This is a genomic window from Clostridium lundense DSM 17049 (genome assembly GCF_000619945.1).
Lineage (GTDB): Bacteria > Bacillota > Clostridia > Clostridiales > Clostridiaceae > Clostridium_AO > Clostridium_AO lundense.
Genome location: NZ_JHVC01000003.1, coordinates 230,686 through 288,356, shown reverse-complemented (window position 1 = coordinate 288,356; position 57,671 = coordinate 230,686). Strand labels below are relative to the sequence as shown.

Below are 57,671 nucleotides of genomic sequence, written 5' to 3'. Positions count from 1 at the left end.
GAATGCCAGTTCTAAATGGGGTAGATGCAGCTAAGGAAATTTTAACAAAAACAAAAACAAAGCCTCTAATACTAACTACCTTTGATGAAGATGAATATATAATGGGTGCTATAAAAAATGGGGCTAAGGGATATATATTAAAAAATAATTCTCCAGAAAAAATAAAGGATGCCATAAAAATGGTTTATTCAGGCAACACAGTATTACAAGACGTAGTGATGGAAAAAGTTAAGGATGGATTATCTTCAAGGGAAGAAGGAAATTTTGATAAGGATATGTTTTCTGAAAGAGAAATGGATGTTATAGAAGCTATATCTGAAGGGTTGTCTAATAAAGAAATAGCTGGGAAATTGTATATATCAGAAGGTACTGTGAAAAATTATATAACATCTATATTAAATAAAACAGGATTAGAACATAGAACGCAAATAGCGATCTATTATATAAAAGGTAATAAATAATATATGACTTTTGTCATAAGTGAAAGTGACTTTCCATACTAAACAGGAAAGTCACTTTTTTATATAATTATTGTAAAGAATGTTAAAAATTTTAGGGGGATTGCTATGAAAATAGTTAGAATAGAAAACTTGACTAAAAAATTTAGAGATTTTATAGCAGTAGATAATGTGAATTTAAATATAGAAGAAGGAGAGATATATGGACTTTTAGGGCCTAATGGGGCAGGAAAAAGTACTATGATAAATATAATATGTAGCTTATTGACTATGAATAATGGTAAAGTATTTATCTTAGATAAAGATATAAAAAAAGAATGTGATTATGTGAAGCGCAATATAGGTATTGTTCCTCAGGATATAGCTATATATGAGGATTTAAATGCCTATGAAAATGTGAGGTTTTTTGCCAGTTTATATGGGTTAAAAGGAGAAAAATTAAAACAAAGCGTAAGTGAAGCATTGGATTTTGTAGGGCTGGGGGATAAGTATGCAAATTTTCCAGATGAATTTTCAGGTGGAATGAAAAGAAGATTAAATATAGCTTGTGCTATAGCGCATAAACCAAAGCTTATAATAATGGATGAGCCAACAGTAGGAATTGATCCTCAATCAAGAAATCATGTACTTCAATCTGTAAAAAAATTAAATAGTTTAGGTTCTACTATAATCTATACTAGTCACTATATGGAGGAAGTGGAGGAAATTTGCACAAGAATAGGAATAATAGATCATGGTAAGCTTATAGGAGAAGGGACAAAAGAAGAATTGAAATCCATAGTATGGGATAAACATAGAGTGCTAATTACAGTGGATTCTATTGAAAAAATTAAGGAAGAAGATATAAAAAGAATAAAGGGAGTTGTATCTGTACAGATAAACAATAACTTAGTAGATATAAGTAGTAATAAGGATATAAATAATTTAGATGAAATAATACTATACTTTATGAAAAATCATATTTCTATAGATAATATTGAGTCTAAAAAGCCTAATTTAGAAAGCGTATTTTTAACTCTTACTGGAAGAAAGCTAAGAGATTAGGGGTGGGAATATGAAATTTATTATTATAGCTATTAAAGAAATAAAACAAAATTTAAGGGATAAAAAATCTATGGCTATGATGGTGCTTTATCCAATACTTTTGATGATAATACTTGGCTCAGCATTAGCAGGTGCTTTTGATGATTCTATAAGTTTTAAGGATACTAAGGTAGTATATAAAACAGAAGGAAAGGAAAGCATAAGCCATAATTTCAAAGGGTTTACGAAGACTTTGAATAATTTAGGAATAGAAACCATAGAGACAGACGATGAAAAACAGGCTATAGAAAAGGTGAAAGATAGCACTTATGTGTGTTATATAAAGGTAGACGAAAAGGATAAAAAAATAGATTTTTATAAAAATACAAGATACAACTTTAAATCGGATTTAATTCAAACTATATTAAATATTTATGTAGATAGATATAATACAGTAATGGAAATTTATAAGGAAAGTTCTACAATGTCAGGGGAATTAATAGATGAAAAAGAGGTTAGCTATGTAAATGAAATAAGTATACAGAAAAACAGATCTCCTAGGGCTATAGACTATTATGCTGTTACAATGTTAACAATGATAATACTTTATGCTGCGTTATATGGTGCGTTTGGTATAGGTGGAGAGTATATTAGAAATACTTTTAACAGAATAATGTGTGCCCCAATAAAAAAAGTTGAAATATTAGGAGGAAAAGTTTTAGGTAATATAGTAGTTAATTTGCTTCAGAGTTTTATAGTTATTCTTTTTAGTAAATATGTATTAAAGGCTTACTTTGGAGATAATATGATACCTATATATTTGGTTGTATTGTCGGAAGTAATAATGGCTATATCTATAGGAGTAGGAGTAGCCTTTATGACAAAGAAGGATACTTTGTCTAGTGCATTATTAAATATAATAATACCATGTATAACATTCTTTGGAGGAGGATATGTTCCAATAGGAGATTTTAAGAGTAACACTATAAATCTTATTTCTAATTTATCTCCTTTAAAATGGACCAATGATGCTCTATTTACTTTTATTTATTCTAATAATATTCAAAATATAAAAATTGCTATAGGTATTAATATGATAATTGCTGTAGTGTTTTTGAGTATTTCATCTTTGATATACAAAAGGCAGGTGGTTTAATTGAGAAATATATTTATCTTATTTATTAATAATGTAAAAATGGTTTTTAGAAAAAAGAGTAATATAATAGTATATTTCTTACTTCCAATAATAAGTTTTGTAATCACTATGAATGTATATAGTAATAAAGCTTCTCAAAATAAAGCTATATTTATAGGAATAAATAATAAAGATGAAAAAATACTGTCAAAGGATATGGTCCATTATTTAATTTCTACTAAGAAGTTTAAATTTATTCAGGTAAAAGATAAGGATATAAAGGATGTTGTAGCTAAAGGAGATGTTGATTGTGTAATTGTATTTCCAAAAGATTTTACTCAAAGTATCTATAATGGTAGTTTTAAAGGAATAGATATGTTTTCAATAAAGGGGGAGGCTGCAACTGCACTTGTAAAAAAGTATTCAAATTATTATATAAAAAATTTATTAGATATAAATAAAGCTTCTAAAGGAGATTTGAATAAGTTTAATAGAATATATAAGGGGTATAAAGATGGAGAAATAAAGATTATTGAAAGAAAGATGGAGGATACTGCTTTAAATAAAGGAGTTACTTATTCAGGTGTTGGATTTTTAATAATGTTTATGATGTTTGCCACAGGAAACGTATCAAGACTTATAATAAAAGAAAGAAGAAATAGAACCTACTATAGAATTTGTGCTGCTCCTGTAAATTCAAAAACTTATGTAGGTGGAAATGTGTTGGCAAATTTCTTTATAGTATGCATTCAGGTAATTACTATAGTTGTTTTGGTAACTAAAGTTTTAGGTATAGCTACATATGTGCCGAGTATACAATTGATTTTTATATTATTAAGTTTTGGTGCAGCGGCGATAGGTATAGGTATGGTTATAATGGCCTTCTCTAATTCTTCTAATCAGGCTAGCTCTTTAAGCACAGTGGTTACTATTCCTACCTGTATGCTTGGAGGTTGCTTTTGGGATCTTTCTATAATGCCTAATCATATTCAAAAGATGTCTAACTTCGTTCCTCAAAAATGGGCTATAGAAGCTATTTATAAATTACAAAGTGGGGCTCAATTTTCGGATATAAAAATGCATATAATAATACTATGGGCTTTTGCTGCAACTTTATTTTTAGTTTCTATATATAAAATGAGTATTAGAGATAAGGTGCAAAATTTTGTTTAGTATATTACAATTTAAATAGACATGATATAATAAATTACGATGTAATTTTTTTAGAAAACGGAGGATAAAAATGAGACTTAGGAAGAAATGGTGGGCAAGACCTGAAATGGAGGAAGCTCCACTTTGTATAACAAATCCAAGAGATTTTAAAGGAAGATGGAAAGAGGAATTTAAAAACAATAATCCTATTCACTTAGAGTTAGGTTGTGGAAGAGGAGGATTTATATCTAAAAAAGCTGATGCAAATAGAGATATAAACTATGTGGCGGTAGATTTAAAGGATGAAGTTTTAATTTATGCACTAAGAAAAGTAGAGGAGTTAGAACTAACAAATGTTAGAATTGTTCCTTTAAATATTACTTTTATTGCTGAACTATTTGAAAAGAATGAAATAGAAAAAATATATATAAATTTCTGTAACCCATGGCCAAAAGATAGACATAATAAAAGAAGACTTACTCATACTAAATTTTTAACAGAATACAAAAAGTTTTTAAAATCAGGAAGCGAAATTTGGTTTAAAACTGATGATACAGATTTATTTGAGGCTTCTCAAGAGTATTTTAAGGAAGCAGGACTTTCTATAGAATATTTAACTTATGATCTTCATAATTCAGATTTTGATAAAAATGTAGTTACAGAATATGAAGCTAAGTTTACTTCTTTAGGTATGAAGACTATGTTTATGATAGGAAAGCTTAATTCAGATAACATGGAATAGAGTGCAGAGCATAGTAGATTAGGACATTCTTTATTTAGTGAAGAGTGAAGGGTGAATAGAGAAGAATAAAGAAAAGAATTTTTTATTAATATAAAAAAATTTCATATAGCTAATGAATCCTTGCATTTTGCAAGGATTTTGTTTTAACTGTCATAAACAAGTAATGTTTAAATAGGTAAAAATCTTAAGTATATAAACTTTGTTTCTACTAAAGATATATTATAAGAATTTATATAATTTTAGGAGGATATAAGTTGGATAATAAAATATATAAAATATTCTTTATTAATTTTATTATTTTTAGATTGTTGTTAAGTCCAATAAATGTATATGCGTTATCTAAAAATGAAACAATCAATTCTTTAAATTTAATTATATCAGTAGACCAATTTGTTAATAAACAAGATAACAAGAGAATATACTTTCAAGATAATAATTTAGAAAAAGCAATAAGAGATAAGATAAATAAGCCTAAAGGAGAAATTTATGTGAGTGATGTTAATGGTATTCAAGAGTTAACTATTCATCATCAAAAAATCTCCAATTTAGAAGGAATACAATATTTAACTGGTTTGAAAAAATTAGATTTATGGTTTGATGAAATAACAAATATTAAACAGCTAAGTAGTTTAACTAATCTTGAGTACTTGCGATTAGGATATAATAAAATAGTTGATATTAGTCCGTTGAGTAATTTAACTAACTTAACAGAATTAAACTTAGAAAGTAATAAAATTACTGATATAAGTGTATTAAATAATTTAACTAAGCTAAAAGCTTTGAGTTTATATAGTAATAAAGTAAGTGATTTAAAGCCTTTAAGTGCTTTGAATCATTTACAAAGCTTAGATCTATATATTAATCAAATTGAGAACATAGATCCTTTAGGAAAGCTAACTAATTTAACAGATTTATCATTAGGAATGAACAAAATATCCAACATTGATTCTTTAAAAAACTTAACTAAGTTAACAACATTAGAGTTAGCTCAAAATTTTCTTGCTGATATCAAATCTTTAAGTTATTTATCAAATCTGGATTATTTAAATTTATATGGAAACCAAGTAACAGATATTAGACCTTTGAATTCTTTGAAAAATTTACAATACTTAGAGTTATCTAATAATAAGATTAATGATGTAGAGGGACTGAGTTCACTTAATAATTTGAAAAATCTATCTTTAGATAGAAATGAGATTAAAGAACTAAAAGGATTAGGTGCTTTAAAAAACTTAAAAAATTTAGGATTAGGATACAATAATATTCGGGATATAGATGAATTAGGCTTATTGCATACATTAGTTAGCTTAAGTGTTAACAATAATAATATTTCTAACATTAATGCATTAAGTAACTTGAGTAATCTAAAAAATTTAGATATATCAAATAATCAAATAAAAGAGATTAGTTCAATAAGGAATTTACCTGATTTATTATTAACATCTATAGATTTTAGTGGCAATCCTTTACCAGAGTATGTATTTAAAGATAAATTGAATCAGCAATTTATTTTATCTATGTTATCTCCATATATTGATGAAGCTGTTAAGAATTATTATGGTGAGTTCAGACAATATATGGATGCTGGGATTTTAGATATTGAACAAACTAAAGAAGGATACAGATTAAAAGTTAAAATAGAAACATTTGTTGGGCCACACAATCCGCCATATGGATTAGATACTTTAACTATAACTAAAAATAATGGTGAGATAAAAGTGGAAGAATTTAAACATGAGGATGTAGATTGAAGTTTTATGTTAGCTGGGAAAATGTTTATAATATATTTAGTGAATAAAAGAGTTATAGTGATTTTATGAAAATATACTATAACTCTTAACCTTTAACAATCATATCTAATTTTTGGTAGATGCCTTTTACGCCTTTCCACCAATTTTTATCTTCTGCATATTTCTTGTTTATCCATTTAAAAGGATCTTCCTTCGGAGGACGATCTTTACATAAATTTAGCACAGTTCGTGCAGCTATCCGCGAAGAATCGCTTATGTTTGTATTATATTCATACCAACTATGAAATACGTTAAAAGGATTATTAGCTATCTTTTTAGCGTTTTTTTCAGATTTAGGTACAAAATTTTGTTCTTGTCCAGTTATAGAAAATAAAATTAGTGGATTTAGGTTAAATTCTTTTGAAGTTTTTAAAATAGTTGAGAAATAAGGTTCTTCCATTAAAAGAGAGTTTTTTTCTTTTAAAAAATTCTTTAAATTATCTTTTTTTATCTCTCTATACCTAAAATATTCAGGTATGCCAGGATAAGTGTTAAGTTCTTCTAAAGATATTTCTTTATTGCTCTCTACCTTTATATTCTTTTTATTTAAAGTTGAATTGAAATAATTTATTTTTTTGTAACTATATCCTGTTATTAAAAAAATTAAGGCTGATAATCCTATAATTTTATATAATTTAGTATTATTGAACTGTATTCTTTTCTCTGTAGGGTTATTTATATTAATAATTTCTGTTGCTGAAGTTTCTTCAATTGCAGTGGATTCAGCTGAAACAGATTCAGCTAATGCTTTTTCAGTGATATCAGCTACATCTATTCCTAGATAGATTTTTAATTCTACTTCGGTTATTGTTTTATCTATAGAAAAGTTTATCCATTGGAGAATTTCTTCTATAGATATCTTGTCTTTGAAATTAGTAGAAATAATTACTAAGAACACATCATAAAAATATATAACATTTTTGTTAATAAGAAATGTATTTTTTAAAATGTCTATTCTTAATTCATTTTTTAATTCGTTTTTTATGCCTTTTAATGAGTTGATGATTACATCATTTATAGTAGAAGACAAAACAGAAGCTTGCTCCTTACTAGAAGAATTTTTAAATTTAATTTCAATATATTTTTTTATTTTTAATACATCATCTTTACTTATAACCTTCTTATTTTTTAAAAGTTGTTCAAAATTATCTATCATTAAAATATCACCCAATAATAAACCCTTATTGTTAGATTTTCGTGCTATTTTTATATTACTTTAAATATTTATATTTTTTTTACTACTAGGAGATACTATATATGTGCGTTTTATGTAAAACATATGGATAAAAAATTAATCTAAATTAAGGAGGAGTTTTTATGTATATAGATCAAACTTTTGCTCACACTATTGTGGGAGTAGTTAGGGATGAATTGGGAGCGATATCAGGGTATAAATTGGAGGATGGAGAAGTAATTACAAGGGAAGAAGCAATGATTTTATCTAAACAAGGAGCTATGAAAGGAATTTCTGAAGAAGTAGCTCAATTAGGGGAAGAATTTTTAAATAGTCTTCCTGTTAGTGATGGATACAATAATTTGGAGAATATGCCTATAGTAAAAAGAGACGATATAAGCCAGTCGTATGATGAGAATGCATAATATAAAAAAAAGAGAGTCTTCACGTTATGGTGAAGGCTCTTCTTAGTTTATTTAGCTTCGCTTGCTGCTTTAAGAATAGCCTCAAAATTAGGTTGATCAGTAATTTCTTCTAAATATTCTACATATACTATTTTGTTATTACTATCTATAACAAAAGCAGCTCTGGTGAGCAATCCTAATTCTTCTATATAAGTTCCATAATTTTTGCCTACTAATCTATCCTTATAATCAGAAAGAGTAGTTACATTGTTTACTCCATGAACGCCACACCATCTGCTTTGTGCAAAGGGTAAATCCATGGATATAGTATATATATATACTCCGTCTATTGATGTAGCTTTGTTGTTAAAAGTTCTTACTTCTAAATCGCATACAGGTGTATCAATAGATGGAACTGTAAGTACTATTCTTACTCCATTAGTATCTTTTAAGGATACTTCTTTTAAATTGTTATCTATAGCTTTAAAATCTGGAGCGTCATCTCCAATATTTATTTTATTACCTACTAATGTTACTGGATTATTTTGAAACTTAACTATCATTATCTGAATCCTCCTTGTAATTTGTATTAATCAATAATAATTATTTGTTAATAATATAATAACATAGTATTAGATTAAAAGTCAAGTTTATTAATTAGAAATTAATAAGAATTGCATTGTGATATCATAACTTCCTTAGTTTAAAAAAGTTATAAAATAATATATAATTATCATTGCTATCTAAGTTAAATATTATGCAATATTAATTAATTATAGAAATGGGAGTGCATATATATGAATATGGGATTATTAACTGGAAAAGTTGCTTTGGTAACTGGAGGGTCAAGAGGTATCGGCAGAGGAATAGCTTTAGAATTGGTTAAAGCAGGATGCTCTGTGGTTATAAATTATAGAAAAAATGAAGTGGAAGCAGAAAAAACTTTAAATGCTTTAAATGAAATAGGATATGCAAAAGCCTTTAAAGCAGATGTAAGCTCTTATTTTGAATGTAAAGCTATGATAGAAGAAATAATTAAAGAGTTTGGCAAAATAGATATTTTAGTAAATAATGCTGGTGTTTCTAAAGTAGGGCTTTTTATAGATGCTAAGGAAGAAGAGTGGGATTACATAATGAATACTAATTTAAAAGGAGTATTTAATTGTTGCCATAGCTTGGTACCTCATATGCTTTCTAAAAATGGGGGAAGTATAATTAATATTTCTTCTATGTGGGGGAATGTAGGAGCTTCATGTGAAGTTATATATTCTGCTTCAAAGGGAGGAATTAATTCATTTACTAAAGCTTTGGCTAAGGAACTAGGACCCTCCAATATAAGAGTAAATGCTATTTCACCTGGGGTAATAGATACAGAAATGAATAGTTGGCTATCTGAAGAAGAAGTAAGTGAATTACAGGAAGACATACCTCTCTGTAAATTTGGTGAATGTGAGGATATTGGTAATACTGTAGTATTTTTAGCTAGTGATAAATCTAAATATATAACAGGGCAAGTTATAACTGTAGATGGTGGAATGCTATAAAAATAAAATTTTATAATAAAAAAATTCTCCAAATAAAAAATTGATTAACTTTTCAGGATAAACCTCATAAAGATTTGGAAATTAATAACGATTATAATATAGTTAAAAAAAATATTAAAATAATTGAGAGTGATATGTTATGGAGAAAGTTATTATTTTGGAGAATTTGGCATACTCTAGATATAGGTTAAAGGAACTTTTATCACAGAAGGGGATAGAAGTTATTGAGACCTGCACTTCCTTTGATTTTTTCAATAGGTTTTATGAAAATAAAGATTCTATAGGGTTAATAATCTTAGAAATTAATCTTTATGGAGAAGATGGGTTACATGTTATAGAAAAAATCAAAGAGAAAAATATTGATGTACCTATAATGGTAGTTACTTCTGAAAATACTAGAAAAACTTTTGTAAAATCAATAAAAAAAGGAGCTACTGATTATATATTAAAACCCTACGATAGTAATATGTTAATAAATAGGGTAGTAAGATGTATAAAAAGTGGTGGCAAATGGGGAGGATCAGAAGAGACTATATATATTGATTTCAGAGATTATTTAGAACAAGAAATTATAACAGCTAAAGAAGAAAATTATGAAATATCTATTTTAATAATGTCATTTGTCAAATCTAAAGAAAAAGAAAAAATTAAGGTCAATGAAGAATATTTAATACTGAATGATTTGTTTTATAGAGAGATGGAAAAGATATTTGATAAAACAGAATTATTTGCTAAGCTTGGATTTACTACTTTTATAGGAATAGTACCTAAGTGTAGTAAACAAGAAGGGGAAGAAATTAAGGAAAAGATAAAAAATGCATACGAAGAGTTAAAATTAGTAGATGTAAGATTAAAAGACTATTTTATTGAACAAGCTTTAGTAACCTTTCCAGAGGATGGAGAGGAAAAAGAAGAATTGATAAATAAAGGTGAAGAATTATTAAAAGAAAAATTAGAAGAAGAGGAATAATAAAAAAGCTCAGGTATGAAACCTGAGTTTTTTTAAAGGTCTTTGTTTTTGTATATGGCTATAGAAAAATATAAAGAAATAATGAAAATGCTTAAAGCAAGTGTAAATAATATTAATAGTGTTTTTTGAGGATTTGTTAAAGTATATTGAACAAATTTATGAAATATATTACTATTTTTCATCAGTTTCTGCAAAAAGCCAGGTATACTAAACATTAAAATATAAAAAATAAAAGAAAAAACTCTCATAGAATTGTACCCGTATTTAAAATATAGTGGATAATATATGGAAAATAATATGAGAAGTAGAGCAATAAATACTGTTAAAATACTATAATTTAATGAATATATTTGATTATTTCTAAATATTATCCCGAAAATAAAAGTTGGTAAATATAATGTTAGTGCATTTACAATAGTAAAAAATATTAAAGAAATATATTTGGAAATAACTATTTGTGATCTTTCTAAAGGTAAACTATTTATTATCACTAAAGACTTATTTCTTTCTTCTATACCTATCATATAAAATATAGATAAGTAGGTAAAAAACACAATACCGAAAATAGGGAGAATTTCTAGTTTATCTAAATTAGATGAACTAAGATAACATGTTAAGTTGAAAACTAATGCGTAGGCTATGGTAAATAAGGTTATTTTCTTTTGAAGTAAGAAGTCTTTTAAAATTAAATTAAACATACAATCACCCTTTACTTAAAAGTCTTTATTTAAAATAAACTTGGATATGAAAAAGGAAGTAATAAATATCCTAAATGTTATTATAGTAAAAGTAAGGATATTTTTAAGATTTAGATTAAATAAATAATTTATCAAATACCGTATTTTACTCCACAGATTAAAAAGAAACATTATAAAAAGCCAAAATGCAACCTTTACAGAGGAGTTTAATATTTTATTATTAATAAAGCTAATTGGATAATAAGCAGAAATCAATACAATAAATAATAGTAAATTTATAAATATTAACTTAGGATTGATAATTATATTAGAATAAATATTTGAACCCAAGAAATTATAAAATTGGAATATAACAACATATATGCAATACATGAAACAACTGGATAGGTATTTTGATAGTATTACTATATTTTTATCAATGGGTAAACTTCTCAATATAACTAAAGAGTTATTTTTATTTTCTCTATCATTAAATTCCATAGTAGCTGCAAAACTAAAAAGCATTATAAGCACTGAAAATGCAATATAATTACTATTAATATTTCGAAACGGGAAGGATAGCAAGACTAAAATGAAAGTTAAATGAACTTGAAGATAAAAGTCTTTTAAAATTAAGTTAAACATACAATCACTCTTTCCTTATATTTTTAATTTAGCTCTTTGGATTCATATATTTTTATTGAAACATACATAGATAAAAGATAGATTATAAATACAATAGCTAAAAATATAAGGTTGTTATTAAAAATAAGTTTTAAAAATCTGCCAGTTATACTTACAGTATTTTCTTTTGAACTAGAGCTTAGGGAACTTGTGAATGTAAAGAATGAAAAATAAATAATAAATGTTAAGAGTTTACTCTTTGTAACAGTAAATTTTGAATATATAGGGAACATAATAGAACCTAAAATTAATGATACAGTAAAAATATTAATTACGTCATTTAGCGTAAAGAATTCAGTAGTTAAAGGTAGATTAAGAAGTTTTGCTAAAAGGATAAATATGAATACTACGAATAAAGACACTATATTATAAATTATTATGGAAATATACTTTGATATTATAATTTCTTTTCTAGTGATGGGAAGACTACTTATCATTAAATGACTTTTATTTTTTTCATCATAGGAATAAGATCCAGTAATAAAAAAGAAAATGTAAGTTAAAGTTATTACATATAATATTGCTTGGCTAGGCATACTCCTAAATGCAAATATGCATATAATAAGATACAATAACATAAATAATAGATTTCTTTTTTGAACTATTATATCTTTAAAGATAAGATTTAACATACTAACACCCCTTTTATTTATTTACAGTATAAACCATAATGTCTTCTAAAGAAGCTTTATCTATAACTACATCTTTTTGGAAAAGCCTTTTTATTTTATCTACATTATCTGTTAAAGCTTCAAAACCAAATGAATTTCTTCTAACTTTTATGAATTCTTTTTCGGTGTCACTATCTAAAAGTTCTTTAGAGCCTTTGATGATAGCATATTTATCTAAAATTTTATCTTTGCTTTCTGAAAAAACTATTTCACCATTATTAATAAAAGTAATATAATCTGCTATTTTTTCTAAGTCTGTGGTTATATGAGTAGAAAAAAACACGCTTTTATTTTCATCTTGAATTAGCTCGTATAATATATCTAATATTTCACATCTAAATACAGGATCTAGTCCTGAAGTGGGTTCATCCATAATTATCAAATCTGCATTATGAGATAAGGCAACAGCTAAAGAAAACTTCATCTTCATACCTTTAGATAGAGTTTTGATTTTCTTTCCTGGATTTAAATTAAACTGTTTTAAATACTTATTGAAAACTGCTTCATCCCAGTATTTATAAAAGGGAGCTACTATTTTTTTTATATCACTTATAGTCAAATCTTCATAATAATAGTTTTCATCATATACAAATCCTATCTTTTGCTTAATTTCTCTTTCATCTGTTACATTGTCCTTGCCAAAGATCTTTATTTCTCCAGATTGTTTTTTTATAAGATTCATTATAAGTTTTATAGTTGTGCTTTTTCCCGCGCCATTAGGGCCTATAAATCCCATGATGTAGCCTCTTTCTAAATTAAAGCTAATATCTTTTAATGTAAAATCATCATATTCTTTTCTTAAATTTTTTATTTCTAATATATTACTCATAATACATTCCCCCTAAATTTCTTCATATAATATTTTTAGCATTTCTATAAGTTCATTTAAGCTAAGATTTATTAGTTTACTTTCATCTACAACTTGTGATAATTTTTCTTCAATGAGCCTCATTCTTTTTTCTTTTAGTAATTCTTTATTTTGACTTGCTATAAAAGAACCCTTACCAGGGACAGTTTCTATAAAACTTTCTTTTTCTAATTCCTCATAAGCTCTTTTAGTTGTAATAACACTTATTCTTAGCTCTTGGGCTAGGTTTCTTATAGAAGGTAAGGCATCGCCTTCTGTAAGTTCTCCTATAAGTATTAAGTTTTTTATTTGCTTTACTATTTGTTCATAAATTGGCTCTCCAGAAGAGTTAGATATAATTATATTCATTTTAATTCTCCTCTACTTTGTGTATATATCGTATATACTGTACATGTTGTATATATACAGTATATACGTTGTTTTAAATATTGTCAATATATAAAAAGATTACGAAATAAATTTTTGAAAAAGATTTATAAAATTAAGAAATTATTAAGAATATAAATAACTATTTTATAATGTGTTTATGTTAATATGTAGTGGACAGATTTGGTACAATGTTAATAGGGAGGATGATATTTATGGATAAAGAAACTATTATAATTGTAGATGATGAAAAAGAGATTAGGGATCTAATAGGAATATATCTGGGAAACGAAGGATATAAGGTGTTGAAAGCTGAAAATGGAGAAGAAGCACTTAATGTATTAGAAAAGGAAAAGGTAGATTTAATAATTTTAGATATAATGATGCCTAAAATGGATGGTATAGAAGCTTGTATGAAAATAAGAGAAGAGAAAAATATGCCTATAATCATGTTGTCGGCTAAAACTCAAGATATGGACAAAATTTGGGGACTTACTGCAGGGGCGGATGATTATGTAACTAAGCCATTTAATCCATTAGAATTAATAGCTAGGGTAAAATCTCAGTTAAGAAGATATAAAAAGTTTAATGTACCTATGACCATGAAAAATGAAAATATTATAGAAATAGATGAACTTATAATAAATGCAGATACACATGAAGTTACTGTAGGGGATAGGGAAGTGAAGTTAACTCCAAGGGAATTTGATATATTAGAATTATTAGGAAGAAATAAAGGCATCGTATTTAGTATAGAAAAAATATATGAAAGAGTTTGGAAAGAGGAATTTTTCAAATCTGATAATACGGTTATGGTGCATATAAGAAAACTACGTGAAAAAATTGAAAGTAATCCAAGAGAGCCTAAATATATTAAAACTGTTTGGGGAGTAGGATACAAGGTGGATAATTTGTAAAATACTATAGAAGATATGAGGTGAACTATGAAACTAAGACTTTTTAGATGGTTATGGAGATTTTTCACTAAGCCTTTCAGAGTTATTATAGGTAAAATGAAAAAAATATACTTTAATTTAAAAGAAAGGGTTAATCAAAATATTAGATGGGAACTTATTGTAGTATTTGGTATATGTTTATCCGCAGCCTTTATAGTGTTTACATTTACTAATTCCTATTTTTCGAGGACTAGTACCTATTCTGTAATAAACTATTCTAATAGCATTAGACAGATGTTAGAAAGAGCATCTAATATAGGAAGTCAGTTGGATGCACAAAAAATTAGTATTAATGATAGTAGTAAAATTGAGAACATAGTAAATTCATACAATGAAAGTAGATATAAGATTTTGATAACAGATTTATCAGGTAAGGTTTTATATAAAACTTCAAATGCAGATGAAACACAGGTAGATATACACACTGTAATTAAGAATGCAACTACTTTTAAATATGATTTCTATGAATATAAGGATTATAATCAAAATGGAAAAAATTTAGGTGAATTTATAAGTTTTTATCCTGTTGATTTTAATGACAACAGAGCTTATGTTATAGTTAAAGGAATACCAGAGGGAGAAATACAAACTAGATATAATCAACAAGAAAAATCTTTTTTTGCTCTGTTATTATCTGTAGTGTTTTTTATATTTCTATTTTATTTTATTGCAGGAAGAAAAGTAAGATATATTCAAGATATTGCTATAGGAGTTATGTATATGGCTAAGGGAGAATTAAAATATAGGATTGATAAAAATGGAGAAGATGAGTTAGCACATTTGGCTGACAATATAAATTTTATGGCAGATGAATTAAATAATAAGATAGAAAGAGAAAGAGAATTAGAAAAGACAAAAGGAGAACTTATAACAAATGTTTCTCATGATTTAAGAACTCCACTCACATCTATATTAGGATACTTGAACCTAATAAAGGATAGAAAGTTTGAAAATGAAGAACAGATGATGGAATATATTAATATTGCTTACAATAAATCAGAAAAGCTTAAAGTATTAATTGAAGAACTCTTTGAATATACCAAGCTTTCTGGAGGGGGAATAAAATTAAATGTAAGCGATATAACTTTAAATGGACTTTTGGAGCAACTTATAGAGGAATTTGTACCGATTTTTGAAGAAAATAATACGTTTGTTACAAAAGATATGGTAGCAGATGATATTATTGTTGAAGCTGATGGAGATAAATTGGTAAGAGTTTTTGAAAATCTAATTATGAATGCTATTAGATATAGCTATAAACCTGGAGAAATTAAAATAGGTTTGAATAAAAAAGATGGGTATGGTATTTTCTATATAAAAAATAAAGGAAAAAGTATACCTAAAGAAGACTTAAGCAAACTTTTCGATAGATTTTATAGGGTGGAAAAGTCTAGATCGGAGTCTACTGGAGGAAGTGGATTAGGACTTGCTATTTCTAAAAATATAGTGAAGCTCCATGGCGGAGACATATGGGCAGAATGTGAAGGGGATGAAATAACATTTTATGTAAAGTTAATAAGTAAGTAAAGCTAAAAATCTAAATATAATTTAATGGTATTTTAAAATAAGAAGACTCTCGGAAATGGGAGTCTCTTTTTACGTTTTTATGTAGAAAAAATGAATATGAAAATGTAATCCAATATAGTATTTATTTAGTATAATTATCTATGTATAGTTTTGGAATCAAAATATAAATATTCTTGCAGATAAAAAAAGATTTAATAATTTTATTGTTGTTTGAAAGGGGATTAATAAAATTATGATTTTTTATAATATGGATGAAGGCCTAAATGAAAGGGGGGATATTGATGAAATTTTTAATATTGAAAAAATTTCATTAGAAAATTTTTTTAATGAGTTACTTAAATTATCAATCATAAATTGTGAAGCTGAAAGAGGATGTTTAATAAAAACAAAAAATATAAATTTGGAAAATGAAGTGCGTAATAATGATGAACCTAGGTATTGTGTTAATTTAGATGAAGTAGATAATGTCCCCAAAAGTATCGTATATTATGTAGTTAATACTTTAAATACAGTAGTAGTAAATGATGGAGAAAAAGATTATAGATTTAAAGAGGACAAATATATTAAAGAAAATAGAGTGAAATCTATACTATGCATTCCAATATTAGTTAAAGGAAATTTAAAGTCTATTTTATATTTAGAAAATAATATACGTACGGAGGCTTTTAATTTAGATAAAATAAAAATGATACAACTTTTATGGGCACATGGAGTAGTTTCTATAGAAAATAGCATTATGTATAACAGAGTTAAGGAACTAAATGAACAATTGGAAAAGAAAGTGGAAAAAAGTACGGAAAGTTTAAAAGTGGCCATAGTGAAATTAAAGGAAGAGATATCTCAAAGAAAACAGGTAGAAAAAGCCCTACAAGAAAATGAGGACAGGCTAAGAACCTTAATTAATGCTATGCCTGACTGTGTATGTTTTAAAGATGGTGAAGGCAGATGGGAAGAAGTTAATGATGCTCAGATTAATTTGTTTGAAATAGATAAAGAAAAATATATAGGAAAAAATAATATGGAATTAGGAGAAATTAATCACTTTCATAAAGATACCCTTATTAAGTTAGAAGAGAATGAAAAGGAAATATGGAAAGAAGGAAAAATAAGAAGAGAAGAAGATTTTATACCTCAAAAAGATGGAAAAGTCAAAATATTTGATTCTATAAAGGTACCTCTTTTTCATGAGAATGGAAACAGAAAAGGTTTACTTATAATTTCTAGAGATATTACTAAACATAAACAGTCTGAACTAGCATTATTGGAAAGTGAGAAAAGATACAGACAGTTAATAGAATGCTTACCAGATGGTGTATTTTTAATTTATGAAGATGAGATAATATTTTGTAATAATGCAGGAGCTAATTTGATTGGAAGTAAGAATGAAATAGAGCTTAGAGGTGAAAATATAAAAAAATACCTAATTAATGATTATTATGAAAAGTCTAAGGAGCAATTGACAAAGGATGAGGGGTTTATACCTTTAAGAGAAGAAAAAATAAAGAAAATAGATGGGAAGATAGTAGATGTAGAGGTTATGTCAACTTTTTATCCCTTTGGAGGAGAAAATGTAATATTAAACGTAGTAAGGGATATTACCGAGCGTAAAAAAAATCAGAAACTTAATAAAAAAATAAAAGAAAAAAATAAATTGTTAAAGGAAGCAATGGAATATGATAAATTAAAAACTGATTTTTTTGCAAATATTTCTCATGAAATAAAAACACCTATAAATGTTATATTTAGTGCTCTTCAAATGTGTTGTCTCATTGTAAAGGGTTCTGATGAGGAAAATATTAATAGGTTAAAGAACTATATGAATATGATGAAACAAAATTGCTATAGATTAGTTAGATTAACTAATAATTTAATAGATATAACTAAAATAGACTCTGGTTATTTTAAGCTTCATTATGAAAATGCAGATATAGTAACTGTAGTGGAGAATATTACTATGTCAATTGTTCAGTATGCTAAAATTAAGGGCATAGAAGTAATATTTGATACAGATATAGAGGAAAAAATATTAACTTGTGATGTTGATAAAATAGAACGAGTAATGTTGAATTTACTTTCTAATGCTATAAAGTTTACAGAATCAGGTGGAAGTATTTATGTAACTATAAAAGATAAAAATGAATATATTGAATTATATGTAAGGGATACTGGAATAGGTATACCTAATGAAAAACGAGCTTCTATATTTGAAAGATTTATTCAGGTAGATAAATCACTTTCAAGAAATAATGAAGGAAGTGGTATAGGGCTTTCTTTAGTTAAAGCTTTAGTAGAAATGCATGGTGGAAAGATATATTTAAATAGTGAATATGGAAAGGGAAGTGAATTTGTTATAAAGCTTCCTGCTAAGTTACATCCAGATAAGGAAAGTAAGAAATGTTTACATCAACATAGCAATGTAGAAAAAATAAGAATAGAATTTTCAGATATATATTTATGATTAACTCATATATTAATATTATATATTGTGAACATAGCAATCAATCCAGGAGGAGAGTTTATTTTTGAATCATTGGAGTAAAAGTAAAAAAGCAGTATTTTATATGATTTTATCATCCTTTTGTTTTGCTATAATGGCAGCTCTAGTAAAATTATCAGGGGAAGTTCAGACATTTGAAAAAGTTTTTTTAAGGGATTTTGTAAATGTAACTATAACTGTAATGATTATAAAAAAAAATAAAGAAAAAATTTGGGGAAGTAAGAAAAATAGAAAGTACTTAATGTTAAGAGGTGTGTTTGGAGCTTTAGGGGCTATATGCTATTTTTATTGTATAGACAACACTACGATTTTAGCTGATTCTTCTATGTTAAATAAGATGCATCCTTTTTTTGTAATAATTTTTGCTGCATGTTTTTTAAAGGAGAAATTAACAGGAACACAGGTGGTTACATTAATACTATCTTTTTTAGGTGCACTATGCATAATTAAACCCAAATTTGATGTAAGTGTATTGCCAGCTATAGTAGGGATTTTGTCTGCTGCATTTGCTGGGGCTGCCTATACTCTAGTTAGATATTTAGGAGATAAGGAAAATTCTTATACTGTAGTATTTTATTTTTCATTTATATCATCATGTATTTCATTACCTTTTGTCATTTTTAATTTTCAACCTTTAGCAATAGAGCAATTATCATTGCTAGTAGCGTCAGGATGTCTTGCAGCTATGGCTCAATTTTCGTTAACTGTATCTTATAAATATGCAGAAGCATCTAAGGTGTCTATATATAACTATACAAATGTAATTTTTTCTCAAATGATCGCATTTGTATTGTGGAGAGAGATTCCGGATTATTTAAGTATTTTAGGTTATATGCTAATAATAGCACCTTCTGTATGGATGTTTTTAAAATGTGAAAAGCAGGATAAAGGGTTAAGTGTATAGAGAGGATATTGTTAAAAAGATTGCAAAGCAACTTTTTAGAGTACAGAGCGCAGATGACAGAGTACAGAATCTGTTATCTGCGTTCTGATATCTGTACTCTAAAAAAGTGCGGTGCACTTTTTTATTTACAATTGTTATTGCATTTTGAGCAGCCACTGCCACAAGAGGAATTATCTCTATGAGTATTATTGCAAGGAAAGCTACCATCTCTAGGTAATGCTTTTGCTGCAAAGCCATTGTTTTTATATATCAATTGAATTTCACTAATATTATTTAGTAAATTTTCATCATAGATTATATTAAGATCATCAATCTTATCTATAATATTACTTTCATTCATATTATCTAATAATATGGATACTTTAGGAGATTTGCAGCAGCCAGGAGAGTATGAGAATTTCACACAGTCATATTCTTTATGAGTATCTAATAACTCAGTAATTTTATTATAAGCTGTTTCAGATATTTTTATTTTTAATTTGTTTTCCAATATATCACCCCATAATTGTTATAGTTAATATTTATATTACCACAAAAATTCATTGATTAGTCTATAAGAAATTATAAAATCTCAAATCTCAATTTTAAATTTACAATGCTTTTACAAATTGGGAAGAAAGGTATCCTGTTAATCCTTTATAATTTACTTTATGCCATCCATTAGTAGTTCCTAATATTTCGATTTTGGTATTATTAGGTATAGAATTAATAATCTTACCTTTTTCAGAAGGTGAATTTCTAAGATTCAATCCTGAATTTTTACTACGTAAAACTACTAAGCCATATTTTTTATTTGAAGTAGTGTTAGGTGTATTATTAGATGGTTTTGTAGGAGCTGGTCCTTTATTAGTGAGCGTTACATATTCACTATTTACATAACCAGTAGTAGAATTAAATTTTATTTTATACCAATCTGCTACTTTGGAGAGGATTGAGAATGTATCTCCTTTTTTTAAAGTTCCACATATTTTAGAGCTAGTTGAAGGGTTTAGTCTTATATTTAAAGTAGATCCATTACTTATTTTAGGTATACCATATTTGTATTTTTCAGTTATAGAAGAAGCTTGTTCAGGTGATTCGTTAGAAGTATTTTTATCAGCTTCATCTAGGTATATATAACCCTTAAGATATAAGTTTCCTCTTTGTTTCATACTTTCCTTAGAGAGATTTTTTAATTTTTGATCGTAGTCTCCTCTTACAGAAAAATTACCTTCATTAAAATAAACAGTATCATTTTCTACTTTTTCAACAAAGGCTACATGACCATATCCTAAATTTCCACCAGACCAAACAACTATAGAATTAGCTTTTGGTTCCTCTCCATAAGGGAAAACGTTTTTATTAACGTTATCGTACCACCATTCTACTGCATTACCATAAAAGGCATTAGGCAATTTAACATTTAACTTTTCTAAAGCTCTGCCATAAGTAAACCAAGTACATTGTCCTTTATAACCATAAACGGTAAATATATTATTTTTATTATAGGCATCGTTAAGGGTATTTGGTAGTAAGTTATCGGTATAGGCTTTTACTGAAATAGTAATAGGATTACATATAATTGAAGCGGTAATACAGGAAACAATAATCAAGTTTTTTAATTTGTTCATTTCGTCAAACCTCCAATGTAAAAAAGTTGCGACGCAATCTTTTTATAATACTATTTTTATTCTCTAAATTTATCGTAAAAAAATTGAAATGATTAACATTTTATTTTAAAAAATTTTAATTATTTTATAAATTAATGGATTTATCTTTTCAGATTGAGTTTAATTAAAAGGAATAAATAAAAAAAGATACATGGGGGGCATGTATCTTTTTTTATAAGAGTAAGAGGGAAAGATGAAATTATCTTTCTGACTTTAGCTCTTCAAGGCAACTTTTACAAATGTTTTTACCTTTATAGTTTACTACATCTTTTGCATTTCCACAGAAGATGCATGATGGATTGTATTTTTTAAGTATAATATGTTCTCCATCTACAAAAATTTCTAAAGAATCCTTTATTTCGATATCAAGTGTTCTTCTTAACTCTATTGGAATAACTATTCTTCCAAGCTCATCTACTCTTCTTACAATACCAGTTGATTTCATATTAAAAACTCTCCTTTTTAAACAATATTCGACTTTATTTAATTAAATAATAGCAATAATAACATAAAAAGTCAATATATTTTTTTCTGTAATTTAAATAAATTTAATAAAATTTTTATTTAAATGCAACTTATACAAAATATAGACATTTATTATAGTTTTTAAAATAAATATAAAAAAACTTTCATATTTATGGCATAATATAAATATAATAAAAAATGTTTTTTTATTAATATATTACTAATACTATAGTTTATAAGATATTAGAGGTATTAAATGAATGTTTAAATTAAAATTGGAGGAGGTAAAAAAATGAGTTTAGAAATAGGAAAAGTTTATAGTGGATTTAAACTATTAAGCGAAGACGAGTTAAAAGAAATTAATTCAAAAGCATTAATGTTTCAGCACGAAGAAACTGGAGCTAAACTATTAAAATTAGAAAATAAGGATGATAATAAGGTGTTTTCTATAGCCTTTAGAACTCCGCCAAAGGATAGTACAGGAGTTGCGCATATATTAGAGCATTCTGTATTATGTGGATCAAGAAAGTTTCCAACAAAGGAACCTTTTGTAGAACTTATAAAGGGATCTTTAAATACTTTTTTAAATGCTATGACTTTTGGGGATAAAACAATGTATCCTGTAGCTAGTAGAAATAAAAAAGACTTTTTCAATCTTATGGATGTTTATTTAGATGCCGTGCTTTATCCTAATATATATAAGCATCCTGAAATATTCATGCAAGAAGGATGGCATTATGAATTAGATGATAAAGAAAGTGATATACAATATAAAGGTGTAGTTTACAATGAAATGAAAGGAGCATATTCTTCTCCTGAATCTATTTTAATGAGAAAAATATCAGAATCACTATTTCCAGATACTACATATGGAGTGGAATCTGGTGGAGATCCAGAGGTTATACCTGAACTTAGTTACGAAGAATTTATAGATTTTCATAAAAGATATTATCATCCATCTAATAGTTATATATTCTTATATGGTGATGGAGATGTTTTAGAAGAATTGAAGTTTATACAGGATAATTATTTAAAGGATTTTAAAATGCTTAATATTGATTCAAAAATAAGAATACAGCCTACTTTCTCTAGTATGAGAGAAGCTGTAGTAGATTATCCTATATCACCAAATGAAAAAGAAGAGGATAAGACTTTCCTTAGCCTAAATTTTACTGTAGGAAAATCTACAGATAAGGAATTATATCTTGCCTTTGATATATTAGAGCATTTACTTCTTGAAACACCAGCAGCTCCACTTAAAAAAGCTCTTATTGGAGCTAATATAGGAAAAGATGTATTTGGAAGCTTTGATAACAGCATTTTACAACCTACATTTAGTATAGTAGTAAAGGGTTCTAATGAAGATAAAAAAGATGAATTTAAGTCAGTTATACTTAATACACTAAAGGATTTAGTGAAAAATGGCATAGATAAAAAACTTATAGAATCCTCTATAAATATAAAGGAATTTGCTTTAAGAGAAGCTGATTTTGGAGGATATCCTACAGGACTAATATATGGTATAAAGTGTATGGATAGTTGGCTATACGATGAAAATCCGCTTATACATCTTAACTATGAGCCACAACTTGAAAAAGTAAAAGAAGCTTTAAAATCTAATTACTTTGAAAAGTTGATAGAAAAATATATTTTAAATAACAGTCATAGTTCTCTACTCATGGTGAAACCTAAAAAAGGACTGGGAGAAGAAAAGGAGAGAGAGCTAAAAGAAAAGCTAAAAGAATATAAAGAAAAGCTTTCACCAGAAGAATTAAATAAGATAATAGATGAAACTAAAAAATTAAAGGAAAGACAAATGTCTTCTGATTCACCAGAGGATCTAAAGAAAATACCACTACTATCCATAGAAGATATAGATAGAAAAACAGAAGAGTTACCTTTAGAGATTATAGATGAATCAGGTATAAAGGTTCTTAAGCATAATTTATTCACAAATAAAATTGCATATGTGAATCTATATTTTAATACTACAGTGGTGCCTCAGGAGCTAATACCTTATGTAGGGCTTTTATCTAGTGTATTAGGAAAGGTTAGTACTGAAAAATACAGTTATGAAGAATTGTCTAATGAAGTAAATATACACACTGGAGGAATATATTATTCTGCAACAGCTTATTCAGATAGTAAAAATCCAGATCAATTTATACCTATGATGAAAGTAAAGTCTAAGGCTTTAATAGGAAAGCTTCCTGAAATGTTTGAACTTTTAGGAGAAGAGATAAGTGGAAGTAAATTTGATGATTATAAGCGTATAAATGAAATAATTTCGGAGCTTAAATCTAGAATGGAAATGACTATATTTGATAGAGGGCATATGGTTACTGCTGCAAGATTGGCATCATACTTCTCACCTGTAGCAAATTACTTAGAGGGTGTAACAGGATTAACATTCTATCATTTTATAATGGAATTAGAAAATAACTTCCAAAGCAAGAAGGAAGATATAGTAAATAAGTTAAAAGAAGTTTCAAAGCTTATATTTAATAAAGAAAATCTTATTGTAAGTGTAGCACTACAAGAAGATGAATATAAATATTTCAAGGATAATTTTTCAGTACTATATAATAAGCTTGGTAGTAGAGACTTACAGTATTTTGAATACTATTTCAATTTAAATCCAGAAAATGAGGGATTAATGACATCAGGTAAAGTACAATTTAATGCAAAAGGATATAACTATAAAAAATTAGGATATGAATATACAGGAGCTATGCAGGTACTTAAGACTATCATAAGCTATGACTATCTATGGAATAATGTAAGAGTACAGGGCGGAGCATACGGCTGTTTTGGCGGCTTTAATAGAAATGGTAACATGTATTTTGTATCTTATAGAGATCCAAACTTAAAGGATACTCTTAAAGTTTATGATGGAGCAGTTAAGTATATAGAATCTTTTGATACTGATGAACGTGAAATGACAAAATATATAATAGGAACTATAAGTGATATAGATTCACCTCTTTCTCCATCTATGAAGGCAGACAAAGCTGCAGCTAACTATTTTAGTAATATAACTATAGAAGATTTACGAAAAGAAAGAGAAGAAATAATAGACTCTAAAATAGTTTCTATTAGAAATTTAGCTAATATAGTTGATAGTTGTATGAAGGAACAATATATATGTGTTTTAGGTGGTGAAGAAAGAATAAAAGAGAATAAAGAATTGTTTAATAAGTTAGTAAATGTATTTGAATAAGTTATTTAATTAATATTCAACTGTAAACAGTGGAAATAGAGAAGCAGAGATTCTTTAAGCATAATGCAAAGAAGAATTTCTATCTCAATTTTCACTGTTTTATTTTTAATGTTAACTTTATAACATAAAAAAAGGCAAGTTTTATTTGTGATAGAATATGAATATATTAGAAGTTAAATGGGGGGATAAAATTATGAAGACTAGTCACTTTTCTTTTAATGATAGTGAGGGCATAAAAATTTATGTTACAAAATGGCTTCCAGAAGAACAACCTAAAGCAGTGGTACAAATAGCTCATGGTATGGCAGAGAGAAGAGGAAGATATAAAAGGTTTGGAGAAGTTTTAACAAGAAATGGATTTGCTGTGTATATAAATGATCATAGAGGTCATGGAGAAACAGCAGGAAACTTGGAAAACTTAGGTTATATAGGAGAAGGGGATGGCTTCAAGTGTATGGTTGAAGATATGAAAGAATTAAACAATGTTATTAAAGAGGATTATACAGAAATCCCTGTATTCCTATTTGGTCACAGCATGGGCTCTTTTCTATCTCAAAAATATATATCACTTTATGGAAATGAATTAAAAGGGGTTATTCTTTCTGGAACTAATGGAAAAGCAGGAACTATATTAAATTTAGGTATTTTAATAGCTAATATTGAAATGAAAAAGCATGGAAGTAAGGCTAAAAGTGAAAGATTAAATAAGTTATCCTTTGGTAATTATAATAAAGCATTTAAACCAAATAGAACAGAATTTGATTGGTTAAGTAGCGATGATAAAGAAGTAGATAAATATATAGAAGATGAATACTGTGGTACAGTGTTTACAACTTCATTTTATTATTATTTCTTGAAAGGCTTAAAAGACATACACACAAATGAAGTGATAAATAATATAAATAAAAGTTTACCTATTTATATTTTTGGTGGGTCCAAAGACCCTGTGGGCAATAATGGAAAAGGCATTGTAAATTTATATAATATGTATAAAAGAAACGGGATAAGAAATGTGAAATATAAAGTGTATGAAAATGGTAGACATGAAATGCTAAATGAAGTCAATAGAACAGATGTTATGGAAGATATTGTGAAATGGTTAAATGAACAGCTTTTACTATAGAATTTAACATTATAGAGCACAGAGTATAGACAAAGAGCACAGATTGCTAAGTAATTTTTTTATCTGTGCTTTTATTATCTATAAAAAAGTTATTTAACATTTTTTACAGAGTATTTCATCTCAAGTTTTATAGGATTATAATTAAGTTTTGCATTTCTTAATCCTTCTATACCTAAATCTTGTTCTCTATTTATATATGTTACATCATTTAGAAATTCTTCTACAAAAGTTTTGTTAATATAAGCGTAAAGTCCTCTTATATCAGAATCAGCTTTTTCAATATGAATTATGGCCATATCGGTATTTACTTTTTCTCCTATAGTGAAGGCAGATATTTTATCATTTACATATACAGCCATTCCAATAAAGTCTAATTTGTTCATGTTTTTAAGTAAATCTTGAATTCCATATAGTTCGTAAAGTATATAACCTTTGCAGTCATTTTTACGGCACCATTCCTTAGAGGCTTTTATACAATCTTCTATAATATCTTCTGTTAGAGGTACCCATCTATGATCAAATTTTTTCTTGAATGCATTATAGTGATTTTTCTTTCCGTGAAATTTTCTGCCAGAAAGATTTAATAAGTCATCCTTTAAGTATATATAGTCTGCATTATCCCTATCCTCTTCTATTATCAATGAATCTTTATAGAGCTCTTTAAGATCCCGTATAAAAGGTTCTTCTGCATCTTTAAACAAATAATCTAAATTATTTTCTTCTTTATATTTTATAAGTTCATCTACAATTTCCTTTAAATTTTCTTTTTTATAACCTATTGGTTGCATAAAATGAGATGAATGATCAAAATCTATTTTTTTTATTATTAACGTATCATTTAAAATAGCATATTCTATATTACATCCTTTTTTCCATAAATATAAATTTGTAAAGGAATATTCACAAGTAGAAAAAGTATATGGATTTAAAAAACTATTAAATAAGTCTTTATTTTCTATTGAGATAGGTTTAAAATTTAACATAACAACACTCCTTGTTAGCGTGTAATTGATATTAGTTAATAATATATATTTATTATAGTACAAGAAATGAAAAAGTGCAAAGAGGAAAAATATCGAAGCATATTTAAAAGCATATTGACAGGTACTATTTTAAATGATAACATAAAAATATAAATTTAAATAAAAGAAATTCAGTGATAAGGAAGAGTAATTAAAGCTGATTATTTAAAGAGAGCTGAGGATGGTGGAATCTTAGCAATATAGGTTTTAACGAATGGACCTTATAGAAGTAAACCGAAATCTTTTAAAGAAAGTAGTATTTACCGGAAGCCTACCGTTAAAAAGGACAGGATATGTATGTATCCCAGTAATGAGATATGCATTTTTGCATAATTTAGGTGGTACCGCGAAATAATACCTTCGCCCTATATTTAGGGTCGAAGGTTTTTTATTTGTCAAAAAATAATTTAATGAAAGGGGGAGTGGTTATGTTATGAAGTGAAGCAGTTTTGTTAGAGTATTTTATTAAAAATATAAAATTAGAAGGGAAGTTATTTAATATGAAATTAAAGAATTTTGTTATGTCCTCATTATTTTTAGCTATAGGATTCATACTTCATCAAATCACTCCGCCATTATTGTTTGGAATGAAACCAGATTTTTTGCTTATAATGATGTTTATTGCTATATTTTTAGTTGGTGATTATAAACTTACTATTATAGTAGGTATAGTATCAGGGATTTTAACAGCAGCAGCTACTACTTTTCCAGGTGGACAAATACCTAACTTAATAGATAAAATTATAACTTGTCAAATAGTGTTTGTATTATTTAAGGTATTTAAGAATAAGATGAATAATAATATTACAATTATATTGGTATCTATTATAGGAACATTTATAAGTGGAATGGTATTTTTAACTTCAGCATTCTTAATAGTTGGACTACCAGTTTCATTTGAATCATTAGTTTTAACTGTAGTTTTACCAGCTACATTAATTAATGCAACTGTATCATTCTTTCTATTTAAAATTGTAACTACTGCTTTAAGATATTCCATGTGAAATCAAATAAAAAAAGTGCATTGCACTTTTTTTATTCTTCATCTATGTTTTTATATACAAACCAATCTGATAGTGAATAGATTCCTTTTTCTTTATCTTTTTTTGGATCTAAAGGTTCTGTTGGATGAAATAGAACTCTATCACCTATGACTTCATTATGAGGCCAATTTGCAGGTGAAAAAACTTTTTTTATTGATGCCATTTTAAGTACTGTTACAGTTCTTAAAATTTCATCTATGTTTCGTCCTATTTCCTTTGGATATTCAAAAGTAGCTCTTACGTTTCCTTTGTGGTCTACTATTATTACAGCTCTTACTGTATCTGTATCTCCAGCATTAGGATGAATTAAGCCTAAAGTAGATGATATTTTTTTATCTTCATCACCTATAACAGGAAATTGAATTCCAATATGAATATTTTCTTTTATCCATTTAATCCATTCATGATGAGATTCTACACTATCAACACTTAATCCTATAAGTTCAACACCTAGTTCTTTAAATTTTTTATATTTCTTTTGAAAGGAAACAAATTCAGTAGTACATACAGGTGTAAAATCTCCAGGATGACTAAAAAGAACGAACCATTGTCCTTTATAGTCATCAGGTAGATGTATAGTTCCTTTAGTAGTTTCTACTGTTAGATTTGGAAAGTGATCTTTAATTAATAATTTCATAAATTACCCTCCTTCGATTAAATAAAGAAATTATATCTAATTGGTGTAAATTTAATTATATACCATTAAATAGTGTACAACAAATATTATGAAAGGGGGGTTAAACTATTTTTTAATATATTTATTGTATTTTAGTGGCTTATTTTCAATCCAAGGCATATATTTAGAGGCAAATTCTATTCTTTCATAATATGAAGGATGAGTATAATACCAAATTTCGTATATTTTGCTTGGATGAGGTAAAACCAAACTATTTTCATGAAGCTTTATAGTAGAGGTTATAGCTGAATAATTATTTTGTGTCAATTCTAATTCAAAAGTATCTGCATCTCTTTCTAGAGATCTAGAGTAAGTATTCATCACTGGGTTCCCTAAAAACATAAAGACATTCATAAGAAGTACAATAAGAGGGAGAGCAGCAATATCATATAAATTTCTAAAGCCTAATATTTTTCCGAAGTTTTTTATTATCCATAATCCACTTTTATTTACTAAATATAAAATTAATATAGTAAAGATTCCACCTAATATTATGGATTTCCAAACATGACCCATAACATAATGGCCAATTTCATGAGCAGTAACTGCTAGTGTTTCTTTTTCAGCTAAGTTATTTATGGTAGTATCCCATAGTACTATTCTTTTAGATGAAAATACTCCTGTCATATATGCATTCATTTCTTTAGTATCTACACTTTTATTTACTTGATAAACTTTACTGTCTTTTAGTCCAACTTTGTCTAATTGATTATATATTTTTTTTTCCAAACCTTTATTCTCTAAACTAGTATATTTATTAAATATTGGATCTATATACATAGGGGATATAAATGTAGTAAATAGGAGTATTGGTATAGATAAAAGACCTAAATAAAGCCACCATCTTTTAGGGCTGGATTTTATTATAAAATATGGAATCCATAAAAAAGCTGCACCAACTAAAGTAGATAAAGAGAAACTTTTTAAATAATCACTAAGCCATTTCGCAAAAGTTTGATTAGATAAACCAAAATTATGTTTATTAATAAACCTACTATAATAGTCTAAAGGTAAAGTTATTAAACAGTTTATTATTGTAAACAGTATAAAGTAAAATGCTATTTGCAATATGAAACTTTTAGTTGTATTTTCTACAAAAGATTTTAATTTTAAAGAAAGTCCTGTTGTTAAAAATAAAACAGGAATAGCAAAGGTCAAAAATAAATTTAATGACCATATATTTAAATTAACTTTTTTATAACTTATAGCTTTATCAGATATCTTTGGTAAAGTTACAATAGTATGATTTTGTAGGGATATAGTTTGTGATGGATTGGATTTTAGATTTTCCATATTTTTATATTCAGCAAACCTTACATAAAAAATAAAAATAAATATAAATATAAAAAATACTGTTATAGTGGTATATAAGGATTTTTTCAAAAATATCGCTCCTTTCGAAAATTATATATATTTAAATATAGTATATTATTAAAGTGGAAATGATATTAGTATTAATAATAAATAAAAGGCAAATAGTTAATATGTTTTTTTAACCATTTACCTTTTATTCATGTTTGAGGAGATCCTAAGCCTTACTAATAATTTTAATATATTTATAAAATATTGTATAGTAAAATTTACTGATAATTCATTATTTAATTAATAGAGTTTATTATTGGAGTATAGGTAAATAAATTATTTAGTTATAAAGGAATTTTATTAATGAATGTCGAAAACTAATAATATAGATAATATAAAGAATAAAAAAATATTGTCTTGAGGTGATAATATGTATATTGATTTAGATTATAATGAAGTACAAAGTATACAAAATTTAATTAATAATAGGATCAATGAATTAAGGATAGATATAGATGGAGATACAGAAAATGAAGATGAATTTAAAGAAATAATTAGATCTTATAAAAAGTTATTAAAGAAAATGGAGAGTTTTAAAAATGAAGAAAATAATATTTTAGTAAAGGACATTGAACAGGTTTCTCATAATGAAAATTTAAGAGAAAAAATTAATAAAGAGGTTTGGAAGAGGGTAAGAAGTGCAGAAAAAGGAGATAAAACCTTTGAAGACATTCTCCCATCTGGATTTGAAAATATTTTAAAAGTATACGTTTATAATAATAAGGAAAAGATTTCTAAAGATATCAAGGGATTTATGCAGAATGATAAAGTAAATAATAAAATAAAAGATGAAATTAATAAATTTATTAATAGTTCTAATCCTATGATTAGTAAATTTATTAATGGAGAAAATATTTCTAATAAAATAATTGGACGAATTAATAATTATTTTGATGATAGTGCAAATATGATGGAAGTTATTATAAATATAAATAGTATTATTGATAAACTCAAAAGTAAAAAGGTTGCCGATTTCTTAATGTATGTTCCATATGAAGGCAAGAAGTCACTATGTAATTTTATTGCAGATAATATAATTCATTTTTTAGACAATAAGGAAATTTATAAAGAAATATGTTTTCATAAATAAAGGTTGTAGCAATATATATAGCTGAGATTTTGATTATTTGCTAATTGTAATTTATAGAAAAGGAAGTATAACTTCCTTTTTTTATGTGTAAAATTCATTAGTAAATTAATAAAAGTTTTATATATAAAATCTATATTATGGAAGATAAATGTGGTAATATATTGATATATGGGCATAGTAGTTACTATACTTATTTTAATAAAATGTAATTGGGTTAAAACGGTCATTACTTCAATTAAGTAGGTGATATATAATGCAAAATCCTATAAGAATGAAATATGACAGACTTACGAGCATATATGAAGAATTATCTACAACAGAAGAAGAACTTAGAAATCAATATAAAGAACTTAAAAGAAACCAAGAGGCATTAAGAATAAGTGAGGAAAGATATAGATTAGCAGTAGAAGGAGCAAATGATGCACTTTGGGATTGGGATTTTCTAAATAATGAATTTTTTATTTCAGAAAAGTGGAAAAATGAAATAAGTAATAAAGATATAAATGATAATCTAAGTATAATAGGAAAATTAACTAGGCTTATTTATCCCCAAGATTTAGATAAAGCGTTTGGCACGTTAAAGGATTACTTAAGAGGAAAAACCCCTTATCTTATGTGTGAATACAGGATAAAATTTAAAAATGAAGAATACAAATGGGTATTAACCAGAGGAAAAATATTGAGAGATAAGGATGGAAGGCCTATACGTATGGCAGGTTCTCTATCAGATATAACAGATAGAAAGTTGTATGAAGAAAAAATAAAACAACTAGCTTATTATGATAGGCTTACAGGATTACCTAACTTTCATTTTCTAAAAGAAAGAATTAAAGAACAGATTAATAAAGGAACAGAAGAGACTAAATTTGCACTTATGTTAATAGATTTAGATAATTTCAGAAATATAAATGATACCTTAGGGCATGAATTTGGGGATAAAGTTTTGATTGCTATAGGTAATGAACTAAAAGGTATTTTAGGTAATGAAGATATCATATGTAAAATGAGTGAAGATGAATTTTTAATATTTAAGAATTCAATTAAACACAAATGTGATATGGTTGCTGTAGCTGAAAGAATATTAAAACAGTTTCAAAGTCCTATTATGGTTGAAGGGCATGAAGTCTATACTACAGCAAGTATAGGAATAGATGCATATCCAAATGACGGAAGTGATTCATCTACGTTGTTAAAAAATGTAGATAGCGCTATGTACATAGCTAAGCAAAGAGGGAAAAATAGATATGAATTTTTTCATAAGTCTATATATAATAATATTTTAGAAAGAACAAAATTGGAGAGGGATTTAAGAAGAGCTATAGAGAATAATGAATTTCTATTATATTATCAGCCTCAGATGAGTTTATCTACCAGGGAGATTATAGGAGTTGAAGCGCTTATAAGATGGAAGCATTCTCAAAGAGGTATAGTATCCCCTGCTGAATTTATTCCACTAGCAGAAAGTACTGGACTGATAGTTCCTTTAGGAAAATGGGTGCTGGAAACTGCTTGTAGGCAGAATAAATTGTGGCAAAAAATGGGGTATAAAAATATTAACATATCTGTAAACGTATCTGCTCTTCAGATACAACAAGGGAATTTTATAAATATGGTTAAGAATATTTTAAGTGAAGTAGATATGGAGCCCAAATTCCTAGATATAGAAATTACAGAGAGTACTTTGATGCAATCAATTGATTCCGTTGTAAAAAAGTTACAGTATTTAAGAGAAATGGGGATAAGGATATCTCTAGACGATTTTGGAACAGGATATTCATCATTAAATTATTTAAAAAAGCTGCCTATAAATACACTGAAAATAGATAAAGTTTTCGTAGATGATATTAGAGATGAATCAATAGATGAAGCTATAACAGGTGAAATAATTCAACTAGCACATAAAATGAGGATAGATGTAGTAGCGGAGGGAGTAGAACTAGAAAAACAGGTTGAATTTTTAAAAATGCAAGAATGTGATAAAATACAGGGCTATGTTTTAAGTAGACCGTTGCCAAATAAAGAAATAGAAATGTATTTTAAAAAATTGTGACCAATTTTTCTTAGAGTACAGAGTATAGATCACAGAGTACAGATAAGGAGAAATTTTCTCCATTGACATTACGAAAAATTTTTAATAAAAGTCTAGCTTACCTTAAAGTTAAGCTAAACTCCACTAAGAGGCTTTTCTTTATAGAAAAGCCTCTTAGTATATATGTTATCTTTGCTCTGTAATCTGTGCTCTAAAAAATTACGTAGTAATTTTTTATGGTAATCTTAAATTTTCTAATAATATGTTTTCGTGATCAAATATTTGAAGAATTTTATTTTCTTCATCTACTTTTGCTATATTGAAGCTTTGATGAAAAGCATCATCCATGGATTTGTAAAACTTTATACTATAGTCATCTTCTTTTTCTATATGAGATATAGGATAACCAAATGCTTCTACTAAAACCTTATATTCATTTTTCATACTAAATCACCTCGCTTTATTACAAGAAAAAATCAAGTAATATTATATAATTTTTTAAAAGAAAAGTACAGAATAATACTCAATAACATGTTGACAAAATAATCAGAATATTGTATTATAGAAATAACAAAACAATTAATTATCAAAAAACTCAAGAAGATTAATTAAATTATAAATAAGTGTAAGGAGGTTAATTAAAAATCAATATAATCTTATCTTATTTATAAAATATACTATGGATAGGGGTGATTCCACCAAAATATTAACATAGACCATATAAAAACACTAATAGTTATAGGTATCCTCCAAGGAAAAGTAATGGATGGTACCCGTAGATTCTAATTCTTTACTATATATCCCTTAATAATTAAATATGAGCCTTTACTCTTATTTAGACTAAAGAGTTTATGTGTTATAAGGTTATAGTAATTAAGTTAGAATTTTAGTATTACAAGGTAAATTTTTATTAAAGTTTAAATTGTTCTATTAGTGCGAAGGGCAGAAAGGAAGGGTGAAATTCAAATAATTAGTGAAGAATTTATGCAAGAATTAGAGTCTACTTTATAGCTGATTTGTATATTTAAGGGAGTATACAAATCAGCTGTTATTTTTTTGAGGGTGTCTAAGAATTCTTGTTTTTAAACGCTAAAAAACGGAAGAGCTCTCTTCCGTTTTCTATAAAGGGGGAGGTCGTGTAAAATAATGTACAATTGCATTATCGACTGTATAATTATTATATAATTTAATTATTAACATTAAATTATGAATATATTAATAATTGATAAACATTTACAAATATTAATTATTTTTATTTCTTTTGAATGGGTTTTTTACTTGTATATGTTTCTTTCTCAATATATATTTAGTTATAAATGTAATGGGTACTATTATAATTAAATAAGGTATAAGGCTAACGACAGTTATTAATAACCATTTTAGTATTGAGATAATATTTTCTATAGAGTCTTTAAAACTTTTATAAATTTTATCATTTAGGGAAACAGGATTAGCCTTTTGAAATTTTTCAACTTCTTGTAATTTGATATTTATGGTGGAATATTGAATTAGGCTATCAAATTTTTTTAAACTACCAGTTAGGTTTTCTACTTCATATCGTACTCTCGTTAATTCTTTTTCTATTTCTAATATATCCTTTAATTCCCCAGACTTTTTTAAAAGTTCTAGTAATCTATCCTCTTGAATTTTAAGAGCTTTTAAATGAGCTTCGTTATCAAAATACTGATCTGTAATGTCTTCTCCAGTTAAGCTTTTATTTAGAACATTTCCTAGGGTTCCAACAGAGGACATAAACTCTTCTAATTTTTTTTCAGGAATCCTTAAAGTTAATGATGCGGTTCTATTTTCACTACTGTTCTCATCTTCAATTTTATTACCATTTATATTAGAACTTTCTACATATCCGCCAATAGAATTAACTTTTGATATTATTTCTTTAATAGTTTTATCAAAATCTAGGGCTTGAAGTTGAATACTTCCTCTTTGAATAATTTTTCTTCCAGAAGGGTTACTTGTATTTTTTGTTTCTTCTTTTTTTTCACTTTGTTTTTGAGAAGATTCCTTGCTTCCTATGTTTAGATTGGTATTGGATTTTTCTACAATAGCAGAGCCTCTTTTTATATTAGGAACAGAGTTGGGAGATAATTTAGATTCTTTACTTCCGCAACTAGCAAACAATAAGCTGCAAATAATTAAAGCTAAAAAAATATAGCTAAAATACTTTTTCATAAATTCACCTTCTTAATAATCAATATTATAAGTTTATACGATAATTATATGGGAAAGTACTAGATAGCAATTGTAAATTATAAACTTTATAGTAAAATATATTAGTAAAGGTTAAGCAAGGAAATGTTTTTAGAAAGGTATCAATATTATGAGAGAATATTCAAATAGAAGAAGATCACACATTCATTTTATTAAACAATTTTATAGTGCTAATGGAGAATATACTGGGACTAGAATAGTAATTTTTACAGATGATAAGAAAAAATATATTTATGATATAGATGACTTTAAAATACATAGATATAAAAATCCTAAAAGCAAAAATAACGGAAAATCGTTATGGAACATAGTACCTTCAAATTTAGAAGGGGTTATAAAAAAGGAAATGATAAATTTTAGTGAAGATAAAAAATTAAAAATGTATCATACAATATATGAATCTATAGAGTTAGATATAAAAGAGTATTATTTAATGGTATTTGAGAAGGAAAATGTACCAATATTTAAAATACACATAGATTAAGCTACTAAAAATACTTAAAAAATGCATTTATGTGCTAGAATCATATATAATTTATATAGAGAAGAGTATTTTTAAAGGGTAAAAACAAATTTTTATTTTCCACTTTAAAAAGAAGTTTTCATTATTAAATTTGATAACGGGGGAATAGATAAAAATGATACTTATAAAAAACGGTAAAATATTTACTATGGCAGAGAAGAAGTATGAAAATGGCTGTATATTAATTGATGAAGGTAAGATAATTGAAGTTGGTGAAAATATAGAAGTTCCAACAGATGCTGAAATAATAGATGCTAAAGGTGGCTGGGTTATACCAGGAATTATAGATGCACATTGTCATATAGGATTAAAAGAAGAGGGCATGGGGTTTGAAGGAAGTGATATAAATGAAACTACAGATCCTATTACACCTCATTTGAGAGCAATAGACGGAATAAATCCATTAGATACAGCTTTTGAGGAAGCTATTAAGGCTGGAATAACTACGGTTATGACAGGACCTGGTAGCGCTAATGTTATAGGTGGACAATTTGTTGTTATGAAAACTAAAGGCATATGTGTAGACGATATGGTAATGAAGGCTCCTGCAGCTATGAAAATAGCTTTTGGAGAAAACCCTAAAAGAGTATATAATTCCAAGGGAAAAATGCCTATGACAAGAATGGCTACAGCAGCTCTTTTAAGGGATACTTTAATAAAAGCTAAAAACTATAAGCAGAAAAAAGATTCTGCCCAAATTAAAGGAGATAGTTTTGATATAGACTTGAAAATGGAGGCATTAATTCCAGTACTTCAAAAGAAAATACCACTAAAAGCACATGCCCATAGAGCAGATGATATTCTTACTGCAATAAGAATAGCTAAGGAATTTGATGTACTTCTTACCTTGGATCATTGTACTGAAGGAGAGATTATATCTGAATATATAAAAAATGCTGAAGTACCAGCAATAGTTGGACCAACTTTAACTTTTAAGGGAAAAATAGAAACAAGAAATAAATCTTTTACAACTCCAAAAAAATTAAACAAAGCCGGAATAAAGGTGGCTATAATGACAGATCACCCAGTTATCCCTATACAATACCTTCCTATGTGTGCAGGGCTTGCAGTTAAAGAAGGATGGGACTTAGAAGAAGGACTTAAAGCCATAACTATAAATGCAGCAGAAATAATAGGTGTAGCTGATAGGGTAGGAAGTATAGAAAATGGCAAGGATGCAGATATAGCCATATTTGATGGAAATCCATTAGATAGTTTAACTAATACACTTTATACAATTATTAATGGAAAAGTTGAATACAAATTATAAGAGAGTACAGATGGATAGTGTATAGTAAAAATTTTTAGGCTAAAGATTTTCTGTAGAGGAGAAAAAATTTTCATTCATTATTAACTTTTGTTAGAAATTGTAAGCGATTTTTAGAGGAGGATTGAATGGATCCCTATAAAAAAATTGAAACTTTTAAAAATAAAGTAGTAGAATGCTTTGGAGAAAGAGTACAATGTATATTGTTAACTGGAAGTTATTCCAGAGGAGAAGAAAGAGAAAAAAGTGATATTGATATGTGGATTTTTCTAGATAAGGTTCAGTATGATGACTTAAACTCTATATCTCAGATACTCTCAAAACTTCCTATAGAGCCTAAGTTAAATCCTCAATGTACATCTTTTGATGAAAGTCTAATTCCTTTTTTTATAAGGGAGTATAGTCCTATACAATATAGTACAGATGGAAAAGTATTATATGGTTCTTTAAAAGTGCCCTACCCTAAAGGAGAAGAGTTTATAGAGAATAGCAAAAAACTTGTGGTTTATGTATTAATGGGTATACGACATTTTATATGTACCAATGAAAGTGAAGAAATCCTACTTAAGAAAAAGCTTGGGAAAAGAATTTTAAAACCGCTTATGTGGGCCTTTAGATATAGATGTGCAGCAAGAGAAGGAATATATCCTTTAAAACTTGAGGAATTAAGAAAATACTGTAGTGAAGATGAGAAAAATATAATTGACATATATGAAGATTTATTAAGAGAGGAAAAAGAAGAATATAGAGGAAGAGTAGAAGAAATTTTAAATAATGTATATGCTATTTGTGAAAAGTTTCTTTGGGAAGATGAATAAATTTATGATATAAAGTCCATTTCCTATTTTAAAATTTGGAAATGGACTTTGTTATAACAAAAAATTTAAAATAAGGTTCCATTCCAGCCCCAGTCTTGTATTTCTTGGAAGGTTACATAAATATTATCCTTAGAAATGGATAATTCTTGTTGAAGTAGAGTACATATACTTTCAGTAACTTTATTTTTATATTTTCTATCTGTGGAACCACATATTTGTACTTGAACAAAAGCAGCTTTTTCCTTTTTTTCTCCTCTAAAATAAAGGGTATGGTTATCATTAAAACCTACCATAAGCCACTCTTCACTTTTGCCTGGTATTTCACTTATTATTTTCCCCAGTTTAGTTTTTATATTTTCTTTTTTTTCCTCTGAAAGCTTTAAGGTTATTGTAGAATTAATGTAAGGCATTTTAAAAGTACCTCCTTTTAGTACATATAATTATTATATTATAAAAATAATTTTACCAATTGTTGGATTGAATTTCAACTACTCTTTACTTTTAGTTTTTCATTATCAACTAAAAGTTACACTGTTTTTTAATTCATATGCTAGTTTTTATAATTTATAAGTTATAATCTAAAAAAATTATTTAATAATTTTTTATAATAGGAACTAAAAAGCTATATAGTTAATATGATAATACTGTAATTGAAAATTATTTTAAGAGGTGCTTTATGGAAAACTATTCTATGATGGGTAATACAATGATGGGGATGGATGAGCACATGCATATGATGCATCATATGTGTCATATGTGTCCAATGCAACATATGTGCCCGATGATGGGAGGCATGTACCAAATGCAGGGAGGAATGTACCCGATGCAGGGAGGAATGACTCCAATGCAGGGAGGAATGTACCCGATGCAAGGCGGAATGACTCCAATGCAGGGAGGAATGTACCCGATGCAGGGAGGAATGACTCCAATGCAGGGAGGAATGTACCCGATGCAAGGCGGAATGACTCCAATGCAGGGAGGAATGTACCCGATGCAGGGAGGAATGACCCCAATGCAAGGCGGAATGACTCCTATGCAGAATACTCCATCTGAGGAGTAAAATCTAATAATTAAGATATATAAATGTAGAAGCATATGGCCATTAGGTTATATGCTTTTATATTAAATTTAAATGTGTTTTCAATAAGGATAAATTATGAGATAATGTAAATAAATATAATGAACATAGCTAAATATTAAAATACTAAGAAAGATAGGAGTATGAATGCATTGGAAGATATTAAAATAAAATACTCAAAAAGAAAAGATAAACTAGACAAATTATTAAAAAAACAAAAACAAACTATAAATTTTTTTAGTACATTAAGATTGATAACTTTTATAACAGGGGTAGTATTTACTCTTTTTTTCTATTACAAATTAGGAAAGTATTATTTTTCTACTGCCATATTTTTAGTTACTATAATTTTATTTATAGTATTGGCTATAACTCATGAAAAAGTAATAAAAAACAAAGAACTTACATATAAGATAGTAAATATAAATGAAGATGGAATAAAACGTATGGAAGGGCAGTGGAAAAAGTTTCAGGATATGGGAGAGGAATTTATAGATGAGAATCACCCATATTCAAATGACTTAGACATATTTGGAAAAGCATCTCTTTTTCAATATATAAATTGTAGCACTACACCTATAGGAAGAAGAAAATTAAAAGAAACCTTTGAAAGTTACAATTATACTGTAGAAGAAATATATAAAAGACAAGATGCAATAGCTGAATTAGGGAAGAAAATATCTTGGAGACAAAGATACATGGGTGAGGGGCTATTAAGAGAGAATAAAAAAAGTAATTTAGAAAGATTATTAAATTGGGCAGGGGAGAGGTATCCATTATATAGCGAGAAATTTTTAGTTTTAATAGTTAATGTACTGCCAATAGTAACAATAGTCTTAAGTGTGTTATTTTTAACCACATCTAAATTACATTACTATATTCCGTTGTTTTTTATTTTTATTCAAACCGTTTTACTTTTTGTTAAAAAGGGCAGTAGGTCAAACTCCTTAGATACAGTATATATACATAAAAAAGATATACAAAGTTATTATGAAATGATTAAACTTATAGAAAAAGGTGATTTTAAGTCACAATACTTAAGAGGGCTAGAAAAAAATCTTGAAAAGAATAATGTTAAAGCATCAGATGGAATAAGAGAATTAGTTAAGATTTCTAATTTAACTTCTGATAGAAAGAATTTTTTATATCTGCCTTTTAATATACTTACTTTATGGGATTATCATACTATGATGAAATTAGAAAAGTGGAAGAAAAACTGGGGAGAAGATTTAGAAAAATGGTTAAATGTCATTGGAGAATTTGAGGTATTATCAAGTTTGGCTTTATTACGCTATGAAAATCCAACATGGGCTATGCCTACTTTTGAAGAAGATTATCTTCTAATTAAGGGAAAAAATATGGCACATCCATTAGTTGGAGAAAAAGCTGTAAAGAATGATTTAACCATAGGTAAAGAAGATAAGATACTTTTAATTACTGGGTCTAATATGTCTGGTAAAAGCACATTGCTTAGAACTGTAGGTATTAATTTAGTATTAGCATATGTTGGAGCACCGGTTTGTTGTGAAAGTTTCCATTGTTCTTTAATGGATATATATACTTGTATGAGAATTAGTGACAATTTAGAAAAAAATATATCTTCTTTTTATGGAGAATTGTTGAGAATTAAAGAGCTTATGGAAGGGGTTAAAAATAAAAAGCCTATATTTTTCTTGCTAGATGAAATATTTAAGGGAACTAATTCTATTGATAGACATACTGGAGCAAAAATATTAATAAATAAATTAAGTAATGAAAAAGTGCTAGGGCTTGTGTCAACTCATGATTTAGAGTTAGGTGATTTGGAGAAGGAAAATAAACAAGTGAAAAATTATTATTTTAGAGAGTACTACAAAAATAACGAAATACATTTTGATTATAAACTTAGAAAAGGTATTTCTACTACTAGGAATGCACTTTATCTTATGAAATTAGCTGGTATTGATATAGAAGATGATGATAAAATTAATTAGAAAAAGTAATGGTATATTTAAAGGACTGCTAACTTGAGCAGTCCTTGTGTTTTTTATGAAACTATAACTTTTTATTAATATTAACGAGTTTTTCTTACAGCCAGTATTACAGGAACAGAGACTAAAATGGCTCCACTACCAGATACAAAACCATTCAAAACAAGGGCAAGTATAGTATTTACAGCAGCCTTGTGAGAAATATGTAATGCATTTGCGTAGGCATTTATATATAAAGCATATATTAAACCGAGTACTCCTAAAGTGTTTGTAAAAGATCCTACTAAAGTAGCAAAGGCAATATTAAACTTTTCATATTTTGTTTTAAGAAATTTATAGGTGTAGTAGGGCGTTATTCCTATAAGTATTCTTGGAAGTACCGCTACTATTGGATTTAAGAATATAAATGATATAGGGGAGGGTGTATTTATAGCTTGAACTATGCTAAAAATACCAAATAGAAAACCAGTAATACCTCCAACGATAGGACCTTCTAGTAAAGAAGCAATAATTACTGGTATGTGCATTATAGTTAATTTAAAAGGTGGTATAGGAATAAAACCTAGACCAGTGGCTCCTAGTACAATAGTTATTGCAAAAAGCATACCTATTATAGTTATTTGTTTAGTGTTAAATTTAGACTTAGACTTTGATAACATTTTTTCTGACATAATAATACCTCCGATCTTATTCCCTAGAGGGATATAAGTCTTTTAATTTTTAGTTTTAATAAAAAGTTCAGTTTCATAAACAGAGTTCTTGGCTTCAGAGGGAGTTTTTATTCCCACTAAAGCTTAGAAATCGTTATCCAGGGACGTAGCCGCTCTTTACTCCCACTTTGAAGAAAAGCAGAGAACCCAAATCTTTGATTTGGTGTGAATCGCTTTCACAGAGTGCGATGGGAGTATTAGAGCGGGTAGTCATCGGATAAAGAATACTGACTGTTAAAATTTTATCATAGTTAAATGGAAAAATAAATACTTTAGTGAATATATTGGAATAAAATTAATAAATACCTATAATTGTGAATTATATTTCAAAGTAAAAACTGCTGACATAGTATATACGCCAACAGTTTGAGGTGTAGTTTATTTACATAATTAAATGAAATTACATTATTTTAATCGTTGTAGTCTGTCTGCATATTTTTCAGTTAATTTTTTATTAAATTCTGGTCCTCCATCCACATTTTCACTCATATATATAGGTGGAGTATATCCCTTTAAAAGCATTATTTCAATGGATTCAAGCACTGCACAATTTAACAAAACTGCTGCTGTAATAGAAGAAGTTCCACAAATTTTAACTGGCAGTCCTTCAAGTTGGACGGCTGCATCTCCCTCAACTCCCATATTATCAAGAACAACATCTGCAAATTCATAAAGGTTCTTTCCAGATGAATGTCTTGAATTTAGAGTTTTTGAAACATCAAGGGATGTAACAACTATTATTTTATTGCCATGTTTCTTTACATGGTTTGCCATTTCAATTCCTAGTGGATTTCGGCCAGAATTTGATATTAGAATGAAGCAATCATTTTCTCTTAGATCAAAACCATCCATATATTTAGTTCCAACACCTTCAACAGTTTCATATGCACCCCTGGAGGGTTCTTGAACTGCCTTTGATGGAATAAGTCCACCTGCTCTGCCAGCAACCTCAATAGCGGCTGCATAGGAATGGCCGCTTCCAAAGGAGTGAATAATTCCGCCTTTCATAATTGAGTGAGCAATAATTTCTGCAGCTTTAGTTATATTTTCTTTTTGGTGTTCTTTTAGATTATTAATCATTTCTGTAATTACATTAAAATATAAATCACAGCTCATGTGCTATCCTCCCATATTATAAATGATTATATAATAAATTATTTGTTAGCTTTTTTAATATAATCCATTAAGCTAGTTGCTGGTTCGTCAGGAACCATAATTGCAGTAATTTCAATACCTAAAGCTGATAATTTTTTGAAATTTTCAATATCAGCTTCTGTAACGTTTATTGATCTTTTAATTTGAATAGTTCTATCCTTATGAGCCATATTACCAACATTAATAGATTTAATATCTACACCTAAATTAATTAAATCTAAGGCATCCTGAGGACTTTTAAGAATTAATAGAACTCTTTCTTTATCATATTTTCCAGCTTTAATATTAGTTGCAGCAGTTTGTTTAGTTATTATTGACGTTCTAACTCCAGCAGGTGCTACCATTCTGAGAACGTTTTTTTGTAGTTCATCTTTTGCAACTGCATCATTTGCCACCATTATTCTATTTGCTTTAAGTGAGTTGCACCAAAAAGCTGCTACTTGACCATGGATAAGTCTATCGTCAATTCTAATATGAATAATCCCCATACTTTCACATCCTTGCATTTAATTTATAAACTTAATTAAGTTTATATTATAATAAAATTAATTTATAGAAACTGCATAAGCAGTTTCTATAAATTGATAATATAATTATGCTAAAATCTTTAAATTAAATAAAACGATTGCAAGTAACATTAAAAGAAAAATTGTTTTTGTTGAAGTCATTTTCTTTTTTCCAAGTATCCAGTAGACTAATGCGACTAATGCTACAGGAATTAGGGCTGGCATAATCTGGTCAAATATGCCTTGAAGTTTCATTTCAACTTTTCCGGTAGTAAATACATAAGGAACCTTTGCTCTTATAACTGTTGGAATAAGTGCACCTATAACAGTAATTCCTAATATACTTGCGGCTTCAGTTATATTCTTTAATTTTCCGCCAAGGGTTGTTACAAGTTTTGTTCCTTGTGAATATCCAATGTTTATGAACCACCATCTTATTACCCATCTAAATAGAAGAAATACTGTCCAAATCCAAATTCCAAGTGAGTTTCCATTTAGAGCCATATAAGATGCTATGGACCCAAATACCGTATTTCCTATAACGCCAAATATTGTATCGCCAATACCAGCAAAAGGTCCCATAAGTCCTGTTTTAATACCAGTTATCGCTTCTTCTGCTTTTAGTCCTTCTTTTTCTTCAATTGCAATATTGGCTCCAAGAATTAAATGGGCCATATCTGGTTCGGTGTTAAAGAATTGTAGATGAAGTTTAAGAGCTTTTTTTAGATCTTCTTTATCTGGATATAGTTTCTTTAAGATTGGAATCATTGCATAGCAATATGGTAAACCTTGCATTCTTTCATAGTTCCATCCTAACTGTCCAGCAAGAAGCCATCTTAAATTTACTTTTTTAAGATCATTTTTAGTTATTTTTTTATCATCTATTTTATTATTATTCATCTTCGTCCATGCCTCCTGTAATAATACTGGAAGTAGCCTCATTTCTTTGATATAAAATATATGCTAAAGCAAGACCAAGCAGGGCAACTCCTACCATAGGGACTTTTAAATAAGCAGCAGCAACGAATCCAATTAGTAAATAAGCAAAGTATCTTTTTACTGGCAAATATTTAAGTAATATTGCGATTCCAAGTGCTGGAAGTATTCCTCCTGCTACTTTCAATCCACCCATTAACCAATTTGGAAATACTTTTAAAAGACCTTGAACAATTTCTGTACCAAATATTAATGCTATAAATACTGGGATAGCACGGGATAAACCCCAAGGAAGAGCACCTAAAAGATTCATTCTCTCTATTCCTTTGGTATCGCCTTCTTCAGCATACTTATCTGCCTTATGCTGAAAATAGGTATTTGTGAATCTTGCAAGAACATCTAGTTGTACAAGGAAAAGCCCAATAGGAACTGCAAGACCTATGGCAAATTCTAATCCTTTGCCAGAAATAACACCTAACGCAGTACCAATAATAGCGCCTGTCATAAAGTCTGGTATTGAAGCACCACCATAAGTTCCAACGCCAAGAATCATTAATTGCAGTGTAGCGCCAACTGCTAAACCTAAGCTTATATCACCCATGATAATTCCTGTGAAAAATCCAGCCTGTATTGGTTTGCTTAAACCAATATTTGTTTCAAGAGAGTCAAGTATTGCTAGAAATGCGTAGATTGTTAAAGCAATAATCTGAAAAGCGCTCATAATAATACCTCCTCCAAATTTTATTTAAAGGTTAATAGGATTAGGATATAAGTTGTTTTACACCTCCTTTTATCAGACTAAACCTAAGAATTACTTTGTGAAAAAATATCTTTAGAGGACCTTTAGCTTAGATAATAAGTTAGACTAATCTTCATGAGATTTAAATGAGTTCTTGTTTAAAATGCAGATAGCATCATTGGTATCCTGCTTTAATTTCAAAACAGCGGTTTCTAAATTTTCATCTCTATATATTATTGATTGGATAAGCATAGGAAGATTTAGACCTGTAAGTATTTGGATTTTGTCATATTTGGATATAAGCTTTAATACAGCTGAATTGCATGGGGTTCCTCCATATAAGTCTGCAAGGATAAGAACTCCATTACTCATATACATCTTTTCACATGCATTAGATATTCTTTTCTCAAAATCCTCTTTTCCTTCTTCTGGTTGTAAACCTAAAGGTAGTATATTATCTTGAGGTCCCATTATCATTTCAAGTGTGTTTAAAAATTCTTGAGCTAAATTTCCATGGGATATAAGTAATAAATTATACATTTAACTCCCTCCTGTTTACTTAATCTTCCAAATTATTTATGAGTTTAAGAACATCCGTTACAATTATTTCACCTGTATCTATTCTAAATGGAGATGACCATGCTTCATAATCACCGTCTTTATAGGAGTCTGGAGTGTAAACGTATCCAAGTAAATTGTTTGTATAATCTACTATAATGGTATTTTCATATTTACTTAAAGATTTTATTTTAAATCCATATTCAGAAAACAATTCAATAGGCAGGCCTACAAAAACAATTTTATTGATTTTAATTATATGAATAAAATCAATTATTTTATTTTCTTTCTTAAAAAGGTCTATAAGCTTTAGCGTAATAGATGCACCTTGATATCTTGTAATTGCTTTTCTAATTTCTGCTGATGAAACATTATTATTTAAAGCTTGTTCTTTTAAAAGTTTTGCTTCTCTATATCTTGTCAAAGCTTCATTATAATTTGGTAAGTCCTTCATAGGAAACTCATAAGTTGTTTTAATACATTCCATGGAAATGGTATCTTCATACTTATTTATTGCATCTGCAATATTGACTACAGATTTATAAAGAATGTTTCCAAGTCGCTTAACTTCTTTAAAACTTTGCTCTTTTCTTGTATATCTAGTGCTTTGATCTCCACAAGCACCATTTGTAAACATAGCAATACAGTTATTTTTATAGTGTTTCTCTATAAGATTTTGAACAACTCCAGCAAAGTCAGCTGTTACATATAGGTTATTAGAACCCATTACAGTAGGGTGGCAAGAATAATTAATAATAAGTGCTAAAATATCTCCAGAGGTTTTTAATATTTTTAAAATGTAAACGTTTTTATCAACTTTAAAGTTTTTATCAATTCTATTGCATGCTATTTCATCACATTGTCCTTTACCAAATCCTATTTTTATTGGTACTAGATTATCTAATGATTTTAATGCATTTTGGGAAATTATATTTATAATTTCTTTTTTTAATTTTTTATGATTTTCATCTATTTTTTTATCGTAGTCATAAATTTCAAATCCCGTTATTTCAGGGCCAGAATGGGTATGAGAAGCACAAATAAATATATTTTTTTCGGGTATAGAATATCTTTCATTTATATTTTCTACAACACCTTGAACCATTTCTTTATCTACAGATAATAAGTCATTAGTTATTATAACTATAGTTTCATCACCATTGGTTATTGTAAGTGATTTAGTTGCCAGCATGTCATGTGTTCCTAAGCATCCAGTGGGCCTGTCACTATAACCTGCTAGGTTTGTGCCTTTAGGAATATGGAAATACGCATAAGAGGCGTTTCCCATTAATTTATAGTACATTATAATTTCCCCCAATATTTATTCTATTTTTATATATTTATATAGCAAACTTTATACCAATGAAGTGGTAAAGCGTTTAATAGCTGAAGTTATCAACTTTATCATGAATTATTTGATATATAATTTGTATTTCACTTATAGGAATCTGAATTTTATATTTTTTCAGTATGACACTAAATGATTTCTTTATTATTTCTATAAAATCCTTATGACACTTAACAAAGCTTTCATCATTACTATATGACACTGAATAATCTTTCATAATAAGCCTCTCTATAAGAACGCAAGTATGAATGTAAAGGCTTATGATTAAATCATTATTAAATTTAACTAGTAAGCCCATTTCTAGCTTTGAAATTACTTCTTCTACTTGATCAATTAATTTATTAGGATTTAGTATAATAAGTTGGTTTAAAACATTTTGTAATGAGAAGGCCTTAACAATATTTTTATTTATTTCTTCCAAGTTTTTATTTTTTATTATATTTTCTAGTACACTGTTTAATATGCTTTTACACTTACCAGAAATTAAATCTTCTAGATTTATATAAGGTATTTCTTTAATAAAAGGATTAACGGTTCCAATAATAAGCATAATATTATAGGTGTTAAATATTTTATCTTCAATACCATTGTTTTTTATCTTATTATAGTCATAGGCTATAATTTCTATATTGTCATCATTAATACATTGTTTTAGTAAATTTTTGATTTTAACAGCAGTGCCTATACCTGATATACAAATAGTAAGTATAGCGTTTTTCTTAAGATGTAATGACTTTATATATTTATAATTAATTTTATTTCTTTTAGTTGTTTCCTGAAGAATTTCTTCAATTGGCTGTCCTAAAATAATTCTATTTCCAACATCAAATGCAACTTGTGTTGTGATATTAGAAACAATTCCAATATCACCAGAGATAACCTTCAATAATGGCTTATATATTTCCATAAGAGATCCCATATCTACAAGAATTATAATACCGTTTTTAGTATTTATATTTTGTAAATACTCAATTAAGTTTTGAATTACTTTTTCTATAGGTATTTCAATAGGCATATTAAAAGATTGAAAAACAAATTCTCCAAGTAGTTTATTTGCAACACTTGCAATGCTGCTTGCTGTAGAGGGACCATGAGCTATTATTATAGAATTTATTTGGCTTGAATTGTTATTAATTAGACTTGCAATGTATACAGTAATATAAATTCTAACTTTAATATTAAAGTTGTAATCAATATTAGTTTCTATTATATCTAAAAACTTATCTGCAATAATATAGGGTTTGGGGAAAATCTTTTTAAGAGAAAAATATATTTCATTATAGACAATTATATTTTCCTTTGAAATTTTATAGGAATTTTCATAAAAATAATTCAATGAATGACATAATATATTTGAAATATTTTCACAATACTTTAATCCATAATTGTTTTCCATAACTTTAAGGGCATTTTCAACGTTGAGTTTTACAATACTAGAATATATTGAATTAGTATCATAGAGTTCCTTTTTAAACATAAGCTCATCAGATATAGAATTTATTGATAATGTTATAGATTTTATAAGTTCTGTATAATTTAGATGGTTACTTTCATAATTTATTATTGAGTTTATTATTTTGCTAAAGGCACTATCAATATTTTCGTCCTTATTTATAAAGTTAATGCTATTAAAGTCGGCATCAGTTTTATGACATATGTGCATAGCATTAAAGTTATAGTCTTTTTTAATTAAAGTATTATCTAATAATATTGTTTGAGGGAGATCACTTAAACGAATAGTAATTTGTTTTGACTTTTTTTCATTATTAATATAAGCATGAGCACAGGTATATTTTATAGTATTTATAAGTGTACCTATATTTCCGTTAATTTTAGAAGATAAAAGTAGATTAAGTATTTGGTTAGTTATTAATATATCTTTTTCAATATGCTTAGCTTCATCTTTATAAAATTCATATATAATTTCTAATCTTTCATTAATAGGCCTATCAGATAAATTAGGCATATTAATAATAACAGGAATTCTTCTTAAAAATGTTGGTAAAAATGCTTTCTCTGGAATTTCAGTTGTAGCGAATATAAATCTTAAAGAAGTAGTTCTAAATTTTCCTGTGTCTCCAAGCCTTCTAAATATACCTTTATCCATAAGCAAAAATAGTTTTTCTTGACCTTCAGGAGGGAGCCTGTGAACCTCATCAAGAAATATATATCCACCATTTGCTTCTTCAATTAGTCCTGGTTTATCTGAGTTTGCTCCAGTAAAAGTTCCTTTTTGATATCCAAAGAGGTTTCCAGACAATAGTTCAGGATTATGTGAATAATCAGCGCAGTTAAATATAATAAAGGATGCATTTTTACCTATAAAACTACAACTTTTAGCATATTCATATGCAAGTTGAGCCATGAAACTTTTTCCAACTCCACTTTCTCCTGTGAGTAAAATTGGAAGACCATTATTAGGATAGGAAGTAGCAGCTTTACATTGTTCTACCTGTGATTTTAAGCTTCCTCTATATCCAATAAGTTTAATAAATGGACTATCCTTTGAAGGCTCCTTGTATTCTTCTATTTTATTAGTTTTAACACTTTTATATTTAATTTTATTATTTTCATAAACACTCTTATCTAAAAAATACACTGGTCTTGAATTTATTTTTAGTATTTTACATTCCTTATATAGTTCATTTAAATAATGACTGACAGTATTTCTTTGTATATTAAGGTAAGTGCTAATTTGTATGGCAGTTACACCAGGTTCACCATTATCAATACATTTCTTAGTAAGATTTTTTAGAGTATCAAAAATCTTATCTTTATTTGTCAAGTTATCACTACCTTTTTATAATTATTTGGTGATTGAGTTATAACAATCATCAATAACTTTTAGAGCACTTGCTGAACTTTCAAATGTTGGAGGTTCTATAAAATTAAAAGTTTTACCATTAATTCTTGACATAAAACAAAATAAAGATGCCATGTGACTGTTTACCATAGTACCCAATGAAAACTTACCAAGTGGCCATAAAAATTTAATATCATCTTCACTATCCTTAAATTTATAGTTTTCACTACTAAGCCATGCATTTTGGTTTAAAATATACAAAAAGCAGCTTTCAGGATTTTTGGTATTAAGGTTTATAGAGCCCTTTGTTCCATATATTATGATGCTTGTATCTTCACCACCACTTGCAAATACTCTTGAAACTTCTATGCAACCTTGTGTTTTTTCATTAACCAAAACATCTAAATGAGCAAAATCATCTACATCTACATTTTTAATACCGTTTTCAGATGGACGTTTGTTTATGAAAGTTTTAGTATATCCTTCAGTTTCTGTAATTGGTCCTAAAATGTATTGAATTAGATCTATTATATGAATTCCTAGATCAATTAAAGCTCCACCACCACTTTTAGATTTTTCAAGTCTCCAAGATATGGGCCTATCTGGATTTAAGTAGCTTTCATGATAAATATGTGCATTAAAGTTTATAATGTCTCCGATTACTCCTTCTTCAATAATTTTTTTGGTTCTTATTACTATAGGTAAAAATCTTAAAACTAATCCAACCTGATTATTTATACTTTTATCTTTTGCCATTTTTACTATTTCTTTTTCCTCATCGTATATGCCTGTAATAGGCTTTTCGCAATATATGTTTTTAATTCCAGATAATATAGCTTCATTTATCTGATCTTTATGCATAAAATTTGGAGTACATATATCAATCATATCAGCATCTTTTAAATCTAATATACTATTTACATGAGAATTGTAACCTGTAGATATAGTGTTAATATCTCTTGTGGTTAATAGCTTATCTAATTCAATGTTGTATTGAAAATTATAATAGCAATAGGGCATACTTTTATAGGAAATGGTGTGTAATTTCCCCATAAAGCCAAATCCTAAAGTTGAAACTTTAACATTTTTCATTTAATTACTCTCTTTCTTTATTAAAAGTTATATTATTAGTAAAATTATATAATTAAATTATTTTTATAGAATCTAAAATGAAATTTATTTTAGGTAGAGTAATAACTTTTGTTAAGTATTGACATGTAAAATAAGAGTAGAATTTAGAAAAGAACAATAATAGAAACTTATGGACAATGAAAAAATGAGCATAAAGCTTACTAGACTTTATACTCATTTTTATTTCATATGTTCTATTGCGGATTATACATCCCTTTACTTTGCATATAATTGAATATGTCTTCTCCATGTTGCTGTTCTTCTTTTTGTATGTGATTTAGGGCCTGTCGTATGTTTGTATCTCTAAATTCAAATATACTAGTGTCATAAGTTCCAGAGACATATTTTTCGGTCATAAGTAAGTCACCACAAAGTTTTGCGTCCATAGGACTGTTTGCAGTAGATTGAGTTGCAGTAAAGTTATTTTGAGAAGCTGAACTAGCATTATTATTTGCATTCCCACTATTTTGCTGCATATTAGGTATTTGGCCACTAAGTATTGTAGTTATAGTATTTAAATGTTGCTGTTCATGTTGAGCATGTTTATTAAACATGTCTTTAAGTTGAGCATCTTGAGCTTTACTTGCATAGTCATTGTATTTACTTATGCATAGTTCCTCATGGCTTTTTAAGTCTTTTAATAGCATAGTTTCTTTTTGAGTTAATTGTATCATAAAAGAACACCTCCTTTAATTAGTTTTATCAATAGATAAAATATTATTCTAGTTAGTAAAAAAGCAGATAGCTTTTAAAAGCTATCCGCAATTTTACGAGGAAAAGTAAAGCAGTTTCTAATCATTAGTTCTGTATATCATTTTGATGAATTAGTGTTTATAGTATATAATATGTCTTAGTTCATTTTTGGTTAATAAATTTATGAAGTTTATTCTAGGTAGGGAGGTAATAGGTTTGAAAATAGCAGTTATATCAGATATTCATGGAAATATTATTGCTCTAAAAAATGCTATAGAAGATATAGAAAGAAGAAAAGTGGATTTAATAATAAATCTAGGAGACTTTGTTGGTTACGGACCATATCCTAATGAGGTGATAGATTACATAAGAGAGAAAAAAATCATATCAGTTAAAGGAAATTATGATGCTTCTGTAGTTCAGAATAAGTTTGTTTATATTAGGGATACAGAAATAAATAAGTTTTCATTACCATATGCGGTTTCAATGCTTAGAGAAGATAATAGGGAATATTTGAATAATTTACCTAAAACTTTGACTATGGAGTTTGAAGGTAAAAATATAACTTTTGTTCATGGTAGTACAAGGTCTATTAATGAATATTTAAAAGAAGATAGTAAAGAAGTAGAAGAAGTAATGCAGGAATTTAAGGGAGATATTTTAGTATGTGCCCATACTCATATACCCTATTTAAAAAAGTATGATAATAAAATTATAATTAATGAAGGAAGTATAGGAAAGCCTAAAATTGGTAGACCTAATTCTACTTATGTTTTATTAAATATTGAAGAAAATAAGGATATTGAAGTAGAATTTATAGAAATAGCTTATAACTATGAAGCTATTATAGTTGAAATGAAGAAAAAGGGTTTTCCAGAGAAGTTAATTCAATCTTATAAAACAGGAAAAGAATAAACAAAAAAGATTGCGAAGCAATTTTTTTAAAAGCTGTACATACCTATAATTAATCAATATAATTATTTTATGGAAATTAAGAATTTAAGAGGTGAAAATATGAAAAGAAGATGTGGTAATTTAAGTAGAAAATGGTTTAAAACTATACAAGCTTTAATTTTAGTAATGTTTGTGGTAGTTATGGTAGGGTGTAGTAGTACACCAACTAGTACTAACACCAAAGATACAAAGGTAAAAGTAGGGGAAAATAAGGACAAAAGTAATAGTAAAATTGAAGGTGATTTAAAGATACATTACATTGATGTAGGTCAAGGAGATAGTATACTTTTACAATATGAAGATAAGAACATGTTAATTGATGCAGGTACAAATGCTTCAACAAACACATTAATAAGTTATTTAAAAAAGGTAGGAGTTAAAAAAATAGATTATTTAGTAGCTACACATCCTCATGAAGATCATATTGGAGGTATGGATGGAGTAATAGATAATTTTCAAATAGGTACTATGTATATGCCTAAAAAGACAGCTAACACAGTAACATTTAAAGATGTGGTACAGGCTATGAAAAAGAAGGGAATAAAGGCCAAAGCTCCTGTAGCTGGAGAAAAATTTGCATTAGGAGCAGTACAATGCATGATTTTAGCGCCTAATAGTAAAGATTATGATAATGTAAATAACTATTCAATAGTGATAAAAGCAACTTATGGTAAAAACTCTTTCTTATTTACAGGAGATGCAGAAAGTCTTGTTGAAAAGGAAATTTTAGCTAAAGGCTTTGATGTAAGAGCAGATGTATTAAAGCTAGGGCATCATGGAAGTCGTACTTCTTCATCCACAGTTTATTTAAATAAGGTTAATCCTAAATATGCAGTAGTTAGCTTAGGAAAAGGAAATGATTATGGACATCCTCATAAGGAGACTATGAACAAGTTAAAAAGCATGGGCGTAAAATTATATAGAACTGATGAAGGCGGAAATATTATAGCCACTAGTGACGGAAAAGACATAAAATTTAATGTTTCACCAGGAAGTTATACTCCAGGAAGAAAATAATAAATGATGTCTAGATATTTTAAAAATTAAGAGGCAAGAGAAAGTATCATATTTAGTGAAAAAGGGTGTAGATTAAATTTTTAATCTACACCCTTTAAATACTCCGTCACGCCCAAATGGTTACGCCGGAGTTGATTTAAGCTTTAATTTGTTCATTAATTTGTGAATAAAATGAGCAACTCCATTGAGATCATTTGATATTGAAACATGGCTGCATATATTTTTTATATCATCTTTAGCATTTCCCATTGCAACGCTTATACCAGCTTTTTTAAACATAGATATATCGTTGTAGCTATCACCCATTGCTGTAACATCTTTTAATGAAATGCCTAAGTAATTAGCTAGATGTTCTAAAGAATTACCTTTGGAGGCATTGCTATTAATTAGTTCAAAATTATACTCATTGGAAATTACCATAGATAACTTTTTAAATTGTTCATAATATTGTCTACCGTAATTAAGTTTACTTTTATTAAAAGAAACTACAGTTATGCTGCAAAAATCTAAATTTGAATTTAAGATATCATCCTTGCATTTTATAAATTTAATACCTTCTTGAGAGAATATTAAGCTTATCATATCGTTGATTATATTCATGTGAATAGAAGGATTATTTATTTTTGCTTCCTTAAAGTCTTTTTCTAATATTGATTTTGTATCATGTCGTAAAAATATATTTTTATCTGTACATATTTCAAAAGCATATTCATTTTCATAAAGCCAATTTAATACATGCTCAAGGGATGACTTATCTATAGTACAGGATTTTAGTTTTTTACCTTCCTTAGAGAATGCTAATGAACCATTATTTGAAATTATATGGGCATTAATATTGGCTTTTTTACATATATGAATAGCATCAGAGTAAGTTCTTCCTGTTGCAATTGCTATTTCTATTCCGTTTTCCTGGGCTAATCTTAAAGCCTCTGCATTTTCTTTACTTACTTCATGTTTTGAATTTAGGAGAGTTCCATCTAAATCTGTGGCAATAAGTTTCATTATACATACCTCACATTATTCAATTACTATTAAATTTACATTGTTTCCTTCCAAAGTTTTCATAAACTCTTTATCAGGATATTGATCAGTAATTATTAAATCTATCTGACAAAGATTACATACTTTAAAGCTTGCTGTTTTATTAAACTTTTTGTGATCTGCTAAAACTATAGACTCTTTAGACTGTTCTATCATTTTTCGCATAACTGCAGCATCCTCATCATCAGCAACAGTAATACCATTAGAAGAGATGGCCAGTGCACCTAAAATTGCCTTGTCAGCGAAATAATATGACAACATGTTTACTGTAGCATTTCCATATAAGTATCTATGCTCATTGTTTAGCTTTCCTCCAAGTAAAAAAGTCTTTATATTAGGCTTTTTAGAAAGTATATCTGCTACATTTATTGAGTTCGTAAGTATAGTACATTCTTTATTTTCTAGTAGTTCTGCACAAGCTTGAACTGTTGTTGAAGTATCTAAAATAACAGTATCCTTTTCTTTTATGAGAGAAGCGCTTAATTTGGCGATCTTATGCTTTTCTTCCACATCAAATAAGAGTCTTTCCGAATAGCTTTTTACATCTTCCTTTGGTACTGGAAGTATTGCTCCACCATGAGTCCTAATAATAGCACCCTGATTTTCTAGATTAACTAAGTCTCTGCGGGCGGTGTCTCTTGAAACATCGTATAATTTACATATTTGATCTACGCTTATTCTTTTATTTTTGTTTAAATAATCTATTATTAGCTGCATTCTCTCTTCTTGATACATGTGAATCACCTCTGAAATATAACACTATATAAGTAAATTATAATGAAGTGTAAGTGATTTGTCAATAATATATAAGTTGTTATAAGTAAATAAAAGTAATTGTAAGTTTAATAGGAAGTATAGCAGAATTAGAAAAGGTTTGTGTAACTATTGAAGTAATAGGAAATTAGTTCTTCTTTTATTTTGTTTAATGCAAGGATTTAGCTGGTTGAGGAAATCAAATTAAAATGGTAGTTTTAGATGATGATTGGTTAAATGTGTTATAATCTAAATTATTAAAAAATACGTTAAACTTTTATAATTTAAACCAAGTAAATTATATATAGTAAATCTACAAAATACGGCACAAAATATCGAGTAGGGTTATTGTAAAAAGGATAATATTGAATTGGAAGTGAGAAGATTGGATTGGGTTAAGCAATTGAATGAGTCAATAAATTACATAGAGGAAAATCTTACAGGTAAAATATCTTATGAAATTATTTCAAAAATTGCGAGGTGCTCTATTTATAATTATCAAAGAATGTTTTCATATATAGCAGACAAGCCTTTATCTGAATATATAAGAAACAGACGTTTAACCATGGCAGCCTTCGATTTATTAAATAGTACAGAAAGAATAATTGATATTTCCTTAAAATATGGATATGAATCTCAAGATTCCTTTACGAGGGCGTTTAAAAAGTTTCACGGAGTACTGCCTTCAAGTGTTAGGAACGAAACGGTTCGGTTGAAATCTTGTCCTAAGCTCTCCTTTCAAATTACAATAAAAGGAGAAAATCATATGAATTATCAAATTGAACAATGGCCTGCATTTATGGTAATGGGAGTATCACACAAAATAAAAACATCAACAGCATTTGAAGTGATTCCACAGATATGGGAAAACTCATGGAAGGATGGAACTATGAAAAGGTTCTTAGAGAATTTTCCTGACTATAAACCCACAGGATTTTTAGGAATCGCTCAAGGGGGTCAATGGGGAGAGTCAGATGACATGGACTATATTATAGCAGTAACAAATTATGTTGATGTACCAAACTGCAAACATGTTCCAGTAATTGAAGGAATGAAAGAAATTTCTTATCCTGCTGCAACATGGGTAATCTTTGAAGCAAATGGAGAATTACCAGAGGCTACACAGAAAGTATATAAACAATTTTATACTGAATGGCTACCTAATTCAGGATACGAATTGGCTGATCTTCCAGTTATTGAATGTTATATGCAAGAGAATCGTCAAGAAGTTTGGATATCTGTTATTAAAAAGTAAGTATAAGAGGAGAATTCTCTAATAATGAGGATTTTCCTTTTTGGTTTTTACTAGGTGATGTGGTTAATTAAGTCAATTGAAAGAAAGATTCAACTATTCAAAGGAAATTCATGAAAAATATACAGGACTTAAGGATATGATATTGTATAAAGATGCACTGTATGCCATTGTAACAATAGCTGGTGACGGAAAACTTATAATAGAGGGAATGTGTAATTACTTCACTTGAATATATGCTTATATTACTATATTATTAAAATAATGAAAAAATATCAAAATATTTCTTTAATAGGCTAGAATGTTAGCTTAAATTAAAGGAGAATACATATGAAAAATATAAAAATTAAGCTAAGAACTAAAATAACATTGTTAAATATAATAGTAGTTTTTATAGCTTTAATAATTACAGTTATATTTATGTTTCAACTTAGAATGTCTTGGGTTAGAAAAGATGCTGAGATAAACCTAATGAATATAAGTAAGATAGTGTCAAAATCTCCTTTAGTATTAGAATCTCTTAAGAATAAAAATAGTAAAGACAAGGTACAAGCGTATATAAAAAATGTAATAGACTCAGCAAAAAATATAGATTCAATAATTGTATCAGATTTAAATGGGAATAGTTATGGTAATTCAGAAATTGAAAATATCACCCTAGGAAAAGATAGGGATATAAGTAGTGAAGTTACTATTGAAAATCAGGATAATTTAAGAGAAATGATACAAAGTTTTGGCAAGCTTATCATATGTTTTGTACCAATAAGAGACAGAAATAATGTACCAATAGGTTTTGTAGTATCAAAGGTACTAACTACAAATTTAGAAGTAGCAAGGTATGAAATAGTTATAGTATTTTTAATGTTAATATTATCCGGATTGCTTATAGGTAGTGTAGGATCTCTTATAATATCAAAAAGCGTAAAAAGTTCCCTTTTAGGATATGAGCCTGAACAGATATCAAAATTA

The 57,671-nt window shown here is 27.6% G+C and carries 56 protein-coding genes and 1 other annotated feature (2 of these 57 only partly in view); of the genes, 28 read left to right on the top strand and 28 right to left on the bottom strand.

Features of this window, described 5'->3' with window-relative positions; all coding sequences use genetic code 11:
• From T514_RS0107325 to T514_RS24110, 6 genes are all read left to right on the top strand, one after another.
• Window positions 1-461, top strand: the 3' portion of a protein-coding gene (locus T514_RS0107325; RefSeq protein ID WP_027624186.1) for a response regulator transcription factor. The gene continues 169 nt to the left of window position 1, outside the view; only the last 461 of its 630 coding nucleotides appear in the window; its start codon lies beyond the left edge, outside the window; the stop codon is at window positions 459-461.
• Between the two features lie 105 nt (window positions 462-566).
• Window positions 567-1,502 carry an ABC transporter ATP-binding protein gene (locus tag T514_RS0107320; protein WP_027624185.1) on the top strand — a complete coding sequence of 312 codons (936 nt, stop codon included), beginning with the start codon at window positions 567-569 and terminating at the stop codon, window positions 1,500-1,502.
• A 10-nt stretch (window positions 1,503-1,512) separates the two neighbouring features.
• Window positions 1,513-2,637 carry a SagG family ABC transporter permease subunit gene (locus T514_RS0107315; RefSeq protein ID WP_027624184.1) on the top strand — a complete coding sequence of 375 codons (1,125 nt, stop codon included), beginning with the start codon at window positions 1,513-1,515 and terminating at the stop codon, window positions 2,635-2,637.
• Window positions 2,638-3,789 (top strand): ABC transporter permease, encoded by a 1,152-nt coding sequence (locus T514_RS0107310; RefSeq protein WP_027624183.1) that lies wholly within the window; start codon window positions 2,638-2,640, stop codon window positions 3,787-3,789.
• A gap of 70 nt (window positions 3,790-3,859) precedes the next feature.
• Window positions 3,860-4,510, top strand: a complete 651-nt coding sequence (gene trmB / locus T514_RS0107305; RefSeq protein ID WP_027624182.1) for a tRNA (guanosine(46)-N7)-methyltransferase TrmB — start codon at window positions 3,860-3,862, stop codon at window positions 4,508-4,510.
• A 254-nt stretch (window positions 4,511-4,764) separates the two neighbouring features.
• On the top strand, window positions 4,765-6,261 hold the full coding sequence (locus T514_RS24110) for a leucine-rich repeat domain-containing protein (RefSeq protein WP_051541888.1): 1,497 nt from the start codon (window positions 4,765-4,767) through the stop codon (window positions 6,259-6,261).
• An 85-nt stretch (window positions 6,262-6,346) separates the two neighbouring features.
• Here T514_RS24110 and T514_RS0107295 read toward each other — a convergent pair whose 3' ends face one another.
• The gene (locus T514_RS0107295; protein WP_051541885.1) at window positions 6,347-7,456 is read right to left on the bottom strand and encodes a hypothetical protein; all 1,110 of its coding nucleotides are present in this window, start codon (window positions 7,454-7,456) and stop codon (window positions 6,347-6,349) included.
• 161 nt (window positions 7,457-7,617) lie between these two features.
• Between T514_RS0107295 and T514_RS24105 the strand changes: the two genes are divergently transcribed.
• Window positions 7,618-7,899 carry a DUF3892 domain-containing protein gene (locus T514_RS24105; protein WP_051541882.1) on the top strand — a complete coding sequence of 94 codons (282 nt, stop codon included), beginning with the start codon at window positions 7,618-7,620 and terminating at the stop codon, window positions 7,897-7,899.
• A gap of 47 nt (window positions 7,900-7,946) precedes the next feature.
• Here the strand turns inward: T514_RS24105 and tpx are convergent, their stop codons facing one another.
• On the bottom strand, window positions 7,947-8,441 hold the full coding sequence (gene tpx / locus T514_RS0107285; protein ID WP_027624180.1) for a thiol peroxidase: 495 nt from the start codon (window positions 8,439-8,441) through the stop codon (window positions 7,947-7,949).
• 240 nt (window positions 8,442-8,681) lie between these two features.
• On the opposite strand from tpx, the gene ymfI reads away from it, so the two are divergent.
• Together ymfI and T514_RS0107275 are read left to right on the top strand one after the other, a co-directional pair.
• Window positions 8,682-9,422, top strand: a complete 741-nt coding sequence (ymfI, locus tag T514_RS0107280) for an elongation factor P 5-aminopentanone reductase (RefSeq protein ID WP_027624179.1) — start codon at window positions 8,682-8,684, stop codon at window positions 9,420-9,422.
• Window positions 9,423-9,561: 139 nt separating this feature from the next.
• Window positions 9,562-10,392: a response regulator gene (locus T514_RS0107275; protein WP_027624178.1), complete on the top strand. Its 831-nt coding sequence runs from the start codon at window positions 9,562-9,564 to the stop codon at window positions 10,390-10,392.
• 32 nt (window positions 10,393-10,424) lie between these two features.
• Here the strand turns inward: T514_RS0107275 and T514_RS27680 are convergent, their stop codons facing one another.
• The 5 genes from T514_RS27680 to T514_RS0107255 are packed head-to-tail and all read right to left on the bottom strand — an operon-like array spanning window position 10,425 to window position 13,640.
• Window positions 10,425-11,090 carry an ABC-2 transporter permease gene (locus T514_RS27680; RefSeq protein WP_027624177.1) on the bottom strand — a complete coding sequence of 222 codons (666 nt, stop codon included), beginning with the start codon at window positions 11,088-11,090 and terminating at the stop codon, window positions 10,425-10,427.
• 15 nt (window positions 11,091-11,105) lie between these two features.
• A complete protein-coding gene (locus T514_RS27675) occupies window positions 11,106-11,714 on the bottom strand; it encodes an ABC-2 transporter permease (RefSeq protein WP_084284401.1) in 609 nt (202 codons plus the stop codon).
• A 23-nt stretch (window positions 11,715-11,737) separates the two neighbouring features.
• Window positions 11,738-12,385 carry an ABC-2 transporter permease gene (locus T514_RS0107265; RefSeq protein WP_027624176.1) on the bottom strand — a complete coding sequence of 216 codons (648 nt, stop codon included), beginning with the start codon at window positions 12,383-12,385 and terminating at the stop codon, window positions 11,738-11,740.
• A gap of 13 nt (window positions 12,386-12,398) precedes the next feature.
• Window positions 12,399-13,253 carry a phenol-soluble modulin export ABC transporter ATP-binding protein PmtA gene (gene pmtA / locus T514_RS0107260; protein WP_027624175.1) on the bottom strand — a complete coding sequence of 285 codons (855 nt, stop codon included), beginning with the start codon at window positions 13,251-13,253 and terminating at the stop codon, window positions 12,399-12,401.
• 12 nt (window positions 13,254-13,265) lie between these two features.
• Window positions 13,266-13,640, bottom strand: coding sequence for a GntR family transcriptional regulator (locus T514_RS0107255; protein ID WP_027624174.1), 375 nt, complete (start codon window positions 13,638-13,640; stop codon window positions 13,266-13,268).
• A 233-nt stretch (window positions 13,641-13,873) separates the two neighbouring features.
• Between T514_RS0107255 and T514_RS0107250 the strand changes: the two genes are divergently transcribed.
• The 4 genes from T514_RS0107250 to T514_RS0107235 all read left to right on the top strand — a co-directional run bounded on the left by T514_RS0107250 (window position 13,874) and on the right by T514_RS0107235 (window position 19,542).
• Complete coding sequence (locus T514_RS0107250) at window positions 13,874-14,575, top strand: response regulator transcription factor (protein WP_027624173.1); 702 nt, start codon at window positions 13,874-13,876, stop codon at window positions 14,573-14,575.
• 27 nt (window positions 14,576-14,602) lie between these two features.
• Complete coding sequence (locus T514_RS0107245) at window positions 14,603-16,141, top strand: sensor histidine kinase (protein WP_027624172.1); 1,539 nt, start codon at window positions 14,603-14,605, stop codon at window positions 16,139-16,141.
• A 232-nt stretch (window positions 16,142-16,373) separates the two neighbouring features.
• A complete protein-coding gene (locus tag T514_RS0107240) occupies window positions 16,374-18,599 on the top strand; it encodes an ATP-binding protein (protein WP_051541878.1) in 2,226 nt (741 codons plus the stop codon).
• A gap of 64 nt (window positions 18,600-18,663) precedes the next feature.
• Window positions 18,664-19,542: a DMT family transporter gene (locus T514_RS0107235; RefSeq protein WP_027624170.1), complete on the top strand. Its 879-nt coding sequence runs from the start codon at window positions 18,664-18,666 to the stop codon at window positions 19,540-19,542.
• Window positions 19,543-19,663: 121 nt separating this feature from the next.
• On the opposite strand, the gene T514_RS0107230 is transcribed toward T514_RS0107235, so the two are convergent.
• From T514_RS0107230 to T514_RS0107220, 3 genes are all read right to left on the bottom strand, one after another.
• Window positions 19,664-20,032, bottom strand: a complete 369-nt coding sequence (locus T514_RS0107230) for a hypothetical protein (protein ID WP_027624169.1) — start codon at window positions 20,030-20,032, stop codon at window positions 19,664-19,666.
• A gap of 100 nt (window positions 20,033-20,132) precedes the next feature.
• On the bottom strand, window positions 20,133-21,152 hold the full coding sequence (locus T514_RS24100) for an SH3 domain-containing protein (protein ID WP_051541876.1): 1,020 nt from the start codon (window positions 21,150-21,152) through the stop codon (window positions 20,133-20,135).
• A gap of 238 nt (window positions 21,153-21,390) precedes the next feature.
• A complete protein-coding gene (locus T514_RS0107220) occupies window positions 21,391-21,636 on the bottom strand; it encodes an AbrB/MazE/SpoVT family DNA-binding domain-containing protein (RefSeq protein ID WP_027624168.1) in 246 nt (81 codons plus the stop codon).
• A 312-nt stretch (window positions 21,637-21,948) separates the two neighbouring features.
• On the opposite strand from T514_RS0107220, the gene T514_RS0107215 reads away from it, so the two are divergent.
• Together T514_RS0107215 and T514_RS0107210 are read left to right on the top strand one after the other, a co-directional pair.
• Window positions 21,949-24,876 carry an insulinase family protein gene (locus tag T514_RS0107215; protein WP_027624167.1) on the top strand — a complete coding sequence of 976 codons (2,928 nt, stop codon included), beginning with the start codon at window positions 21,949-21,951 and terminating at the stop codon, window positions 24,874-24,876.
• Between the two features lie 193 nt (window positions 24,877-25,069).
• A complete protein-coding gene (locus T514_RS0107210; RefSeq protein ID WP_027624166.1) occupies window positions 25,070-25,999 on the top strand; it encodes an alpha/beta hydrolase in 930 nt (309 codons plus the stop codon).
• A gap of 89 nt (window positions 26,000-26,088) precedes the next feature.
• On the opposite strand, the gene T514_RS0107205 is transcribed toward T514_RS0107210, so the two are convergent.
• Entirely contained in the window at window positions 26,089-26,982 is an 894-nt protein-coding gene (locus tag T514_RS0107205; RefSeq protein ID WP_027624165.1) for a DUF2156 domain-containing protein, read from the bottom strand.
• 164 nt (window positions 26,983-27,146) lie between these two features.
• Window positions 27,147-27,392, top strand: a binding site (T-box leader).
• Between the two features lie 129 nt (window positions 27,393-27,521).
• On the opposite strand from T514_RS0107205, the gene T514_RS0107200 reads away from it, so the two are divergent.
• Window positions 27,522-28,025 carry a tryptophan transporter gene (locus tag T514_RS0107200; protein WP_027624164.1) on the top strand — a complete coding sequence of 168 codons (504 nt, stop codon included), beginning with the start codon at window positions 27,522-27,524 and terminating at the stop codon, window positions 28,023-28,025.
• 31 nt (window positions 28,026-28,056) lie between these two features.
• Here T514_RS0107200 and T514_RS0107195 read toward each other — a convergent pair whose 3' ends face one another.
• Window positions 28,057-28,701 carry a peroxiredoxin gene (locus tag T514_RS0107195; protein WP_027624163.1) on the bottom strand — a complete coding sequence of 215 codons (645 nt, stop codon included), beginning with the start codon at window positions 28,699-28,701 and terminating at the stop codon, window positions 28,057-28,059.
• A 105-nt stretch (window positions 28,702-28,806) separates the two neighbouring features.
• Entirely contained in the window at window positions 28,807-30,123 is a 1,317-nt protein-coding gene (locus T514_RS0107190) for a M48 family metallopeptidase (protein WP_027624162.1), read from the bottom strand.
• Between the two features lie 349 nt (window positions 30,124-30,472).
• Here T514_RS0107190 and T514_RS24095 point away from each other — a divergent pair, with 349 nt between their 5' ends.
• Together T514_RS24095 and T514_RS24090 are read left to right on the top strand one after the other, a co-directional pair.
• A complete protein-coding gene (locus tag T514_RS24095) occupies window positions 30,473-31,192 on the top strand; it encodes a hypothetical protein (RefSeq protein ID WP_034868390.1) in 720 nt (239 codons plus the stop codon).
• 253 nt (window positions 31,193-31,445) lie between these two features.
• Entirely contained in the window at window positions 31,446-33,242 is a 1,797-nt protein-coding gene (locus T514_RS24090) for a putative bifunctional diguanylate cyclase/phosphodiesterase (protein ID WP_051541874.1), read from the top strand.
• Between the two features lie 213 nt (window positions 33,243-33,455).
• Here T514_RS24090 and T514_RS0107175 read toward each other — a convergent pair whose 3' ends face one another.
• Both T514_RS0107175 and T514_RS24085 read right to left on the bottom strand, forming a co-directional pair.
• Window positions 33,456-33,665, bottom strand: a complete 210-nt coding sequence (locus tag T514_RS0107175) for a hypothetical protein (RefSeq protein ID WP_027624161.1) — start codon at window positions 33,663-33,665, stop codon at window positions 33,456-33,458.
• Between the two features lie 798 nt (window positions 33,666-34,463).
• Window positions 34,464-35,411 carry a DUF4349 domain-containing protein gene (locus tag T514_RS24085; RefSeq protein WP_051541872.1) on the bottom strand — a complete coding sequence of 316 codons (948 nt, stop codon included), beginning with the start codon at window positions 35,409-35,411 and terminating at the stop codon, window positions 34,464-34,466.
• A 148-nt stretch (window positions 35,412-35,559) separates the two neighbouring features.
• On the opposite strand from T514_RS24085, the gene T514_RS0107165 reads away from it, so the two are divergent.
• The 3 genes from T514_RS0107165 to T514_RS0107155 all read left to right on the top strand — a co-directional run bounded on the left by T514_RS0107165 (window position 35,560) and on the right by T514_RS0107155 (window position 38,058).
• Window positions 35,560-35,934 (top strand): hypothetical protein, encoded by a 375-nt coding sequence (locus T514_RS0107165; protein ID WP_027624160.1) that lies wholly within the window; start codon window positions 35,560-35,562, stop codon window positions 35,932-35,934.
• 154 nt (window positions 35,935-36,088) lie between these two features.
• Window positions 36,089-37,243 (top strand): amidohydrolase, encoded by a 1,155-nt coding sequence (locus tag T514_RS0107160; RefSeq protein ID WP_027624159.1) that lies wholly within the window; start codon window positions 36,089-36,091, stop codon window positions 37,241-37,243.
• A 125-nt stretch (window positions 37,244-37,368) separates the two neighbouring features.
• A complete protein-coding gene (locus tag T514_RS0107155; RefSeq protein WP_027624158.1) occupies window positions 37,369-38,058 on the top strand; it encodes a nucleotidyltransferase domain-containing protein in 690 nt (229 codons plus the stop codon).
• Between the two features lie 65 nt (window positions 38,059-38,123).
• On the opposite strand, the gene T514_RS0107150 is transcribed toward T514_RS0107155, so the two are convergent.
• A complete protein-coding gene (locus T514_RS0107150) occupies window positions 38,124-38,468 on the bottom strand; it encodes a phenylpyruvate tautomerase MIF-related protein (RefSeq protein ID WP_027624157.1) in 345 nt (114 codons plus the stop codon).
• Window positions 38,469-38,734: 266 nt separating this feature from the next.
• On the opposite strand from T514_RS0107150, the gene T514_RS25620 reads away from it, so the two are divergent.
• Both T514_RS25620 and T514_RS0107140 read left to right on the top strand, forming a co-directional pair.
• Window positions 38,735-39,118 carry a hypothetical protein gene (locus tag T514_RS25620; RefSeq protein ID WP_027624156.1) on the top strand — a complete coding sequence of 128 codons (384 nt, stop codon included), beginning with the start codon at window positions 38,735-38,737 and terminating at the stop codon, window positions 39,116-39,118.
• A 170-nt stretch (window positions 39,119-39,288) separates the two neighbouring features.
• On the top strand, window positions 39,289-41,109 hold the full coding sequence (locus tag T514_RS0107140) for a MutS family DNA mismatch repair protein (protein ID WP_027624155.1): 1,821 nt from the start codon (window positions 39,289-39,291) through the stop codon (window positions 41,107-41,109).
• 80 nt (window positions 41,110-41,189) lie between these two features.
• On the opposite strand, the gene T514_RS0107135 is transcribed toward T514_RS0107140, so the two are convergent.
• The 10 genes from T514_RS0107135 to T514_RS0107090 all read right to left on the bottom strand — a co-directional run bounded on the left by T514_RS0107135 (window position 41,190) and on the right by T514_RS0107090 (window position 51,666).
• The gene (locus T514_RS0107135; RefSeq protein ID WP_027624154.1) at window positions 41,190-41,777 is read right to left on the bottom strand and encodes an ECF transporter S component; all 588 of its coding nucleotides are present in this window, start codon (window positions 41,775-41,777) and stop codon (window positions 41,190-41,192) included.
• 444 nt (window positions 41,778-42,221) lie between these two features.
• Entirely contained in the window at window positions 42,222-42,932 is a 711-nt protein-coding gene (locus T514_RS0107130) for an SIS domain-containing protein (protein ID WP_027624153.1), read from the bottom strand.
• Window positions 42,933-42,970: 38 nt separating this feature from the next.
• Entirely contained in the window at window positions 42,971-43,459 is a 489-nt protein-coding gene (locus T514_RS0107125; RefSeq protein WP_051541870.1) for a PTS sugar transporter subunit IIB, read from the bottom strand.
• 105 nt (window positions 43,460-43,564) lie between these two features.
• Window positions 43,565-44,419: a PTS system mannose/fructose/sorbose family transporter subunit IID gene (locus T514_RS0107120; RefSeq protein WP_242850568.1), complete on the bottom strand. Its 855-nt coding sequence runs from the start codon at window positions 44,417-44,419 to the stop codon at window positions 43,565-43,567.
• Complete coding sequence (locus tag T514_RS0107115) at window positions 44,370-45,134, bottom strand: PTS mannose/fructose/sorbose/N-acetylgalactosamine transporter subunit IIC (protein WP_242850567.1); 765 nt, start codon at window positions 45,132-45,134, stop codon at window positions 44,370-44,372. Before T514_RS0107115 ends, T514_RS0107120 begins: the two co-directional genes overlap by 50 nt.
• Before the next feature lie 144 nt (window positions 45,135-45,278).
• Window positions 45,279-45,692: a PTS sugar transporter subunit IIA gene (locus T514_RS24075; protein ID WP_051541868.1), complete on the bottom strand. Its 414-nt coding sequence runs from the start codon at window positions 45,690-45,692 to the stop codon at window positions 45,279-45,281.
• Between the two features lie 19 nt (window positions 45,693-45,711).
• The gene (locus T514_RS0107105; RefSeq protein WP_027624149.1) at window positions 45,712-47,013 is read right to left on the bottom strand and encodes a neutral/alkaline non-lysosomal ceramidase N-terminal domain-containing protein; all 1,302 of its coding nucleotides are present in this window, start codon (window positions 47,011-47,013) and stop codon (window positions 45,712-45,714) included.
• 76 nt (window positions 47,014-47,089) lie between these two features.
• A complete protein-coding gene (locus T514_RS0107100) occupies window positions 47,090-49,843 on the bottom strand; it encodes a sigma-54-dependent transcriptional regulator (RefSeq protein ID WP_027624148.1) in 2,754 nt (917 codons plus the stop codon).
• A gap of 21 nt (window positions 49,844-49,864) precedes the next feature.
• Window positions 49,865-50,953 carry a Gfo/Idh/MocA family protein gene (locus T514_RS0107095; protein ID WP_027624147.1) on the bottom strand — a complete coding sequence of 363 codons (1,089 nt, stop codon included), beginning with the start codon at window positions 50,951-50,953 and terminating at the stop codon, window positions 49,865-49,867.
• Window positions 50,954-51,186: 233 nt separating this feature from the next.
• Window positions 51,187-51,666: a spore coat protein gene (locus T514_RS0107090; protein ID WP_027624146.1), complete on the bottom strand. Its 480-nt coding sequence runs from the start codon at window positions 51,664-51,666 to the stop codon at window positions 51,187-51,189.
• A 235-nt stretch (window positions 51,667-51,901) separates the two neighbouring features.
• Here T514_RS0107090 and T514_RS0107085 point away from each other — a divergent pair, with 235 nt between their 5' ends.
• Both T514_RS0107085 and T514_RS0107080 read left to right on the top strand, forming a co-directional pair.
• Complete coding sequence (locus T514_RS0107085) at window positions 51,902-52,600, top strand: metallophosphoesterase family protein (RefSeq protein WP_027624145.1); 699 nt, start codon at window positions 51,902-51,904, stop codon at window positions 52,598-52,600.
• Window positions 52,601-52,699: 99 nt separating this feature from the next.
• The gene (locus tag T514_RS0107080) at window positions 52,700-53,656 is read left to right on the top strand and encodes a ComEC/Rec2 family competence protein (RefSeq protein ID WP_034868382.1); all 957 of its coding nucleotides are present in this window, start codon (window positions 52,700-52,702) and stop codon (window positions 53,654-53,656) included.
• 120 nt (window positions 53,657-53,776) lie between these two features.
• Here T514_RS0107080 and T514_RS0107075 read toward each other — a convergent pair whose 3' ends face one another.
• Window positions 53,777-54,658, bottom strand: coding sequence for a Cof-type HAD-IIB family hydrolase (locus T514_RS0107075; RefSeq protein WP_027624143.1), 882 nt, complete (start codon window positions 54,656-54,658; stop codon window positions 53,777-53,779).
• A gap of 15 nt (window positions 54,659-54,673) precedes the next feature.
• On the bottom strand, window positions 54,674-55,432 hold the full coding sequence (locus T514_RS0107070; protein ID WP_027624142.1) for a DeoR/GlpR family DNA-binding transcription regulator: 759 nt from the start codon (window positions 55,430-55,432) through the stop codon (window positions 54,674-54,676).
• Between the two features lie 403 nt (window positions 55,433-55,835).
• On the opposite strand from T514_RS0107070, the gene T514_RS0107065 reads away from it, so the two are divergent.
• The 3 genes from T514_RS0107065 to T514_RS0107055 all read left to right on the top strand — a co-directional run.
• Window positions 55,836-56,705: an AraC family transcriptional regulator gene (locus T514_RS0107065; protein WP_027624141.1), complete on the top strand. Its 870-nt coding sequence runs from the start codon at window positions 55,836-55,838 to the stop codon at window positions 56,703-56,705.
• A gap of 76 nt (window positions 56,706-56,781) precedes the next feature.
• On the top strand, window positions 56,782-56,934 hold the full coding sequence (locus T514_RS26525) for a hypothetical protein (protein WP_156939826.1): 153 nt from the start codon (window positions 56,782-56,784) through the stop codon (window positions 56,932-56,934).
• Between the two features lie 98 nt (window positions 56,935-57,032).
• On the top strand, window positions 57,033-57,671 hold the 5' portion of the coding sequence (locus T514_RS0107055) for an ATP-binding protein (protein ID WP_027624140.1). The gene runs 954 nt beyond the window's last position; the window shows 639 of its 1,593 coding nt (coding positions 1-639); the start codon lies at window positions 57,033-57,035; its stop codon lies beyond the right edge, outside the window.

Excerpts from the sequence above, each read along its gene's own strand:
- T514_RS0107320 (WP_027624185.1), top strand. The coding sequence starts at position 567 with ATGAAAATAGTTAGAATAGAAAACTTGACTAAAAAATTTAGAGATTTT.
- T514_RS0107315 (WP_027624184.1), top strand. The coding sequence starts at position 1,513 with ATGAAATTTATTATTATAGCTATTAAAGAAATAAAACAAAATTTAAGG.
- trmB (WP_027624182.1), top strand. The coding sequence starts at position 3,860 with ATGAGACTTAGGAAGAAATGGTGGGCAAGACCTGAAATGGAGGAAGCT.
- T514_RS0107295 (WP_051541885.1), bottom strand. The coding sequence starts at position 7,456 with ATGATAGATAATTTTGAACAACTTTTAAAAAATAAGAAGGTTATAAGT.
- T514_RS24105 (WP_051541882.1), top strand. The coding sequence starts at position 7,618 with ATGTATATAGATCAAACTTTTGCTCACACTATTGTGGGAGTAGTTAGG.
- tpx (WP_027624180.1), bottom strand. The coding sequence starts at position 8,441 with ATGATAGTTAAGTTTCAAAATAATCCAGTAACATTAGTAGGTAATAAA.
- ymfI (WP_027624179.1), top strand. The coding sequence starts at position 8,682 with ATGGGATTATTAACTGGAAAAGTTGCTTTGGTAACTGGAGGGTCAAGA.
- T514_RS0107275 (WP_027624178.1), top strand. The coding sequence starts at position 9,562 with ATGGAGAAAGTTATTATTTTGGAGAATTTGGCATACTCTAGATATAGG.
- T514_RS27680 (WP_027624177.1), bottom strand. The coding sequence starts at position 11,090 with ATGTTTAATTTAATTTTAAAAGACTTCTTACTTCAAAAGAAAATAACC.
- T514_RS27675 (WP_084284401.1), bottom strand. The coding sequence starts at position 11,714 with ATGTTTAACTTAATTTTAAAAGACTTTTATCTTCAAGTTCATTTAACT.
- T514_RS0107265 (WP_027624176.1), bottom strand. The coding sequence starts at position 12,385 with ATGTTAAATCTTATCTTTAAAGATATAATAGTTCAAAAAAGAAATCTA.
- pmtA (WP_027624175.1), bottom strand. The coding sequence starts at position 13,253 with ATGAGTAATATATTAGAAATAAAAAATTTAAGAAAAGAATATGATGAT.
- T514_RS0107255 (WP_027624174.1), bottom strand. The coding sequence starts at position 13,640 with ATGAATATAATTATATCTAACTCTTCTGGAGAGCCAATTTATGAACAA.
- T514_RS0107250 (WP_027624173.1), top strand. The coding sequence starts at position 13,874 with ATGGATAAAGAAACTATTATAATTGTAGATGATGAAAAAGAGATTAGG.
- T514_RS0107245 (WP_027624172.1), top strand. The coding sequence starts at position 14,603 with ATGAAACTAAGACTTTTTAGATGGTTATGGAGATTTTTCACTAAGCCT.
- T514_RS0107240 (WP_051541878.1), top strand. The coding sequence starts at position 16,374 with ATGATTTTTTATAATATGGATGAAGGCCTAAATGAAAGGGGGGATATT.
- T514_RS24100 (WP_051541876.1), bottom strand. The coding sequence starts at position 21,152 with ATGAACAAATTAAAAAACTTGATTATTGTTTCCTGTATTACCGCTTCA.
- T514_RS0107220 (WP_027624168.1), bottom strand. The coding sequence starts at position 21,636 with ATGAAATCAACTGGTATTGTAAGAAGAGTAGATGAGCTTGGAAGAATA.
- T514_RS0107215 (WP_027624167.1), top strand. The coding sequence starts at position 21,949 with ATGAGTTTAGAAATAGGAAAAGTTTATAGTGGATTTAAACTATTAAGC.
- T514_RS0107210 (WP_027624166.1), top strand. The coding sequence starts at position 25,070 with ATGAAGACTAGTCACTTTTCTTTTAATGATAGTGAGGGCATAAAAATT.
- T514_RS0107205 (WP_027624165.1), bottom strand. The coding sequence starts at position 26,982 with ATGTTAAATTTTAAACCTATCTCAATAGAAAATAAAGACTTATTTAAT.
- T514_RS0107200 (WP_027624164.1), top strand. The coding sequence starts at position 27,522 with ATGAAATTAAAGAATTTTGTTATGTCCTCATTATTTTTAGCTATAGGA.
- T514_RS0107195 (WP_027624163.1), bottom strand. The coding sequence starts at position 28,701 with ATGAAATTATTAATTAAAGATCACTTTCCAAATCTAACAGTAGAAACT.
- T514_RS24095 (WP_034868390.1), top strand. The coding sequence starts at position 30,473 with ATGTATATTGATTTAGATTATAATGAAGTACAAAGTATACAAAATTTA.
- T514_RS24090 (WP_051541874.1), top strand. The coding sequence starts at position 31,446 with ATGCAAAATCCTATAAGAATGAAATATGACAGACTTACGAGCATATAT.
- T514_RS0107175 (WP_027624161.1), bottom strand. The coding sequence starts at position 33,665 with ATGAAAAATGAATATAAGGTTTTAGTAGAAGCATTTGGTTATCCTATA.
- T514_RS24085 (WP_051541872.1), bottom strand. The coding sequence starts at position 35,411 with ATGAAAAAGTATTTTAGCTATATTTTTTTAGCTTTAATTATTTGCAGC.
- T514_RS0107165 (WP_027624160.1), top strand. The coding sequence starts at position 35,560 with ATGAGAGAATATTCAAATAGAAGAAGATCACACATTCATTTTATTAAA.
- T514_RS0107160 (WP_027624159.1), top strand. The coding sequence starts at position 36,089 with ATGATACTTATAAAAAACGGTAAAATATTTACTATGGCAGAGAAGAAG.
- T514_RS0107155 (WP_027624158.1), top strand. The coding sequence starts at position 37,369 with ATGGATCCCTATAAAAAAATTGAAACTTTTAAAAATAAAGTAGTAGAA.
- T514_RS0107150 (WP_027624157.1), bottom strand. The coding sequence starts at position 38,468 with ATGCCTTACATTAATTCTACAATAACCTTAAAGCTTTCAGAGGAAAAA.
- T514_RS25620 (WP_027624156.1), top strand. The coding sequence starts at position 38,735 with ATGGAAAACTATTCTATGATGGGTAATACAATGATGGGGATGGATGAG.
- T514_RS0107135 (WP_027624154.1), bottom strand. The coding sequence starts at position 41,777 with ATGTCAGAAAAAATGTTATCAAAGTCTAAGTCTAAATTTAACACTAAA.
- T514_RS0107130 (WP_027624153.1), bottom strand. The coding sequence starts at position 42,932 with ATGAGCTGTGATTTATATTTTAATGTAATTACAGAAATGATTAATAAT.
- T514_RS0107125 (WP_051541870.1), bottom strand. The coding sequence starts at position 43,459 with ATGGGGATTATTCATATTAGAATTGACGATAGACTTATCCATGGTCAA.
- T514_RS0107120 (WP_242850568.1), bottom strand. The coding sequence starts at position 44,419 with ATGAGGCTACTTCCAGTATTATTACAGGAGGCATGGACGAAGATGAAT.
- T514_RS0107115 (WP_242850567.1), bottom strand. The coding sequence starts at position 45,134 with ATGAGCGCTTTTCAGATTATTGCTTTAACAATCTACGCATTTCTAGCA.
- T514_RS24075 (WP_051541868.1), bottom strand. The coding sequence starts at position 45,692 with ATGTATAATTTATTACTTATATCCCATGGAAATTTAGCTCAAGAATTT.
- T514_RS0107105 (WP_027624149.1), bottom strand. The coding sequence starts at position 47,013 with ATGTACTATAAATTAATGGGAAACGCCTCTTATGCGTATTTCCATATT.
- T514_RS0107095 (WP_027624147.1), bottom strand. The coding sequence starts at position 50,953 with ATGAAAAATGTTAAAGTTTCAACTTTAGGATTTGGCTTTATGGGGAAA.
- T514_RS0107090 (WP_027624146.1), bottom strand. The coding sequence starts at position 51,666 with ATGATACAATTAACTCAAAAAGAAACTATGCTATTAAAAGACTTAAAA.
- T514_RS0107080 (WP_034868382.1), top strand. The coding sequence starts at position 52,700 with ATGAAAAGAAGATGTGGTAATTTAAGTAGAAAATGGTTTAAAACTATA.
- T514_RS0107075 (WP_027624143.1), bottom strand. The coding sequence starts at position 54,658 with ATGAAACTTATTGCCACAGATTTAGATGGAACTCTCCTAAATTCAAAA.
- T514_RS0107070 (WP_027624142.1), bottom strand. The coding sequence starts at position 55,432 with ATGTATCAAGAAGAGAGAATGCAGCTAATAATAGATTATTTAAACAAA.